Genomic DNA, 53,732 nt, shown 5'->3' on the forward strand with positions numbered 1-53,732 from the left:
ACGCAGACGGCCAGCCCGGCGACGAACGCCCGCCGCCTGCCGTATCGGTCGCCGAGCGCACCGGCGGCCAGCACGCAGCCACCGAGCGCGAGCGCGTAGCCGTCCACGATCCACTGGGTCTCGGCCAGGGTCGGCCCGAGGTCGGCCCGCAGGTCGGGGATCGCCACGTTCAGGACGGTGAAGTCGAGTCCGATCAGGAACAGTGCGGCACAGACGACGGCGACCGCCGCCCAGGCCCGCCGCCGGGTCACCGGCGCGTTCGCGTGCTGCACGAAACGCACGCGGGCCTCAGACCGACAGCTTCAGCGGCTGGTCGCGCCGCTCGAAGCCGATCCGGTAGAGCGTCGCGGCGCCGCGCAGAAACGTCACCTCAGAGGCGCGCAGATAACGCCGGTACCGCCGGTAGCCGTCCTCACCGATCAGCTGCACCGCCTCCGCCCGGGCCCGCAGCAGCCGGCCGGACCAGGAGGCGAGCGTCCGGGCGTAGTCCTCGGCCGAGGCGCTGAGCACGGTGAGCGAGAAGTACGGGTCGCAGGCGGCGGTGATCTCGCTGAGCCTCGGCAGCCGGGCGCCGGGGAAGATGTCGCTGCCGACGAACTCGCCCACCGGACCGCCGCCGTCGGCGACCCCGTCGTAGGCGATGGTCTGCAGGGACATCCGCCCGCCGGGGCGCAGCCAGCCGTGGCAGCGCTCGAAGTAGTGGGTGTAGACGGCGAGCCGGTCGGCGCGGCTCATCCCGTCGGTGGCGAAGTGTTCGAAGGCGCCCACGCTGACGATCGCGTCGTACGGCCGCTCGGTCCGGTGCTCCTCCCAGCTCTCCAGCCGGCCCTCGACACCGGGCAGGCCGAGCCTGCCGAGGTAGTCGTGCTGGGCGCGCGAGATGGTGAGGCCGGTGGCCGTGGCGGCCCGGCCGGTGGCGACCGCGCGGACCAGCAGGGAACCCCAGCCGCAGCCGACGTCGAGCAGCCTCCCGACTCCGCCCGCCTCGGCCCCGACCAGGTCCAAGTGGTGGTCCAGTTTAGCCAGTTGGGCCCGGTGCAGGGCGGTGGCATCGGGCTCGCCGGGGTCGATCCCGTCCCAGCGGGCCGCCGTGTAGGCGAGCGTCTGGTCGAGCCAGAGCGCGTAGAAGTCGTTGCCGAGGTCGTAGTGGAACTCGATGTCGGCAGCACTGGTGCCGGCCGTGGCGACGGTGGTCATGCTTCTCCCGTTCGGCAGGTGGGGGTATCGGTCAGAGCACGCTGAGCCCGGACGGCCAGCGCCTGGGCCCGGCGTTCGACGAAGCGGGCGGCGCGGGTGTCGATCCGGCCGAGGTGCTCGGCGAGCCGGTCCCTGGCCTGTTCGCCGACCGGCCCGAGACCGGTCAGGTCGAAGATCCGCAGCGAGCGCAGCAGCGGCACCAGCACCTCGTCGTGATGGACCCTCAGGTCGTAGACGCCCGCTACGGCGACCTCGGCGGCCATCCGGTCGAAGCCCGGCATGCCCTGCCCCGGCATGGCGAACTCGTGCACGGTGCGGTCCAGCATCGCCAGCACCGGGTCGGGGCTGATCTCCAGGGCGGCCCGCAGCAGTTCGCGGTAGAAGACCATGTGCAGGTTCTCGTCCTGCGCGATCCGGGCGAGCAGCCGTTCGCAGACCGGATCGCCGCTCAGCCGGCCGGTGTTGCGGTGACTGACCCGGGTGGCCAGCTCCTGGACGGCCGCGTAGGCGACGACGCCCAGCACGCCGGTGGGCTCAGGGACGCCCCCGGCGGTGACCTGGGCCATCCGGGCACGTTCCAGGGCGATCGGGTCGACAGCACGGCTGGCGTGCAGATAGGCACGGATGGCGGCGGCGTGCCGGTCCTCCTCGGCGGTCCACCGGTGCAGCCAGGCACCCCAGACGCCGTCCCGGCCGGTCTGCGCCCCGATGGTCCAGTGGTAGCCGGGCAGGTTGTCCTCGGTGAGCAGGTTGACCACCAGCGCGGAGCGGACGGCCGGGGCGACCGTCGACTGCTCGGGCCGCCAGGGTTCACCGCCGAGCGGGCCGTCGAAGTCGCGTCCCTGCCCCCACGGGACGTACTGGTGCGGAAACCACTCCTTGGCCGAGCCGAGGTGACGATTCATCAACTCTTCGGCCACGGTCCCTAATTCGACGAGCCAGGGGACCTCTGGCCCCGTAGTGATCTTCACGGACAGTGATCGTCTCCGAACTCGCCGCGCTCATGCAAACCGGCGTCACCCGTTCGGGGCAGCGGCCCGGTGCGCTCAGCGGGACACTGGAGTCCCGGGACTCGCCACCGTCGCCCTGGAGGTCCCATGGACCCGCAAGCGCTGACCACCGCCGCCGAACCGGCCGCCCTCGCCGACTACCTCGCCGGCCTCCCGCAGCCACCGCCGGACCATCAGCACGGCCCCGCCCGGAGCGTCCGGGAGGACGCGTACCAGGGGCACCGGATCGTCATCACGACCACGTACGAGATCACCGTGGACGGCAGGCCGCTGCCCGCGCATGTGGGTGTGTCGAACGACGGCGAGGTGCACTGCCACGCGCTGCCCGCGTACCAGGTCCGGTCCGCCGTCGACATCGTCCGGGCCCTGATCGACAACTTCCCCGACGACTTCCCCGAAGCCGACGGCGACCCGGGCCACGGCGGGCACCCCGGCCACGGCGGTCACGGAGAGCACGGGGGTGGCTGAGATGGCCGTCGTCCGCACCGACATCATCACCGACACCGCCGCCCGCGACGCGTACGTCCACGGCGTGAACCTCCTCAAGCGGGAGAGCACCGCGCTGAGCACCACCGCGTTCGGCATCCCGGGCCCGCCCACGGTGGTCCACACCTACGACCTGTTCGTCATCTGGCACCACCTGGCGATGACCTCGCCGGTGCCGCCCGGCGGGGACTGGATGGTGCGCAACGGCGCCCACCGGGGCCCGGTGTTCCTGCCGTGGCACCGGGTCATGCTCGGACTCCTGGAGGCCAACCTCCAACGGGTCCTGGGAGAGCCCGACTTCGGTCTCCCCTACTGGGACTGGTCGGCCGACGGTTCGCTCGCGGCCCCGCAGTCCGCGCGGATCTGGAAGCCCGCCTGGATGGGCGGCCAGGGGCGGCCGATCACCACCGGCCCGTTCGTCTTCAACGCCGGCGATCCGAACAGCTTCCGGGTCCGGATCGAGACCGCCCCGGACGTCACACTGCGCCAGGTCGACCGGGGGCTGCGCCGGGCGTTCGGACGGCCCACCGGCTCACTCACCCTGCCCACCGCCGCCGACCTGGCCCGCACCTTCGACACCCGGCCGCCCCCGACCGGGGACCCGGATCTCGCCACCTACGACTTCACGCCCTGGAACGCGGGCTCACGCGGATTCCGCAACCAGCTCGAGGGCTTCCGGGGGCCGGGGCTGCACAACCAGGTGCACCGCTGGGTCGGCGGCGACATGGGCCCGGCGTCCTCTCCCAACGACCCGGTGTTCTTCCTGCACCACTGCAACGTGGACCGGATCTGGGAGGGCTGGATGCACCGCCACGGCCGCAGCTACCGCCCCGGCATGACCGCCTCCCCCGCGCTCAGGGGCCACCGGATCGACGACCCGATCGTCTCCCCGCTCGGCCCGGCCGCCACCCCGCGCAGCACGCTGGACCCGACTGCCGTCTACAGCTACGACGTCCTGCCGTGACCTGAGACCGACCGGCCTCAGGTGCCGTCACTCCTCCTCGTCCAGCAGGAAGGTTCCGTACTCGGGCTTCCCGGCCCGCTGGTAGGTGCTGCACTGCACGCCCGCGCCGGTGGTGCGGGACTCCGTCAGGGTCCAGGCGGTGGGGGCGGCGCCCTCGGCGAAGAGCCGCTTTCCGGTGCCGAGGATCACTGGGTTGACGAGCAGTCGGTACTCGTCGACCAGGTCGTGCTGTTGCAGGGTGTGGATGAGGTCGCTGCTGCCCTGCGTCATGATCACGCCGTCGAGCTGCGCCTTGAGCCGGGCCACGGACTCGGCGGCCTCCCCGTCCAGGAGGTGGGAGTTCTGCCACTCCAGCGGGGCGGTCAGGGTGCGCGAGGCGACGTACTTGGGCATCGTGTTGAGCTTCACGGCGATCGGGTTGTCCGGGTCGGTGACGCGGGGCCAGTAGCCGGCGAAGATGTCGTAGGTCTTCCGGCCGAGCAGGAGATGGTCGACGGTCCGTTCGAAGATGTCGACCATCAGGGCCATGAACTCGTCGTCGACGTAAGGGACTTGCCAGCCGCCGTGCTCGAATCCCGCGTCCTCGTCCTCGCCCGGGCCGCCGGGGGCCTGGATGACCCCGTCCATGGTGACGAACACGGTGACGATCAGTCTGGCCATGGTCTGCTGCCTCTCTGGGTACGGACTGCGCAGTCCGTACCCATGTCCCGCCGTGCGCCACCTTGAAACGCGGCCGGGCGATTTCCGACCGGTTCGGCCCAACCGGCCCCGTTGACCGCCGCACACCGCCGCGCTAACTTCCCTTTTGGTTAAGGACGTTGACTAAGCCCCCCGAAAGGCGTTCACCTCGCACGTCCCCGCTCCAGTACCGCCAGGCTGACCGAGCAGGAGGGACCACCCGATGAGCAGGACCCCAAGCCCCACCCCAGCACCCGGCTCGCCCACCGTCCGACGTCGCGGGCCACGCCTCGTCCTGGTTGCCGCGCTCACGGCCGCGAGCCTCGTCTGGGCGGGAGCCGCGAGCGCCCTGCCCGACACGACGGCGACGGCCGCCGCCGCGACCACCGACGTCCTGGTCCCCGCGCCGGTGAGCAGTGTGGCGAACGGGGCGACGTACACCCTCGCCTCCGCCGCCGGCATCGCCACGGACGCCTCCCCGGAGGCCGGCGCGATCGGCGACTACCTGGCGGGCGTCCTGCGCGCCTCGACCGGCTTCGCCGTTCCGGTGTCGGCCGGGGCGGCCGGCAACGGCAGCATCGCACTCCAACTCTCGGGCGCGCCGGGCTCGGTGGGGGACGAGGGCTACCTTCTGACCACCACCGCCACCGGTGTGGTCGTCCAGGCCAACCGGCCCGCCGGCCTCTTCCACGGCGTGCAGACCCTGCTCCAGCTGCTGCCTCCCCGCGTGATGAGCGGCACCGTGCAGCCCGGCCCCTGGACGGTCCCCGGCGGCACGGTCACCGACTACCCGCGCTTCACCCACCGCGGCGCGATGCTCGACGTCGCCCGCCACTTCTTCACCGTCGCCCAGGTCAAGCGCTACATCGACCAGTTGGCCCTGTACAAGGTCAACCAGCTGCATCTGCATCTCTCCGACGACCAGGGCTGGCGGATCGCGATCAACAGCTGGCCCAACCTGGCCGCCTACGGTGGCGGCACCGCGGTCGGCGGTGGGCCGGGGGGCTACTACACCCAGGCGGACTACTCGGCGATCGTGGCGTACGCGGCCTCCCGGTACATCACCCTGATACCGGAGATCGACCTGCCCGGGCACACCAACGCGGCGCTGGCCTCCTACGCCGAGCTCAACTGCAGCGGGGTCGCCCCGCCGCGCTACACCGGCACCAACGTGGGGTTCAGCTCGCTGTGCGTGCCGCTGGAGGTGACGTACACCTTCATCGACCAGGTGATCGGGGAGCTCGCCGCGCTGACCCCGGGTCAGTACATCCACATCGGCGGGGACGAGGCGAGTTCGACCACCGCCGCGGACTACGCGACCTTCATCGGCTGGGCGCAGCAGATCGTCGCGGCGCACGGCAAGACGGTGATCGGCTGGCACGAGGTCACCCACGCCACTCCGCTGCCGACGACGGTCGCCCAGTACTGGGGCCCCACGACCTCCGACGCCGCGCTGGCGGCCGCGGTGGCCAAGGGCACGAAGGTGCTCATGTCCCCCGCCAACAAGACCTACCTCGACATGAAGTACACCCGGCGGACCAAGCTCGGCCAGACCTGGGCCGGCCTGATCGACGTCGACACGGCGTACGGCTGGAACCCCGGTGCCTACCTCGCCGGGGTGGGCGAGTCCTCCGTGCTCGGCGTCGAGGCGCCGCTGTGGACCGAGACCGTGGTGACCTCCGCCGACATCGACTACCTGACGTTCCCTCGGCTGCCCGCGATCGCCGAGCTCGGCTGGTCACCATGGAGCACGCACAACGTCACCGCGTTCCACCAGCGGCTCGGCGCGCAGGGGCCGCGCTGGAAGGCGATGGGGATCGGCTACTACCGCTCGACCCAGGTGACTTGGCCGACCGGTTCGTAGCCCCTTGCGGGCCTTCCAACAGCTGCCCGCCCGGCTGGCCGTCGGGGGCGACGGCCAGTCGGGCGGTGTCCTCGGGATTCCCGTTACGGCACCCAGCAGTTGCCGCCGAGGGCGAGCCTCACGGTCCTCAGCCCTGGTACTGGACGACGATCTTGGTGAAGTCGTACGCGTTCTGGGCGATTCCACTGCACGCGTCGGCATCCGTGCCGCTGCCGCACGGGCGGTCCCGGTTGACGGACCAGAAGGCGAACCGGGCGATGTGGTGCTGCTTGGCGTAGCCGAGGATGGTGTTGAAGTCGCCGGTGGTGACGGTCTCGCCCGGCTCGTCGGTGATGCCGTTCATCGAGGAGACCCCGATGTGGCGGTAGGCGGCATCGTCGCTGTAGCCGTACGCGCTCTTCACTGCCGCCTTCAGGCCCTCCATCGCGCTGACCGTGGCCTGGCCCATGGTGCCGCTGTGGCCGCCGAAGTCGAACGGCATGATGATCCAGCCGTCGTTCGCCAGCCCCGCCGCCGCACCCCGGTTGATCAGGTCCTTGCCCGTGGCGTCCGGACCGGTCGGCGTGGTGCCCATGGTCACGTAGGTGACGATCCCCGGGTTGTTGGTCTTGACGATCTTCAGTGCGTCGACCACCCGCTGACGGACCGTCGCGTTGGAGAACTCGGTGTCCTCGATGTCGATGTCCAGCGCCTTCAGGCCGTACGCGTTGATCACCTTCTGGTACGCGCCGGCCAGTGCGGAGGCGCTCGTGCACTTCTCGCCGAGCTTGTTGCCGCTCCACCCGCCGACCGAGATGACGATGTCCCCGCCCGCCGCCCGGATCGACTTGATCGCCGCCTCGTCCGAGCCACCCGTCAGCGCCCGGCTGCCGTCCCACTTCGGGTTGCAGGTGCCGTCGGAGAGGATGAAGGCCAGCGTGAACCACTTCACCCCCGTGGCCGCCATCACATCGGTCGGCTTCTGCGGGCTCCCCCAGCCCAGGTACTCGTACGGGGCGGCCGCCATCGCGCCGGGGCCGGTGCTGGTCCCCGAACTGACCTCCAGGTAGTCGGTGTTGGGCCCGCCGTTGGCGGTGGTGGCGGTGGCCCGGACGGTGTTGGCGCCCGCATTCAGCGGGACGGTGATGCTCGTGGACACCCAGGTGTCCCAACTACCGGTGCCGGGGAAGGACTTGCTCGCGGAGACCACGGTGCCGTTGACGCTTACGGACATCGGCCGGTCGGTGGTGGTGCCGTTCGCGTACCGGAAGGTCAGGGTGGCGCTGCCCGCGGTGGCCGCGTTCACCGCCCACTGGACGTAGCCGCCACTGATGTTGGTGTAGTCGACGAACCCGGTACCCGAGTAGCCGAGATGGTTGGAGGCGACGGCCGCCTGGGAGAGCGTCGCGTTCTCGGCCTCGTAGCGGGTGCCCGCCGCCGAGGCGGTGCCGGCCGGGGTCAGCAGCACCGCCGCCGGTGCCAGGGTGGCCACCATGAGGGAGCTGATCAGGGACTTCTTCACGTTGTCTCGCTTCTCCAGTGATGATCTGATGGTTCGTCAGTGCAGGTTGATCCGGTCGAGGTTGGGGCCGCCCTCGGCCGTGGCCGAGGTCGCCCGGATCGTGTTGCTACCGGCCTTGAGAGTGACCGGCAGGGAGGCCGTGGCCCAGGTGTCCCAGTTGCCGGTCGGGTTGAACGCCCGGCCGTCGGCGACCAGAGCGCCGTTGACGGTGATGTCCATCGGGCGGTTCGCCGTGGTGCCGTTGGCGTAGCGCAGGTCCAGCACGGCACCGGCCGCCGCACCCGCCTCGACCGTCCACTCGGCGTAACTGCCAACCAAGTTGTCCAGGTTGACGAAGCCGGTACCGGAGTAGCCGAGGTGGTCGGAGTCCACCACGCCCTGCGAGATCCGGGCCTCCTCCGCCTGGTAGACGCCCGACGTACCCGACACCAGCTGGTACCCGCGCATGTCGGTGGTCCGCAGGTAGCAGTCCTGGAGCGAGCCCGAAGTGTCGTTCAGCGAACGGTAGATGCCCCACTTGGGCCGCACCCGGTCGGCGAGGAAGGTGTCGACCCCGGTCCGGGTCACGTCGATGACGGTGGATCCGCCGCTGCGCAGCACCCAGCGCAGCCGGCCGGACGTCCCGTCACCTACCTTGACCTGGAAGTCGACGTCCACCCAACGGTCGTGCAGCGGATCGAGGTCCGCGTGGCCGACGTGGATTCCCGCGATCGGCAGCGTCAGTTCGATGGTCTGCACGCCGTCCACCCGGCGCAGCCCCTGCACGACGATCGGCAGCGTGCCGGTGCCCGGCTGCTTCAGCTGCATGACGTCGGTCCAGGTGGTGGTCGCCTTGAGCGAGCTCGGAATGTACATCGAGTACGTGGTCCGCCAGGTCTGCCCCGGCAGCCACTCCAGGTACGCACCACCGGCCGGGGTGCGCATGCCGGTGACCTCCTGGCGCTGCCGGTCGGTCTTGGTGTCCCGGTCCACCATGTGCATGTTCCAGCGGTAGGTGCCGCCGTCCGCGAAGATGTGCGGCCGGCCGGGCACGTGCGAGTCGGCCCGGTCGTCCTCGACGGTCTCGAACGCGGCCAGCCCGTCCACGGCTGCCGAGGGTGCCCAGCGCTGTCTCCAACTGGACACCGCCAGTGCGGTGGTGCCCGCCTGGGCACGTCCGGACAGCCCGGCCGCGGCGACGCCGCCGAGCGCGGCGCCCAGCACAGCTCGACGCGAGAGCCTGCTCATGTCTCTCCTCCTGGTCGGCGGGGGATGAACGGGGCCGGATCCACCATCCCGGCCTGGGCGGTGAGTTCGCGTACCAGGCCGTGGTCGGGCGAGAGCCGGCAGGCCGGATCGGTGCGGGCCGCGTCGCCGGTGAGGGCGTACGCCTGGCAGCGGCAACCGCCGAAGTCCTCGTCCCGGCGTACACAGCTGCGGCAGGGATCACCCATCCAGTCGGTGCCCCGGTAGCGGTTGAACGCGCTCGACTGCTCCCAGATCCAGCGCAGCGGGTGGTCCCGGACGTTGGGTGGATCGAGGTCCGGCAGGGTGGCGGCCGCCGGGCAGGGCAGGACCGTCCCGTCGGGCGTCACGGTCAGCGACACCGCGCCCCAACCGCCCATGCAGGGCTTGGCGGTGCCGTCGAAGTGGTCGGGCACCACCCACACCAGCTCGGGCCCACCGGCCGGGCCGGACCGTCTGCGCTCCACCGTCTCGGCGGCTCGGGCCAGTTGGCCCGGTGTGGGCAGCAGGCTCTCGCGGTTGAGCAGGCCCCAACCGTAGTACTGGGTGTTGGCGAGTTCGATCCGCTCGGCTCCCCAGGCCGTCCCGAGGTCGATGAGTGCGTCGACCGCGTCCAGGTTGGCGCGGTGCAGCACGATGTTGAGCCCGAGTGGCAGGCCCGCCTCCCGGACGACCGCGGCTGCCCGTTCCTTGTCGGCGAAGGAACGTCGGCCCGCGATCCGGTCCGAGGCGGCCGCCTCGGCGTGCTGGACCGACAGTTGGACGCTGCGCAGCCCGGCGTCGGCCAGTGCGGACAGCCGCGCCCGGTCGAGCCCGGTGCCGCTGGTGACCAGCTGGGTGTAGATCCCGGCGGCCGAGGCGGCGGCGGTGATCTCGGCCAGATCCGGCCGGAGCAGCGGTTCCCCGCCGGAGAGGTGGGTCTGCACCACGCCGAGCTCGGCGGCCTGCGTCAGCACGTCGCACCACTGGTCAGTGGTCAGTTCACGTGAGGTACGGGCCAGTTCGACCGGGTTGGAGCAGTAGGGGCAGTGCAGCGGGCAGGCGTGGGTCAGCTCGGCGAGCATCGCCCACGGGGGCGCGAGGTCGGTCATCGTAGCCAGCCGCCCTCTCTCAACTTCTTCAGGAACTCGGGTACTTGGGTGGCGACCGGAGCGCCGGGGAAGGAGCTCGCCAGCGCGTCGACGATCTCGGGCACCGCGCGGCTGCCGTCGCACAGTCGCAGGACGCGTCCGGCCGATCCGCGCAGCACGACCACCCGTTCCGGCAGGAGCAGCAGGTCGGCCCCGCGCACCCGGTCGTGGCGCAGCACGGCGGAGTTGGGGAGCGCCGGGCGCCAGGTCACCGAGCCTCGCCCGAGCCTGCGTGGTCCACGGCGTCGAGCAGCGCCCACAGGACGTCGCACTTGAAGGCCAGGGCGGCGACGGCCCGGTCCTGGTCCCCCTCGGAGCGCGCCCAGACCAGGACCAGCCCGAGGGCCTCCTGCCCGTCGTCGGCGCCCTGGGTGACCCGGGTGCGGAAGTAGTCGAGCCCGTCGGCCTTGATCCACGGGTAGTGGCGTTCGAAGGCGTCGATCCTGGTGAGCATCAGGTCGGGGGCGGACAGTTCGGTGAGCGAGGCGGCGACGGCCTCCAGTGGGGAGCCGAGTCGGCAGAAGTTGACGTAGCCGTCGACGGCCAGCCGGACCCCGGGCAGCACGTGGTGGCCGGAGGTCAGGGTGGCTCGGTCGATCCCGGCGGCCTCGCCGAGGCGGAGCCACTTCTCCAGGCCGCCCTCGCCCTCCCGGAGGCCGTCGTGGTCCTGGATCCGGCGCAGCCAGGACCTGCGCAGCGCCGGGGTGTCGAACTTGGCGGTGATCAGGGCGTCCTTGACGGGGATGTGCCGCTGGTAGTGGAAGCGGTTGGTGATCCAGCGGCGCAGCTCCTCCGGAGTCAGACTGCCGTCGTGCATCCGCCGGTTGAAGGGGTGGCGGTCGTGGTAGCGCTCGCGCGACACGGCCCGCAGCCGATCTTCCAGGGTCATAGGTCGATCACCATCCCGTCGGCGGCCACCTCGATGCCCAGGTCGGCGAGCAGCTCGTGCTGCGGCGCCGAGGGGTCCACGAGGGGGTTGGTGTTGTTGAGGTGGGTGTAGAGGCGACGGGCCGTCAGCGGGGCCAGCCGCTCGGCCGTCCCGCCGGGCCCGGTGATCGGCAGGTGGCCCATGCCGGTCGAGCCGCGCGTGGAGATACCGGCCCGGATCGGCTCCTGGTCGTCCCAGAAGGTGCCGTCGACGATGACCAGGTCGGCCTGTTCCACTGCTCGTTGCAGCCTGTCGGGCCAGGCCGCGAGCGCGGGCGCGTAGACGGCGCTGGTGCCGGTGGAGCGGTCCTCGATCAGCAGGGCGGTGACCCAGCCGTCGGTGTCCGGGCCGGTGCCCACGGCGTAGCGCGGGCGCTTGGCGGACACCGGGATCGGGGTGATCCACAGGTCCTCGGAGTGCGGGTCGAGCGGCGCCGGGTCCGGTCCCAACTCCCGCCACTCCACCGAGGTGTACGGCTCGAGTACGGCGCCGAGGCGCAGCCCGTCGAGCAGTGCCCCGCGCACCGGGGCGGTGGCGAGCACTCGCAGGGACCGGGCTTCGCGGAGCCGGGCGAGGCCCAGGGTGTGGTCGAGTTCGGCGTCGGTGAGGACGACTCCGGCGATCGGTGTCCGCCGGATCTCGGGGCCGGGGTGCAGCTCGGGAACGGCTTCGATCTGGTCGCCGAGGTCGGGGGTGGCGTTGACGAGGTACCAGCGGCCCACCCCCGCCCGGACGGCGAGCGAGGCGTGCCGCCGGCGGCGCTGCGGGTGGGCGCGGGCCCCGGCACAGCCAGGGCACGCGCAGTTCCACTGGGGAGTTCCACCGCCCGCCGCCGTGCCCAGCACGTGCAGCAGCATCGCGGCGGGGCTAGCGGGTGCTCAGCGCGTACGCGGTGACCTCGAGTGCCGTCTCGACGACGCTGAATTCGGGGGTCTGCCAGACCGTCTCCTCGGCGTCGAGGGCGGGCTCCTGGCGTTCGGCCGTGTCCTTCATGAGCATGGGCGCTACCTTGCCTTCCTGGATGGGGAGTTCAAGAGCGGGGCGGAGTATCGAAAGGATCGGGGGCTGGGCGACGCACGGTCAATACGTACGTTAGGAAAGTTTCCAATTATTTCTCCTCGCCCCGATCCCCGCACCGTTCCACCACATACCGGAGACCTTGACGGGGATAGTAATCCTCCCTAACTTGAACCCCCGCGCAGGCTCTCAGCCAGCCCGCATCCCCCACGCCGCGCTCGGAGGCTCCCGGTGTCCCCAGGTCTCACCCGCAGAATCGGCCTCTTCCAGGCCACCGCCATCAACATGAGTCAGATGTGCGGGATCGGCCCGTTCGTCACCATCCCGCTGATGGTCGCCGCCTTCGGCGGGCCACAGGCGATCATCGGCTTCATCGCCGGAGCCGTCCTCGCCCTGGCCGACGGCCTGATCTGGGCCGAGCTCGGCGCCGCCCTGCCGGGCGCCGGCGGCAGCTACGTCTACCTCCGGGAGGCGTTCCAGTACCGCACCGGGCGTCTCATGCCGTTCCTGTTCGTGTGGACGGCGATGATCTTCATCCCGCTGATCATGTCCACCGGCGTGGTCGGCTTCGTCCAGTACCTCGGCTACCTCTGGCCCGACATGACCAAGGGTCAGGGCGACCTGGTCGGCGTCGCGTTCTGCGCCCTGGTCGTCCTGCTGCTGTGGCGCAAGGTCGAGAACATCGCCAAGCTCACCACCGTGATGTGGGGCGTCATGATCACCTCGGTGGTCGTCGTGATCCTCGCCTGCTTCACCAACTTCAGCCCCAGCCGCGCCTTCACCTGGCCCGCCCACGCCATCGAGTTGACGCACGGCCAGTTCTGGATAGGCTTCGCCGCCGGGCTCACCATCGGCATCTACGACTACCTCGGCTACAACACCGCCGCCTACCTCGGCGGGGAGATCAAGCAGCCCGGCCGGGTGATGCCGCGCGCCATCGTCTTCTCGATCGTCGGCATCATGGGCATCTACCTGCTGCTGCAGATCGGCGTGCTCGGCGCGATGGACTGGCACCAGATGCTCGATCCCGACTCGATCGCCTCCAAGTCGGTCGCCTCCGCCGTGATGGAACAGACCTGGGGCGCGGGCGCCGCCAAGGTCGTCACCGTACTGATCCTGATCACCGCCTTCGCCTCGGTCTTCGCCGGACTGCTCGGCGGCTCCCGGGTGCCCTACGACGCCGCCCGTGACGGCGTGTTCTTCAAGTCCTTCGGCAAGCTGCACCCCAAGCACCGGTTCCCCGTGCTCGGGCTGCTCACCATGGGCACCGTCACCGCGGCCGGCTTCCTGCTCAGCCGGCACATCGGCACCACCGCGGCGCACCCGCCGCTGAGCATCCTGATCAACCTGCTCACCACCGTGATGGTCATCGTCCAGGCCCTCGCCCAGATCGTCGCGGTCTCGGTGCTGCGCCGCCGCCAGCCCGACCTCAGGCGGCCCTACCGGATGTGGCTCTACCCCGCGCCGAGCATCGTCGCGGCGATCGGCTGGCTCGTCATCTACGGGTACGCCGACCGCAACGCCCCCGGCTTCCACCCCATCGAGTGGTCCCTGATCTGGGTCGCGACCGGCTGTGCCGCCTTCGTGGTCTGGGCCCGGAAGGAGCGCACCTGGCCCTTCGGCCCGCGCGAGATCCGCGAGGAGTTCCGCACCGAGCAGGAGCAGGTCGCAGCCTGACGGTTCCGCAAGCCCATTCCGGTAGCCCTGGAGGCCCCCGTGCACCTCCGCTCGACACCAGCATCCCTGCAAAACCGGCCCCGGACGGCGGCACTGGCCGCCGCCGGCCTGATCCTGGCCCTCGCCGTCCCGGTCGCCGCCTCCCCCACCTCCGCGGCCGTCACCCCCGCAACCGCGACCACCCAGGCCACCGCCGCCCCGGGGGCGGCCACCCCGCTGGCCGGCTACGCCATCCGGTCCTCCGCGGCCGTCACCGACAGCGCGGCCGCGATCTCCACCCCCGGCTACCCGACCGGCAGTTGGTACCCCACCGGCCCCCGCTCCACCGTGCTGGCCGGACTCCTGGCCAACGGCAAGTACGCCGACCCGTTCTACTCGACCGCCATGAAGTCCATCCCGGCCGCGGACTTCACCGTTCCGTGGTGGTACCGCTCGGACTTCACCGTCAGCGACACCTCCGCCCGCAGCTACCTCGACTTCAGCGGGGTGATGTCCGCCGCCGACGTGTACCTGAACGGCACTCAGGTCGCGACCGCCGCCCAGGTGGCCGGTGCCTACACCCACCACGAGCTCGACATCACCTCGCTGGTCCGGGCGGGCACCAACACCGTCGCCTTCCGGATCCAGCCCAACGACCCGGCCAAGCACCTCACCATGGGGTGGATCGACTGGGTCCAGCCTCCCCCCGACCAGAACATGGGCATCGTCCGCGATGTGCTGATCCGGCGCAGCGGCACTGTCGCCCTGCGCGGCGCCCACGTCGGCACGGCGCTCGCCCTGCCCTCGCTGGCCACAGCCGACCTGACCGTGAAGGCCCAGGCCCGCAACGACTCCGACGCCGCCGTCAGCGCGACGGTCGCCGGCAGCATCGGCCCGGTCCAGTTCAGCCAGAACGTCACCCTGGCCGCCCACGAGACCAAAACTGTCACCTTCACGCCCGCCGGGTATCCCCAACTGCGCCTGGCCAACCCCGCGGTGTGGTGGCCGGCCGGCCAAGGCGCGCAACCGCTGTACGACCTCGACCTCACCGCCACAGTCGCCGGCACGGTCACCGACAGCGCGCACGAGCGGTTCGGCATCCGCGACGTCAAGGCACCGCTGAACAGCGACGGCGCCCGCCAGTACTCGGTGAACGGCCGCCCGTTGCTGATCAAGGGCGGCGGCTGGTCCCCCGACCTCTTCCTGCGCTGGGACCGGCAGTCGGTCGAGGACCGCCTCAGGTACGCGCTCGACCTCGGCCTCAACACGATCCGGCTGGAGGGCCACATCGAGCCCGACGAGTTCTTCGAACTCGCCGACCGGTACGGCGTGTTGACCCTGCCGGGCTGGGAGTGCTGCGACAAGTGGGAGGGCCAGACCAACGGCGGCGAGCCCGGCGACACCTGGACCGCCGCCGACTACCCGATCGCCAAGGCCTCGATGGCCGCCGAGGCGGCCCGGCTGCGCAACCACCCGAGCGTCATCTCCTTCATGATCGGCAGCGACTTCGCCCCGGACGCGACCCAGGAGAAGAACTACCTCGACGCGCTCACCGCAGCCGACTGGCCCACCCCCGTCGTCCCCGCCGCCTCCGTGACCTCCTCGCCGATCCTGGGCAGCTCGGGCCTCAAGATGACCGGCCCGTACGACTACGTGCCGCCGAACTACTGGTACGCCAAGCAGGAGGGCGGCGCCACCGGCTTCAACGGCGAGACCAGCGCAGGGCCCGACATCCCGACCATGGACACCCTGAAGCGGATGATGTCGCCGACCGAGCTGACCGCGCTGTGGAACAGCCCCAGCACGGCGCAGTACCACCGCTCGCCGTCCAAGACCTTCGACGACCTGGCCCTCTTCGACCAGGCACTCACCGGCCGCTACGGCGCGCCGACCGGCCTGGACGACTACGTCCGCAAGGCCCAGCTCGCCAACTACGAGGCCGTACGAGCCCAGTTCGAGGCATACGGGCGGAACTTCACCGACAGCACGAAGCCGTCCACCGGCGTCGTCTACTGGATGTTCAACAGCGGCTGGACCTCCCTGCACTGGCAGCTCTTCGACCGCTACCTGGACCAGGGCGGCGCCTACTTCGGCGCGAAGAAGGCCAACGAGCCGCTGCACATCCAGTACTCCTACGACGACCGCTCGGTGGTCGTGGTGAACAACCAGCACGCGGCGGCGAGCGGCCTGACCGCCCGGGTCAGCCTCTACAACACCGACGGCACAAGGAAGTTCGACCAGAGCGCGACCGGGATCGGTGCTCCCGGCGACGGTGGGAAGGCGGTCGCGCTGACCGTCCCGGCGACGGTGAGCGGACTGTCCGGCACCTACCTCGCCAAGCTGGTCCTCACCGACGGCTCAGGGCGCGAGGTCAGCCGCAACGTCTACTGGCTGTCCACCACGCCCGACGTCCTCAACTGGAGCAAGACCACCTGGTACTACACGCCGACCAGCAGCTACGCCTCGCTGGCCGGACTCTCCCAGCTGGCCCAGGCGAACGTCTCGGCCACCGCCGCCAGTGCGACGGCGGCGGACGGCACCGCCACCACCACGGTCACCCTGACCAACACCGGGACCGGCACCACACCGGCCCTGCTCACCGACGTCCATCTGGTCGACGCCGCCAACACCCCGGTGCTGCCAGTGCGTTGGTCCGACAACCAGGTGAGCCTCTGGCCCGGCGAATCGGTCACGCTGACCGGGACGTACCGCGCCGCCGACCTGAAGGGCTCGGCACCCTCGGTGCGGATCTCCGGCTGGAACACCCCCGCCACCGTCGTCCCGGCCGGCCCCGGCGGACCGGGCGACACCCAGCCGCCGACCGTCCCGACCGGGCTGCGCACCACGGCGGTCACCGCGACCTCGGTCGCTCTGGCCTGGGACACCGCCACCGACGACACCGGGGTGACGGGCTATCAGGTCTACCGGGACGGCGCCCAGCTCGGCACCGCCACCGGCACCGCCTACACCGACACCTCGGTGGCGCCCGCGAGCAGCCACAGCTACACCGTCAAGGCGCGGGACGCGGCGGGCAACACCTCGGCGGCCGGTACGGCGCTGGCGGTCACCACCCCGCCCGGCTGCGCGGGGCAGGCCGTCCTGCTCTCCCAGGGCCGCCCGGCCACCGCCTCCTCGGTCGAGAGCGCCAAGCTCGGCCCGCAGTACGCGGTGGACGGCAGCACCACCACCCGCTGGGGCAGCCAGGAGGGCGCCGACCCGCAGTGGATCAGCGTCGACCTGGGCGCCACCGCGCAGATCAGCCGGGTCAGACTGACCTGGGAAGCCGCCTACGGCAAGGCGTACACCCTCCAGGTCTCCCCCGACGGCCAGACCTGGACCACGGCGTACTCGACCACCACCGGCCACGGCGGCACCGAGGACCTGACCTCGCTCACCGGCAGCGGACGCCACGTCAGGATGCTGGGCACCCAGCGCGGCACCTCGTACGGCTACTCGCTGTACGAGTTCCAGGTGTACGGCACCACCTGCTGACCCGGTGCCAGGACGGCCCGCCCCGCACGCCGGGACGGGCCGTCCGCACGTCCGCACCTGCGTCACGGGCTGTCGGGTGCCGCCGGAAGCCGTTCGACGGCCACCATGGCCGCGTCGTCGCCCAGCCGCCCGCCGGCGTGCGCGACGAGGTCGGCGGACAGGCGCTGCAACAGGGTCGGGGGATCGCAGGGCGGCCAGGAGGCGATCCGCTCCGCCAGCGGATAGAACGCCCCCGACTGGTCGCGGGCCTCGATCACCCCGTCCGTGTAGAGCAGCGCGATGTCGCCGGGCTCGAAGGCGAAGGTCTCGACGACGAAGTCGGCACCGAGAAGACCCGTGAGGCCGAGCGGCGGAGCGGGCTGGCCGACCTCGATGGACCTGACCCGGCCGCCGCGCAGGACGAGCGGCGGCGGATGTCCGCAGTCGACCAGGTGGATCGTCGGCTCGGTGTCGGGGATGTCGAGGACGACCGCGGTGATGAACGACTCCTGGGTCTCCTCGCCCTCCTCCGCCGAGTCCACTAGGTTGCCCGGATCCTCGCGGTCGCGGAAGACGGCCCCCTCCAGGTGGGTGACCAGCGTGGGCAGGTCCGGCTGCTGGTAGGCCGCTGCCCGGAAGGCCCCGAGCAGCAGGGAGGCGTCGCTGATCGCCGCCAGGCCCTTGCCCCGTACGTCACCGACCAGGAACCGGGTGCCCTGCGCGGTCCGCGCGGCCGCGTACAGGTCGCCGCCGATCTGCGCCTCGGCCTCCGCCGCGAGGTAGACGGAGGCGATCCGCAGCGGGCCCATCCGGGGCGGCAGCGGCCGCAGAACCACGGTCTGCGCGGCCTCGGCCACCGAACGCAGTTGGGTCATCTTCCTCTCGTGCTGCTCGCGGAGGTAGGCGAAGAGCGTCACGAGCGCGGAGATCAGGACCAGCGAAGTGATCTGGACCGAGTGGTTGAGGTCCACCAGGGTGGTCCGCGCTGCCGCGACGATGCCCTGGGCCAGTACGGCGAGGGCGCCGACGGCGGCGGTCGTCCTCGGGCCGGCGAACGAGGCCGTGATTGCGGGCGCGGCGACCAGTAGCGGCCCGAGGTGGACCTCCGGCGGCGCCAGGATGTCCAGCACCGAGATCACGACGATCAGCGCGAGCGGAATGACCACCAGCGCGCGGCTCTGCTGCCGAGGCCACCGGAGATCCGCGAGACGCCGCCTAACGTCCATGACTCCTGCATACCCCCAGCCGACCGCGATCGCCCCCGGCCACGCCGTCGCGATCCACCGGACCGGCTCGGATCAGTGCGGGCCGTGCCGGTGCTGCAAGGGGTGCGCGCGGTGGAACGCCTCGCCCGCGATCGCTCCCGCATAGACGCAGTACCCGACCCCGATCAGCCAGGACTGCACCACGAAGACGGTGCCGATCACGCCGTAGGTGATCGCGTTGGACGCGATGAGCGGCGCGAAGACCAGCCGGGAGAAGACCCGCAGGCCGACCAGGGCGGCGACCGTGGCGACAGCGCCGGGCAGCAGGGTGCGCCACCGGATGCGGGATCCGAGCAGCAGGCGCTGCAGCCACCAGAAGAACAGCACACCGCCGGCCAGGGTGGCCGTGGCCCGCAGCGCGGGTTGGGCGGCGGTGTCGTGCCAGGGCACTCCGCTCCAGGCGGCGACGAGGATGTAGCCGATCAGGCCCGCCAGGGCGACCACCTGTCGCCACACGGCGTGCCAGGCGGCCGACTCCACCCGCCAGATCCGCTCGTAGGCGTTCTGGATCGCGGTCATCAGCGAGATCCCGAAGAACGAGAGCGCGGCAAGACCGAGAGCGGTGGTGGTGGTCAGCACCTCACGCCGGGCGGCGAACAGCTCGTCCACCGCCTGCGCCGAGCGGCCGGACAGGCCCAGGCCGTCGATGATCCAGTCGGAGATCCCGATGCCCCGGGTCGGCGACGCGGCCGCGATCACGATGAGCAGCGGCACGAGGGTGACGAAGCACAGCGCGGCGAACGCCATCGCGCGGTGCAGCAGCTCGATCTCCCGGCCGCGCTGCCACACCGCCTTGGCGATGTGCTCGGCGCGCAGCCGGAAGGCTGTCGGCCTTCGGCTCCTCGTCACGGCCTCACCCGATCTCACCCGACCTCTCGGCGACCTCACCTGAATGATCGCAGCTCGGCACACCCGCCCGCACGGCCGCTCGGCCGCTCGGACCCACCGCAGCCGACGCAGTGTCAGGCGGCCGACTCCACGCACCCCGGGTGGCCCCAGCCCGACCCGACCTTGGTGATCGTCTCGCCCTTGCCGTAGGACCGTCCGCACGGGCAGGTCCCCGGGAACCGGGCGCTCAGGGTCCGGGCCGGCCGACTGCCGGAGGCGCTCGACGGGGCAGCCGCCCGGCGCGGGCTCCGGGGCGCGGAGGCACTGACGGGAGCGGGTACCGGGAGGTCGGCGGCGGTACCCCCGGCCGCCTGCTGGGTGCGGGCGGCATCACTGGCGGCCTGGTCGGCGATGGCGTTCAGCGGGTCGCCGTCCACCTGGTGGGCGGGCACGTAGACGAAGGTGACCTCGCGGTCCGTGAGCAGCGCGTCGATCCGCTGGATCAGCTCCTGATTGGCCACCGGCTTGCCGGCCGCGTTCTTCCAGCCGTTGCGCTTCCAGCCGACCAGCCACTTGGTCACCGCGTCCCGGGTGTAGGTGCTGTCGAGCCTCACCTCCAGCGGCAGGCCCGGGTCGGTGGCCTCCAGCAACTGCTCCAACGCCGTCAACTCGCCCACGTTGTTGGTGCTGTGGCCGAGCGGACCGGCCTGCCAGCGCTGCGGCCGGCCCTCACTGTCCGCCACCACGAAGGCCCAGGCCGCCGGACCCGGGTTGCCCTTGGCCGCGCCGTCACATGCCGCAATCAGTCGTTCGCCCATGGACCCGATGATCTCAGGTCCCGGCGGGCCGGCTGGTCTTCGCGGACGGTCTCGGACGGCGGCCGCTCGGGCCGGCCGACCGGTGGTCGCCGCACTAGCAGGGCGACCGGGCTGGTGCCACCGCACGAGGTGCTGGACGCGCTGCGGGGGCTGCTGGCCCCGTGTTCGTGGCCGGGCTGCTGGGCTGCGGCTTCGCGCTCTGCATGGTCGGACCGGCGCTGGCGGTCTCCGCCGTCGCCCGCAGCCGGTCGCAGGTGACCCCGGGCGACGCGCTCGCCGACGGCACCGTCCCGTGGGCCTCGTTGGGCCTGCTCACCGCGATGGGCCTGGCCGGGATCGGCGCGGCTTTCGCCCTGTTCGCCCGCCGGGACCTGGCCCGCTGACCACCCACGGGAGGGCCGGTCGGCCCCGGCCCCCTGCCGGTGGGCCCTGTCGCCGGGGTGGAGCAGAGCAGACGGTGGAGGTGATCCCACGGCGCCCCGGTGGAAGGAGATGAACCCGGTGACCCCCTCATCTCGACGTCCGCTCCGGGAACCGGCGTCGGTGACCATCGACCCCGGGACGGTCGCGGCCGCCGTGCTCGACGCCGACGGAGTCCTGACGGACTCCCGGGTCCTGCGCGCCGCCGCCTGGCAGGACACCCTGGACTCCTACGCCGCCCAGTACGCCCGGGCCACCGGCCGTCCCCAACAGGCACTTTCCGTACCGGCCGAACTCCGCACCGAACTGACCGCCCTGCTGGACCGGGACGCCGCCGCCGAGCTGCTCCGGGCCCACGGCTACCGGTCGGATCTGGCCTGCCGCCACCTCGGACCCTCCGGCACGGATCTGCTGGACCTGCTGGTCGGTCACGCGGACCAGCGGTTCGTGGAACTCCTGCGCACCGAAGGCGTAAAGGCCAGGACCGGTGCCGCCGTGCTGCTGCTCGACCTGCGCGCCGCCGGGATCCGGACGGCCGCGGTCTCCACCGGCCGGCACTGCGCGGAGCTGCTGCGCAACGCCGGTCTGGCGCACCTGATGGACGGCATGGTCGACGCCACCGACGCCGAGCACCACCACCTCGCCGGCCCGCCGGAACCGGCCCTCCACCAGCTCGCGCTGAAGCTGCTGCACAGCACGCCCGGCCGCGCGGTCCTGCTGACGGACAACCAGGAGACGGTGACCGCCGGGCACCGGGCCGGGTTCGGCTCCGTCATCACCGTCACTCGGCACGGCGTCGGCACCGGTGCGCCCAGGAACGGACCGGCTGTACAGGACCTGGAGGGTGTCTTCGTCCGGCCCCACGTCCGATAGCGCACTCAGGCAGCGCGCGGCCGCCGCCGCGGGCGGCGGGCGGCGGGCTCGCACAGAATCGGAGGAGCGGTTCCCTTCGGTCTCAGGAGTGCAGCGATGGACGTCACCGGGCCCCCTGCCTCCGACCGGCCCGTGCGGGTCTTCCTGCTCGACGACCACGAGGTGGTCCGCCGAGGGGTCCGGGACCTGCTGGAGGCCGAGCCGGACATCGAGGTGGTCGGGGAGGCGGAGAGCTGCGCCCAGGCGCTGGCCCGGGTACCCGCGCTGCGGCCGGACGTGGCGGTGCTGGATGTCCGGCTGCCCGACGGCGACGGGGTGATGGTGTGCCGGGAACTGCGGGACCGGATGCCCGGACTGGTCTGCCTGATGCTCACCTCCTTCGACGACGACGACGCGCTGCTGGACGCCATCATGGCCGGGGCGGCCGGGTACGTCCTCAAGCAGGTCAAGGGCACCGACCTGGTGCACGCGGTGCGCACGGTCGCCGCCGGGCAGTCGATGCTGGACCCGGCCACCACTCACCAGCTGATGGAGAGCCTGCGTCACCACGACGAGAGCGAACCCGACGCGACGCTGGCCCGGCTGACGCCCCGTGAGCGTGAGATCCTCGCCCTGGTCGGCAAGGGGATGACCAACCGGGAGATCGGCCAGGAGCTGTACCTCGCCGAGAAGACCGTCAAGAACCACGTCTCCCGGCTGCTCGCCAAGCTCGGCGTCGAGCGCCGCCTCCAGGCCGCCGTCCTGGCCGCCCACGCCGCCCCCGACCCCAACCCCGACCAGCACCCGGGCCGCCGGCACTGAACCCGTCGGCACCCGTCGGCCCACGTATTGGGGCCGACCGGCCCAAGCCGCGGCAGGTGCGCCGGGCGGACAGTGACGGTGAGAGCAGCAGCCCTCGCCAAGCCCCGACCGGGAGCCCACGATGATGTACCAGTACGACCACGGCATGAACGGCTGGGGCTTCGGCCTGATGACCATCGGCATGCTGCTCTTCCTGGGGCTGGTCGTCGTCGGTGGCCTCGCTCTGCTCCGCCGGCTGGACCGCCTGCCCGAACAGCACCCCGCGTCCGCTCCCGCTGCTCCCGCTCCGGAGCAGCTGCTCGCCGAGCGGTACGCCAGGGGCGAGATCGACACCGACGAGTACCGCCACCGCCTGGAGACCCTGCGCCAAGGGCGCGGGCCGGCCTCCGGCGGAACCGCGCCCACCTGAGAGGCCGTCATGTCCGCCACCGCCCTCGACGCCGCCGCGTTGGAGAAGCTGGTCTCCGCCGCCGTCGCCGCACCGTCCCTCCACAACAGCCAGCCCTGGCGGTTCCGCCTGCGCCCGGAGTCCTCCACCGTCGACGTGCGCGCCCTGCGTGAGCGCTCGCTGCCGGCCACCGATCCCGCGGGCCGGGCCCTGCACATCTCGGTGGGCGCCGCCGTGCTCAACCTCCGGGTCGCGGCCCGGCAGCTGGGCTGGGCCCCGGAGGTGTCGCTGCTGCCCGACGCGAGCGACCCCGACCTGCTGGCCTCCGTCGAGCTGGGCCGCCACGCCACCGCCTCTCCTCCCGGCACCGCCGAGCTGTTCGAGGCGATCTGGCACCGCCACACCATCCGCACGCCGTTCACCGGGGAGCCCGTCCCACCCGTCGTCCTCGACCGACTGGCCCGGGCCGCACGGGCGGAGGGAGCGGTGCTCCACCTTCCGGACCGGTCCGAGACCGACCGTCTGCTCCAGCTCACGGCCGAGGCCGAACGCCGCAACACCACCGACCCGGAGCACCGCGGTGAGAGCCGCGCCTGGATCCAGGGCCCGGGCACCCCCGCCTATGGCATACCCGCCGCCGCCCTCGGCCCGCAGGACCGGACCGGGCACCTCCCGATGCGGGACTTCGCCGCCCTCCGCCCCGCCGAACACCTGCCGCCCACCGCCTTCGAGGCCGCCCCCCGGATCGCGGTGCTGACCACCACACACGACCGGCCTGTGGACTGGCTGCGGGCCGGCCTGGCGCTGGAGCACGTCCTGCTCGCGGCGACCGCGCACGAGGTCCGTGCCTCGCTGCTGCACCAGGCCATGGAGTGGCCCCAACTGCGTTGGGAGGCCCGCGATCCCGAACTGGGACCGGAGCACGTGCAGATGCTGATCCGGTTCGGCTACGGGCCCGAGGGCTCTCCGACCCCCCGGCTGCCGGTCGCCGCCGTGCTGGAGTCCGACAGCTGACGCCACGTCACCTGACCAGGGGTACCCGCCAGACCAGTTCGGTCCCGCCCTCCGCACCCGCCCGGGCCTCGAAGCTCCCACCGAGGTCGGCGGCCCGGTCGGCCAGGTTGGCCAGACCGCTGCGCCGCCCTCCGGCGGGCAGGCCGCAGCCGTTGTCCGTCACGGTGAGCAGCAGCTCCGCCCCGGCCGCCACCGACACCTCCACCGCGGTGGCTTCCGCGTGCCGCGCGGCGTTCGACAGCGCCTCCTGCAGGACGGCCAGCGCCTCGTCCACGAACTCGGGCGGCACCGTCACGTCCAGCAGGCCGGTCATCCGCAGCGCCGGCATGAACCCGAGCACGTCCGCCGCCCGCTCGACCACCTCGACCACCCGAGCCCGCGTTCCCCGCGCGGCCGGCCCGGACTCCCTGGTCCGCAGCCCGAAGATGGTGGCCCGGATGGTCTTCGACGTCTCGTCGAGATCGTCGATCGCCCGCAGCACCCGGTCGACGGCCTCCGGGTGGTCGATGAACCTGGTCGCCCCCTGCAGGGTCATCCCGGTGGCGAACAGCCGCTGGATGGCCAGGTCGTGCAGGTCCCGGGCGATCCGGTCCCGCTCCTGGAGGAGGGCCACCTGCTCGGAGTCCCGGCGCCGCTCGGCCAGCTCCATCGCGACCGCCGCCTGTCCGGCGAAACCCAGCAGCGGCACCGACTCGTCCGCGTCGAACAGCGGCCGCCCCGCCGCCCTGGCCAGCATCAGCACGCCCCGCAGGCCGTGCTCCGCCGTGCCGATCGGCACCGCGACCGCAGGACCGAGGCCCTCCCAGCGAGGCGGTCCGGCGGTGATCCGAGGATCCTTCCGGACATCAGCGCTCACCACCAGCTCACCGGTGCGGGCCGCCGCCCCGACGAACGAACCCTCCAACGGAACCACCAGCCCCCGGTGCTGCCGCTCCCCCAGACCCACCGCGATCCGCACCTCCAGCTCCTCCGCACCCGGCACCGGCGAGGCGATCACCGCCAGGTCCGCACCCGCCACCTCGACCGCCCGCGCCACCAGCAGGTCCAGCACCTCCTGCTCGGAACTGCCCGACAGCAGACTGCTCGTCACCTCGGCACTGGCCGCCAGCCACCGCTCGCGCAGCCGCGCCTGGGCGTACAGCCGCGCGTTGTCGATCGCCACCCCCGCCGCCACCGCGAGCGTGGCCAGCACCGACTCGTCCTCCGCGTCGAACTCGCCGCCGCCCCGCTTCTCGGTCAGGTACAGGTTGCCGAACACCTTGTCCCGGATGCGGATCGGCACCCCGACGAACGTGTGCATCGGCGGGTGCTCGGCCGGGAACCCGTACGAGGCCGGATGGTCGGCGATGTTCGCGGTCCGTAGCGGTGCCGGATGGCGGATCAGCTCGCCCAGCAGGCCGTGGCCCGACGGCAGCGGACCGATCCGCTCGATCTGCTGCTCCGTCACACCGACCGGGATGAACTGCGACAACCGCTGGTCCTCGCCGATCACCCCCAGCGCGCCGTACTCGGCGTCCACCAGGGTCACCGCGGCCTCCACGATGTGCCGCAGCGCCTGGGTGAGCTCCAGGTCCCGGCCGACGGCGAGCACCGCCTCCAACAGGCTGTGCACCCGGTCCCTGGTGCCGCGCGCCGCGTCCAGGCGGGCCTGGAGTTCGTCCAGGAGGTCGTCCAGGTGCAGCTGCGGCAGCGGCACCGAGCCGGCTCCGGACACGTCGCCCACCGGTTCCTCCCGAGCACTGGCCGCGGTCCGCTTGGCTTCTCTCCCAGCCTAGGCGGCCCGGCCCGGCAGCGCCCCGGGCGACAGGGCCGACCGGCCCTCAGCCGGGCCCGCCCGGCCCTCGCCGCCCGGCTCGTCCAGCGGTGACCCTGGAAGGGACCGGGCAGCGACCCGGCCGGAACTCCACGAGGAGTGAGCTGGACATGAAGGCACTGACGTACCACGGACCGGGCCGCCGCTCCTGGAGCGAAGTCCCGGACCCGACCGTCCGGGAGCCCGAGGACGCCGTCGTCCGGGTGGACGCCGTGACCATCTGCGGCACCGACCTGCACATCCTCAAGGGCGACGTGCCCGAGGTCACCGAGGGCCGGGTGCTCGGCCACGAAGCCGTCGGCACCGTTGTCGAGACCGGCACCGGCGTACGGACCGTCAGCCCCGGCGATCGGGTGCTGGTCTCCTGCATCTCCGCCTGCGGCCGCTGCGACTACTGCCGCCGCGCGGTGTACGGCCAGTGCACCGGCGGTGGGGGCTGGATTCTCGGCCACCTGGTCGACGGTACCCAGGCCGAATACGTCCGCACCCCGTTCGCCGACAACTCCCTGCACAAGCTGCCCGACGGCGTCACGGACGAGGCTGCCCTGCCGCTCGCCGACATCTTCCCCACCGCCTACGAGGTCGGAGTCCACAACGGCCGCGTCCAGCCCGGCGACACCGTCGTGGTCGTCGGCACCGGACCGATCGGCCTCGCGGCCATCACCACAGCGCGGCTCTACAGCCCCGCCCGGATCATCGCCGTCGACCTCACCCAGAGCCGCCTGGACGCCGCACAGCGGGCCGGCGCCGACACCACCGTCAACGCCGCAGGCACCGACGACGCGGCGATCCGGGCGCTCAGCCCCGACGGGCTCGGCGCCGACGTCGCCATCGAGGCCGTCGGCATCCCCGAGACCTTCGAGTTGTGCACGCAGGTGGTCCGCCCCGGCGGGCGGGTCGCCAACGTCGGCGTCCATGGCAAGCCCGCCACCCTCCACCTGGAACACCTCTGGATCAGGAACATCACCATCACCACCGGCCTGGTCGACACCCACAGCACGCCCCTCCTGCTCCGGATGCTCGCCACCGACCGCCTGGACACCGGCGGACTGATCACCCACCGCTTCGGACTCGACGAGATGCAGGACGCCTACGACGTCTTCGCCGACGCCGAAACCAGCGGCGCCCTGAAGGTCGCCCTCTTCCGGACCTGAACAGGCTCAACCAGGGCGAGGAGGCACACCGTGAACCGCCCGACCCACCACACCGAACCCGCTGAGCCACCGGCCGGTCTCGCGCGCCGCATCACCGAGCGGCAGCACCGGCTCGGACTCACCGACGAAGCACTGTGCCGACAGGCCGGCATCGCCCCGGCATACCTGCGGCAACTCCTGGCCTCAGGAGCCGACTTCGACCCACCGAGCCTGCAACGGGTCGCCACCGCCCTGGAGCTGACCTACCGTGAGCTGCTCGAAGGGCCGGGGAGTCCGCCCCCGGGTCAGGGCCCTGCCTCAGCACATCCGGCCCTGATCCGCCTCACTCCCGGGCAGTGCTGGAACCTGCTCGGTGCCGGCGGGATCGGCCGCGTCGCCCTGCCGGCGAAGGCCGGGCCCACCATCCTGCCGGTCAACTACACCGTCCGGGCCGGGTCGGTCGTCTACCGAACCGATCCACACGGCGCAGCCGCCCCCGGTCCGGAAAGCCCGGCGTCCTTCCAGGTCGACCGGACGGACGAACAGAAGGGCACCGGGTGGAGCGTGCTGCTCACCGGCACCGCCGAGCCGATCGACGACCTGTCGGAGATCCGCCGTCTGGAGTCCGCCCCCGGCGCGGAGCCGTGGGCCGGCGGCAACCGGCCCCTGTGGGTACGGATCCGCCCGGACACCGTCACCGGCCGCCGCATCGGCACCGTCGGCCCCGACGGCCACCTGGGCTGAGCGGGGCCGTCGCCTACGGCTGGCGTTGTGTACTCAACAAGCTGGTCGCCGACGCCTTGGAGGACGTCTGCCCAGGGTCAGCGGCTGCGGGGCGCGTACATGATGACTGCGACGCCGGCCAGGCAGATCAAGGCGCCGATGACGTCGGCGCGGTCGGGCCGGTAACCGTCGACGGCCATGCCCCAGGCCAGGGAGCCGGCGACGAACACACCGCCGTACGCGGCGAGGATGCGCCCGAAATCGGCGTCGTCCTGGAGGGTGGCGACGAAGCCGTAGATGCCCAGCGCGATGACGCCGGTGCCGATCCAGGCCCAGCCCTTGTGCTCGCGCACGCCCTGCCAGATGAGCCAGGCACCGCCGATCTCGAACAGGGCGGCGGCGGCGAAGAGGGCGATGGAGCGCAGGACGGTCATGATCGGGGACCCTACCGGCGGGCGGCCGGGGTGATCCGCAGCAGGCCATCCGTCGTCCGGCAGCCGCACCCGCCGGCGCCGCAGCCCTTCGTGCCACAGCCGCGCGCGGCCCGGCGTTGTCCCACCCACCAGGCCCCGACCGCGAGCACGGCCAGGGCGGCGGCGATCGCGGGCAGTCGGCCCACCACCCCGGCCCCCGCGCCGACCACAGCGACGGTGATCAGGACAGGCAGCGCGCAGCAGGCCACGCACGCCAAGGCGGCCAGTGCCCCCAGGGCCTTTGCTCATGGCTGACCGCCCTCGGTCAAGCTGGTCGCCCGCGCCTGCAGGGCGTTGAGTACGTTCTCGTGAACAGGGTCGACCTCGACGTCGAGCTGCAGCTCGGTGGGCAGGGTTCAGGCCGTCGGAACCCAGCTCAGGCCGGTCATGGCTCGCTCCTGTCCATCCCCGCGCCGTGCCGGCGGGGATGTCTCCGACCATAAACCTGTACCTGGGTACCGGTTGCAACCTTTCCGCGCCCCGATCCGGCGGCAGCGATGTCCGCCCGGGGTGGGGAGATCAGCTGAGCAGGTCTGTCCCACCATTGAGTACAGGGTGGGGAATCCAGGGCTCTGGCCGGATCTGCGTGAAATCCCAGGTCAGGGCGTGAATGCAGGAACGTTCGTCCGGGGCAGTTCTCGATCATGGGGGTCTCGGCGGCGCCTGGCTGAACGGCCGCTTGGTGGGCGGAAGTTGGTGACCCGCCTGCGGCTCCGGCGGTTCTTCTGTGACCGTCAGAGGTGCCGTCGGCAGACGTTCGTCGAGCAAGTGGACGGGCGGCGGCAAGGTCGAACCTGTTGTCCAGCCGCTGTCCGCGTCGCTGGCTGCGCCGAATCCACCCGAGGTCGAGGCGTGTCTCGAGTAGCTGAGTGTTGATCCCTACGCGGTGCCCTCAGGATCACCGGCGCGCCATCCTTCACTCGCTGTCGGAGACCCAGCTCGTCCGGTCCTTGTACTTCGCCACCGTGGCGCCTGGGCAAGCCCGGCGCAGTGCCTCCTCCAGTAGCCCGGGGTCGTTCTCTGCCGGGTTGAACGCGGCGCGGGTGCGGTAGACCTTGCGCCCCACGTGGAGTTCGAGGACGCGTTGGCCGCCGCCGGGGTTGTCCGCGGACCGGTACCCCGTACGGATCAGGCGCAACCGGCGCACCGAGTCGAGGTGGTGGCTCGTCTCGACCCCGCTGACCCGCGCCAGTACGAGCGTCGGCGGCAGGCCGGGCCGGATCTCCGCCCACTCCACGGCAGCGCGTTCGCGCAGCCAGGTCGGCACCAACAGCACTCCCCAGAACAGCGCGAGGATCCCGCCGATCACCAGGCCCGCCCAAGGCGCGGCGAAGGTCACTGCCCCGACGGTCAGGACGTGCCCCAAGGTGACCACCACGTACTGGCCCCAGTCGGAAGGTGCCTCGTTCCCGCTCCGGTACGTCTCCCAGCGAAAGACGTCGCCCCCCTCGTGTCCGCTCATGCCTCCCAGAATGACCATCCACGCGCGCCGGTGGAAGGGGTCTGTGCCGTGGTGGCCGGAATGTCCTCGCCACCACGTGCCTGGTTGAGTTGTGTGCGGAAACAGCTGTGGTCCGTACGGGGGCGGGCACCCTCGAGCCTGCCCCCGTACGGGGCTTTCAGTGGTTCCGGTAAGAACCGAGGTGCCAGAGCTTGAGGCTGTCGAGGCGGGCGGTACCGCCTTCGGCGAACAGCTGGACACCCTGGCTGCTGGAATCGGGGAAGATCTGGTCGGTGATCACGGACTGTCCCTGGCCGCCGAACACCTCCACCGAGGACGCGTCGACGACCACCCTGATGTGGACCTTGCCGTTCTGGGGCTCGATCGGCGCGGTGTGGACGCCGGGGAAGTTGGGATCGAAATCGACGGCCCCGGACTTCGTGCGGTCGACGTACAGCTGCCGGCTGTCGGCGTCGTAGCCGATGACGGTCTCCTGGCCGCCGCCGGTGCGCACCTTGAGCCCGAACTTGCGGGCGTCGGCGAGCGAGAAGGTGGCATCGATGTCGAGGGCCTGTCCGGCGCCCCGTCGGGCCAGGTCGATGGTGCGGTTCGGAACGGTGACGTCGTGCAGGACGACGGCCGGCCCTTCGCGCAGCGAATTCAGGGAGCGGACCGGTTGCTGGGTCAGCTGGAGCCGGCCGTCGATGGTGCGGAGCTGGAGTGTCCGGGGCAGGCTCTGCGCGCTGCGCCAGGGGGTGGTGGGGGTGTTGCCGGCGTACTGCCAGTCGCTCATCCAGCCGATCATGGTGCGCTCGCCGCGGGGTGCGTCGTTGTAGGTCACTGCGGCGTAGAAGTCCTTGCCGAAGTCGACCCAGTGCGCGCGCTGCACGGTGGAGAGCGCGGGCCTGACTGCGGTGGTGAACTGGTCGGCCATGATGTGGCCCCAGCCTCCGGTGTTCAGGTCGGTGACCTGGATCCGGGCTTGCATGCCCTGGTAGGCGCGCAGGTCGAAGGAGGCCCAGTCCAGGGATTCACTGTCGGAACCGGTGACGCTCTGCACGATCTGGCCGTCGACGACCAGGTTCACCGAGGTCTCGGTCGACTGGGGCTTGGCCTGGGTGTCCGAGAGGATGATCTGGTCGACGTTGAGGTGGCCCCAGCCTCCGGTGTTCTGGTCCACGATCTTGATTTGTGCGGTCCTGCCCTGCAGGTCGGACAGGTCCCAGGAGGCCCAGTCGAGGTGCTCGTTGTTGCTGCCGGTGGCGCTGCGGACGGTCTTCCCGTCGACGACGAGCTCGATGGCGGTCGGGGCGTCGGAGGTGGCGGGATGGGTTCCGCCGCCGATCAGGAAGTCGAGGTACTTCTTGTCGATGGTGAACGTCGGCGAGGTGAGTTCACCGGTGGTGGCGTCGCCCTGGAGGAAGCTGTTGGCCAGCCCGTGGCCGACGTGGCCCGACACTTCCTGCTGGCCCTGGAGGGTGCCCTGCGCCGGTCCGGTGCCGAACGCGGTGCCGGTGGCGGTCCAGTTCCCGTAGGTGTCGCCCTCGAAGTCGGCGAGGACGGTGCCGGTGGGGGTCGGCTGCTGGTCGAGGACGGCGTTCGGGTTGTGGGGGTGGTTGCCGCCGCCGACCTTGAAGTTGAGGTAGTCGCTGTCCACGGTGAACAGGGGCGAAGTGACGGTGCCCGTCGAACTGTCGCCCCCGTGGAAGCTGTTGGTGTAACCGACGCCTTCGATGCCGGTGATCGCGGACTGGCCCGGCAGGGAGCCGTTGGCCGGGCCGGTGCCGAACGCCGTTCCGGTGGTCGTCCAGTTCCCGTAGTCGGGCTGCTCGAAGTCCTGCACGACCGTGCCGCTCGGCGGGGTGTAGGAGCCGTTGTCGTCGGGAGTGAAGGTGATGCCGTCGAAGTCGCCGAGGAAGTACTGCACACCGGAGCCGCCGGTGATGCCGCCGGGGTTGATGTTCACGGCCAGGACCCACTTGACGTGGTCCGGGTTCCCGTCGACGGCCATCGGGAAGAAGTCCGGGCACTCCCAGGCGCCGCCGACGGCGCCGGCCGGGCCGAACTCGCTGAGGTGGTCCCATGACTTGAGGTCCTTGGAGGAGTAGAACTCGACCTTGTGTTCGTCGGCCATCGACACGGTCATGAGCCAGCTCTGCGTCGGTGCGTACCACTGCACCTTCGGGTCGCGGAAGGCGTGGGAGCCGATGTCGAGCACCGGGTTGGCCGCGTACTTCGTCCAGGTGCGGCCGCGGTCGGTGCTGTAGGCGAGCGACTGGGCCTGCTTCCCGTCCGGGTAGGCACTGGTGTAGACGGCGACCATGGCGGGATCCTCGCGGGTACCGAAGCCGGTGGTGTTGTCGACGTCGATCACGGCGCTGCCGGAGAAGGCCATCTCGTTGCCGTCGTGCGGGATGGCCAGCGGCAGCTCCTGCCAGTGCACCAGGTCGGTGCTGACGGCGTGGCCCCACGACATGTTGCCCCAGGAGTTGCCCTCGGGGTTGTACTGGTAGAAGAGGTGGTACTCGCCCTTGTAGTACACGAGCCCGTTGGGGTCGTTCATCCAGTTCTGCGCGGGGGTGTAGTGCACCAGGGGGCGGTACTGCTCCTGGGCCGGCGCGGTGTTCGCCACCGCCGGGGATCCTGCGGTCAGGCCGAGGCAGAGGGCGGTGGCCAGGACGGCGAGCGAGGAACGGCGGGTGCGTCGGGACACGGGCATGGGAGCTCCTTCGCAGAGCTTGGGGTGGGGGTGAGCGAGGTCGCGGCTCGTCGGGGCATGGCTGCGCCGAGGCACGGCGGCGGGACGGCGGTCGCGGTGACAGGGCGGGCCGTGGGTGGGGCAGCGGTACGGAACTGCTAGCGGGGCGGCGGCAGTTCGCCGGATCCGCGAGGGATGAGGCGGGTGGGGACGGTGACGGTACGGGCCCGGGTGCGGTCACCGTCGAGCCGGGCGAGGGCGATTTCGGCGGCGGCTCTGCCGATGGCGGCCGGGTCCTGGGCGACCGTGGTGATCGCGGGCTCCAGCACCTCCGCGAACGGCAGGTCGTCGAAGGAGACCAGGGCCACGTCGCGTCGGCCTTCGCGGACCATGCCGAGCACAGTGCCCATGGCGGCGAAGTTGTTGGCCGCCAGGATCGCGGTCGGCGGCTGCGGACTGTGCAGCACTCGCTGGACGGCCTCGGCGGCCTCGGCCTCGGTGTGGCCGTCCAGTACGAGCGAGCGGTCGTAGGGCAGGTGGGCGGCTTCGAGTGCCTCGCGGTACCCGGCGAGGCGCTCGCGGCGGGTGTAGAGGGTGGCCGGCCGGTCGCCGACGAAGGCGATCCGCCGGTGCCCGCCGGTGATCAGGTGGGCGGTGCCTTCGCGGGCACCGTCCCGGTTGGAGCTGACCACACCGTCGGCCGTGAGGCCCGTCCCGGGGCGGTCGAGGAAGACCACCGGCATCCCGGCAGTCCGGGCCGCCCGCAGGTGGGCGTGGTCGGCTCCTACGGTGGGCACCACCATCAGTGCGCTGACGCGGCGGGCCAGGAAGGTGTTGCTCAGTGCCCGTTCCCGGTCGGGGTCGTCGGCGCAGGAACCCATCAGCAGGGTCAGTCCGCGCTGGCGCACCGCGCTCTCGATCCCGCCGGCGACGGTACCGAAGAACGGATTACCCATGTCGGGGATGATCAGGCCGACGGTGCTGTCCGGGCCGCCGACGCGCATGTTGCGGGCCATCAGGTTGGGTTGGAAGCCCAGCTTCTCGACCGCCGCCATGACCTTCTCCCGGGTTGCGGGGGAGGTCGGCCCGTCGCCGTTCAGGACCCGGGAGACGGTCTTGGCGCTGACGCCGACCTCCTGGGCCACATCGTGCAGCGTCGTGCGACGGGGCGAGGCCATGTACCCACCGTTCGGCTTCGCCGGGCACGGGCTCCGCTGGTGTGAGCGGAGCCCGCGCACGGACTGTCTGGTCAGTTCGGACGGACTCCGGCGGCCTTGGCCGCCCGGGCATCCGCAACGACAGTACCGCCGTGCTCCTGGTCGACGGTGAGCGCGCCCGTCATGATCGCGACGACCTCCGACATGGTGTAGTCGGACGGCTTGATCAGGGCCTCGCGCCGGCCCATCCGATGGACGTGGATACGGTCGGCGATCTCGAAGACGTGCGGCATGTTGTGACTGATCAGGACGACCGGCAGCCCCTTGTCGCGGACCCGCCGGATCAGGTCGAGGACCTGGCCGGACTCCTTGACGCCGAGCGCCGCGGTGGGCTCGTCCATCACGACGACACTGCGGGCCCAGGCGACCGACCGGGCGACGGCCACGGCCTGGCGCTGACCGCCGGAGAGGGTCTCCACCGACTGGGTGAGCGAGCGCAGGCCGATCTTGAGGTCGGCCATGTGCGCGGCAGCCTCCTCGCGCATCCGCTTCTTGTCGATCATGCGCAGGACGCTGCCCAGCGGGCCTGGCCGGCGCAGCTCGCGGCCGAGGAACATGTTGGAGGCGATGTCCATCGAGGCGGCCACCGCGAGATCCTGGTACACGGTCTCGATGCCGTGGGCCCGGGCGTCCTGCGGCCCGTTGAAGCGGATGACCTCGCCGTTCAGGCGGATCTCGCCCTCGTCGGGGGTGACGGCGCCGGTGAGGGCCTTGATGAGACTGGATTTGCCGGCGCCGTTGTCGCCGATGACGGCCAGGACCTCGCCGGGCAGCAGGTCGAAGTCGGCACCGTCGATGGCGGTGACGTGACCGTAGCGCTTGACCAGACCCCGGGCCTGGATCACTGGAGTGGGGGTGGGAGTGGGAGCGCTCATCAGCGGGTCCTCTTCCGGGAGATCTGGTCGACGGTGACGGCGAGGATGACCAGGACGCCGGTGATCAACGTCTGGTAGATGGAGGCGACGCCCATCAGCTGCAGACCGTTGCGGAACACCCCGACGATGAGGGCGCCGACCAGGGAGCCGAGCACGCTCCCCCGGCCGCCGAAGAGGCTGGTTCCGCCGAGGACCACCGCGGTGATGCTGTCGAGGTTGTCGGTCTGCCCCGCCTGCGGGTCTCCGACGCCGGTGCGCGAAATCAGCAGCAGTGCGGCGAGGCCGTAGACCAGGCCGGCGAGTGCGTACAGGCCGATGGTCAGGCGGCCGGTGCGGATGCCGTTCAGGCGGGCGGCCTCGGGGCTGTTGCCGAGGGCGTACACGTGCCGGCCCCAGGAGGTGCTGCTCAGCAGGTAGGCGAAGACGGCGAACAGTGCCAGGGCGACGAGCGAGCCGTAGGTGACGTCGGTGCCGCCGAGCGGGAAGGTGTTGCCGAGGAACGTCAGCTCGCCGGGCAGGTCGGTGACGGTCTGCTCGTTGGAGTAGATGTGGGTGAGGGCGAAGGCCACGTTGAGCATGCCGAGCGTCACGATGAACGGCGGCAGCGGGATCAGCTTCACCAGCAGGCCGTTGACCAGACCGAAGCCCCCGCACACCGCCAGACCCAGCACGATCGCCACCAGCGGCGGAACGGTTCCCTGAGCGGCCATCCTGGCGATCACGATCGACCCGAAGGCCATCACGGCGCCACAGGACAGGTCGATACCGGCGGTCAGGATGATCAGCGTCTGCCCCACGGCCAGCGCCCCGACCACCATCACCTGCTGGATGATCAGCGAGAAGTTTCCGCCGGACAGGAACTGGTCTGTCGTCAGGGAGAAGAAGGCGCACGCCAGCACGAGTGCGGCGAGCGGGCCGGCCGTCGGTGCCGCCACGAGCCGGCGCAGCGGTGTCGGCCCGGTGAGGTGCCCGTACGGGGCGGTGGATGTGGTCATGAGAGGTCCTTGCCGGTGAAGCGGATCGGGAGCGCCGAGCGAGCGGCGTCACGACGGATGGAAGCGGTCCGGGCCGGGTCGGGGCAGGGGAACCGGCCCGGACCGCTGGTTCAGTGAGGGGCGGATCAGCCCCAGCAGTTCTCCAGGCCGTAGGTGGTGTCCTTGGCGTCGCTGCCGGCCTGCGGCTTGTCGGTGATCAGGTTGACGCCCGTGTCGGTGTAGCCGTTGGCCTTGATGCCGGCCTTGGCGAAGTCGACGACCGCCTTGACGCCCTTCGCTGCCATCACCAGCGGGTACTGCTGGGAGGTAGCGGCGATCTTGCCGTCCTTGACGGCCTGGGTGCCGGTGCACCCGCCGTCGACGGAGACGATCAGGACGTCCTTCTCCCGGCCCTTGGCCTTCAGCGCGGTGTAGGCGCCCAGTGCGGCGGGCTCGTTGATGGTGTAGACGACGTTGATGTCGGGGGACTTCTGCAGGCAGTTCTCCATCGCGGTCTGGCCCTTGGCCTGATCGCCGCCGGTGTCCTGGGAGCAGACCACCGACGGGTCGCCCTCCGTGATGCCGAAGCCCTGCAGGAACCCGTCGTGGCGCAGCCGGCCGACGGCGACACCGGGTGCGAGGTCCAGGGTGGCGATCTTCGCGTTCTTGCCCGCCATGACGGTCTTGGCGTACTGGCCGATCAGCACGCCCGCCTTCTTGTTGTCGGTGGCGAACAGCGCGTCGGTGCCGTCCTGCGGATCGGTCGGGCTGTCGAGGGCGATCACCAGCACGCCCTTGTCCCGGGCCTTCTTGATCGCGGGCAGGATCGCCTTGGAGTCGCTCGGGGTGATCAGGATGCCCTTGACGCCGGCGGCCACCATGTTCTCGATGGCCGCGATCTGGCCGGCGTTGTCGCCGTCGAACTTGCCGGCGGCCGTGCTGAGCGTGACGCCGTCCTCCTGGGCGGCCTTCTGCGCGCCCTCCTTCATCTTCACGAAGAACGGGTTGGTGTCGGTCTTGGTGATCAGGCCGACCTTGACCGCGCTGCCCGCGGAGCCGGTGTCGGCGGAGCCCTTCGCGCCGGAGCCGCACGCGGTCAGCGTGAGCGCCATTCCGCCGGCCAGGACGGTTGCCGCGGCTCTGGTGAGGGTGGGGCGGATAGCAAGGGTCATCGTGGCTCCTGGAGGTGCGGCCCGGGTGGTCAGGGCAGGGGGTCAGGGCAGGGGGGTCAGCGGCTCGGAATGTCATCGTTGACTTATGTCAGCGTTGACATCTGCTTGGGAGTGATGATGAAGTCTGCGAAACCCGGGCCACAAGCCCTACCGCCGTAACAACTGGGTAACGCAGCCGCAACCACCCGCGCTGACCAGCGGACAAGTCGCGCAGCGTCAGCAGCCCAGATCCGAGACCGTTCGGTCCCCCAGCCTCCCTAGACCTTGAAAGGCGCACCCATGGCCCAGCGCCCGATCGCTGTCCTCGGCGAGTGCGTCGCCGACGCCTTCGCCGACACCGTCCAGCCCCGCCCCGGCGAGCTCGCTCTGCGCGTCCTGCCAGGTGGCGGCCCGGCCAACACCGCCGCGGCGCTGGCCCGGCTCGGCACCCCCACCCGCTTCGTGGGCCGGATCTCCTCCGATGCCTTCGGCGCGCTCTTCCGCGCCCACCTGGCATCTTCCGGCGTCGACCTCGCCGGAGTCGTCGCCGCCTCCGAGCCCAGCACCATGGCCATCGCGACCGTCGACGAGCACGGCCAGGCCCAGTACTCCTTCCACGCCGAGGGCACCGCCGACTGGCAGTGGACCGCCGCCGAACTCGCAGCCGCCCACCCCAAGGACGCCGCCTGCCTGCACACCGGCTCCCTCGCCCTGGTCCGCGCCCCCAGCGACGAGCGCATCGAGGAGCTCCTCACCCGTGCACGCAGCAGCGCGACCGTCTCGATCGACCCCAACGTCCGCCCCCTGCTCATCGACCCGGCCGTCTACCGGGCCCGCCTGGCCCGCTGGTGCGCACTGGCCGACATCCTGCGCCTCAGCTCCGACGACCTGGAACTGTTGATGCCGGGCGTGACTCCCGAGCGCGCCTGCGACGCCTGGCACCTGGCCGGGGTGAGGCTGGTGGTGATCACTCTGGGCGGCCGCGGCGCGATCGCGTCCCTCGACGGTGCCCGGGTGTTCGCCCCCGCACCGCAGGTCCAGGTCGTGGACACCATAGGCGCCGGTGACTCGTTCACCGCAGGACTGCTCCACCGGTTGTCCCGGGCCGGCCGCCTCGGCGGCCGCCTGCATGACCTGAGCGCCGACGAGGTGTCCGACGCCTGCGACTACGCAGCCCGGGTCGCAGCTCTGACCTGCTCGGTCGCCGGCCCCAACCCGCCGTGGGCGCACCAGATGGAGTCCACGCCTGCGGCCTCCCGCTAGCCCGTCCGGCCCCGACATGCTGCGCAGGCGCAGCTCCACAGCAAAGGATCCCTTCGTGCACAAGACCCTGCTGGCCGAGTTCACGGTCAAGCCCGGATGCGAGAGCCAAGTCGCCACCCTGGTCGCGGACTTCGCCGAAACGGTCCGGTCGGAGCCCGGCAACCTCGCCTTCGACGTGTACACCAAGGAGTCGAATCCACGCGCGTACTGGATCTTCGAGGTGTACCGAAGCGAGGCCGCCTTCGCGGAGCACATCGCTGCTCCCCATGGGGGGCCGTTCAACGCCGAGCTGGTGCGGATGATCGAGGAGGATGCGTCCGTCCTGACCTTCCTGACTCCCTCGGGCTGACAGGGGCGAGCTCGCCCCCACATTCCCTTGAGCCCGGAGCGAGCCGTCTCGAGTCGCTCCAGGAGGGTGCAAGCCACGCGTGCGGTGAGGGCCCGCGCGCGGTGAGCGCCGTGATCGCCATTGCCCGGATGCAGGCCGCAGGCCGCTCCGGGCAACGGCATGCCCGTGTATTGGCTTGGCCCAGTCCGGGACCTGTCAAGCGCATCAGTCGGTTGGGGCAGTCGATAGCCGGTTGGCCTTCTCTCCGGCGCCGAAGCCGGCACGGTTTCCCGGAATTGGGCATGCCGTTGAACCGACCGCATCAGCTGCCGTGACAGGCAGCACACCTGAGTGGGCATCAGTTCTGACTGCAGTACCGACTGCTTGTCGGCCCCTGCCGCAGCACGCGCAGCTCGGTCGGTTGGTAGCCGCGTAGCCGTCAGGCCGCGTGACTGAAGAGCGAGTTCGGCGGTGGCTCGACTTCAGTACCCGCAGGAGGGACGCTTGCTGGGGGTCAAGGGGGCAACGCGGTCAGACTTACAGAAGGAAGGAGCAGCAGGTCAACGCACCCGCCCGCGCGGCTTGAGCGGGCCCGGCGGCAGTGCGGGCGCGGCCAGCCGGGCACCGTCGTAGCCGTGCACCTCGCCGAAGCGTGACCCTGCCATCCACTCCGACCGTGCCTGGGCGATCTCCTCACCGGTCCGGCCGATGAAGTTCCACCACATCACCAGGTGCTCCTCGAACGGCAGGCCGCCGAGCAGCAGCACGGAGCTGTCGGTCCGGGCCAGCAACGGGAGTTCACGGCGCCCGCAGCCCAGGTAGAGCAGCGAGCCCGGCTCGACCCTGACGCCGTCCACGTCCACGCTGCCGGTCATCGAGAGCACGGCGTACTCGAAGCCGGGCTCCAGCGGCAGCCGGTGCTCGGCACCCTCACGGAGCGTCAGGTCGGCGCCCACCAGCGGGGTGTACGTGGTGCCCGGGGAGGTGGCGCCGTCCAGGGTGCCGAGGATGACGGTGGCGTGCAGGCCGGCCGCGTCCACGGTCGGCAGGGCGGCGTGGTGCTCGAAGGCGGGAGCGGTGTGCCGGTGGCTGTCGGGCAGGGCGACCCAGAGCTGGGCGCCGTGCAGCAGCCGGGCGTGCCCGCGCGGGGACTCCTCGGAGTGCGAGATGGCCCGGCCCGAGGTCATCAGGCCCAGCTCGCGGGGGCGTACGGTCTGCAGGCTGCCCAGGCTGTCGCGGTGCAGGACGGAGCCCTCGTGCAGCCAGCTGACCGTCTGCAGGCCCATGTGCGGGTGCGGCGGCACCTGCATGCCGGGCTCGTCGGCGATGTCGTCGGGCCCGTAGTGGTCGACGAAGCACCAGGCGCCGACCATCCGGCGGCCCAGGTTCGGCAGCAGGCGGCGGACCTCGGTGGACTCGCCGAGCCGGACCTGGCGGCCGGTCAGCAGCTCCTTGACCGGGCCGGAGTCGGCCTCCCCGCCGCAGCTGGTGGGGGTGGGCTCGAGGTCGAGGTTGCTCATGGCTGACGCGCTCCGTCCGGACGACACCGTTGACGCATCCGATCATGCGTCAGTTCGGGCCCAGCGCAAAGCAGGGTGCGGAGAAGCCCNCCCGGCGGAGGCGGTCCGTTCGCTCCGGGCCCGGGCCGAGGCGGCCACCACCGCGGCGCCGTGGGCCTGCGCGCACTGACGCGCTGATCGGGGGCGGGGCGGGGGGCGGGGGCGGGGCTTCTCCGCACCCTGCTTTGCGCTGGGCCCGAACTGACGCATGATCGGATGCGTCAACGGTGTCGTCCGGACGGAGCGCGTCAGTGCGCGCAGGCCCACGGCGCCGCGGTGGTGGCCGCCTCGGCCCGGGCCCGGAGCGAACGGACCGCCTCCGCCGGGTCGGCCGCGCCGTACACCGCCGAGCCCGCCACGAAGACGTCCGCGCCCGCCTCGGCGCAGCGTTCGATGGTGTCGGCCGAGACGCCGCCGTCGACCTGGAGCCAGAGGTCGAGGCCGTGCTTGGAGATCAGCTCCCGGGTGCGGCGGATCTTGGGCAGCATGATGTCCAGGAAGGCCTGCCCGCCGAAGCCGGGCTCGACCGTCATGATCAGGATCATGTCCAGCTCGGGCAGCAGGTCCTCGTACTGCTCGATCGGGGTGGCCGGACGCAGCGCCATCGAGGCCCGCGCGCCCTTGGCCCGGATCTCCCGGGCGAGCCGGACCGGGGCGGCGGCGGCCTCGGCGTGGAAGGTCACCGAACCGGCGCCCGCCTCCACGTACTGCGGCGCCCAGCGGTCCGGCTGCTCGATCATCAGGTGGCAGTCCAGCGGCGTGGCGGTGGCCCGGGCCAGCGACTCGACCACCGGGATGCCGAGCGTGAGGTTGGGGACGAAGTGGTTGTCCATCACGTCCACATGCAGCCAGTCCGCACCTCGGACGGCCTCCGCCTCCTCGGCCAGGCGGGCGAAGTCGGCCGACAGGATGCTGGGGTTGATCTGCGCCATTTGAGGGAACCTTCACACTCGGTGCGGGCGGCTGGAGCTGCCGCTCGGATCCATCATCTCTCCTGCCCGTGGCGGGAAGTGAGCGGTGAGATCTGCTCGTGACCCGCGTCACACCTTTAGCGCGCTAGGGTCACCAGCGCCGTTGCCCGTGACCGGAAAGGTTCCAGATGGCCGAGATGGTGCATCCCGCCCGCGCGTTGTGGTGGCTCTTCGAGCCGGTGCACGCGCTCACCTACTTCGCGCCCGAGGGCCGCGCCGCGTACGAGGCGGCCGGGCTGCACGGAAGCTGGCGGGGGTACTTCGCGGGCCGGTCGGCCCCGCTCGGGCCGGTGGACGCCGCCCCGGTGATCGCCGCGTTCTTCAACTTCGCGCCGCAGATGGTCGAGCGGGCGCTGCCGGACGTCTGGTCCCGGGCCACCCCGGAGGCCGCGCTGGCCGCCCGGCTGTCCGGGGCGGTCGCCACGCTGGAGCGCGTACTGGAGACCGTCAAGCCCGATCTGATCGACCGTTCGGTGACGCTGCTGGAGCGGGCCGTCGACGGGCTGGACTGTTGCGGGCGGGTGCTGGCCGCGGCGAACCTCGGGCTCCCCAGCCCCGAGGGCGCGCTGGCCCGGCTCTGGCACGCCACCACCGTGCTGCGCGAGCACCGGGGTGACGGCCATGTCGCGGCGCTGGTCGCCGAGGGGCTGGACGGCTGCGAGGCACTCGTCCTGCGCTGCGCCCTGGACACCCGGCGCGAGCAGCTCCAGCCGTTCCGGGGCTGGACCGACCAGGAGTGGGACGCCGCTGCCGACCGCCTCACCACCCGGGGCTGGCTCAACCGGGCCGGCGGCATCTCGGCCGACGGCCGGCACCGCCACCAGGCCCTGGAGGCCGCCACCGACCTGGCCGCCGCCCGGGTCTGGTCCGGCTTCCGCCGCTCCGAACTGGACGAGCTGGCTGCCGCCCTGACCCCGATCGCCACCGCCTGCCGGGCCGAACTCCCCCAGCTCAACCCGATCGGCCTGCCGGTCAGCAGCTGACCCGACCGCCTACCGGTCGGCCAGCGCCCGGACGGTGGCGACGGTGTCCGCCTCCCCGGCCGGCTTGTCCTCGCGATAGCCCAGCACCCGGGCGAACCGCAGGGCCAGTCCGGCCGGGTAGCGCGGGCTGCGCTGGAGTCCGTCGAAGGCGATCTCCACCACCAACTCGGGCCGCACGTACACGGTGTACGCGTCGCGGTGGGTCTCCCGGGCCAGCAGCTGTTCGGTCTGCCAGCCGAGCAGCTGGTCGGTCAGGCCCTTGAAGGTCTTGCCCAGCATCACCCAGGGCTCGAGTCCGGGCTCCCCCTGGTTCCGCGCGGCCAGGTGCAGATTGCTCAGGTAGCCCCGGCGGCGGCCGCTGCCCCACTCGGCGGCGGTGACCACCAGGTCCAGGGTGTGCCGGGGTTTGACCTTGATCCAGCCCGCGCCCCGGCGCCCGGCCGCGTACGGGGCGGCCGGGTCCTTGACCACCACGCCCTCGTGGCCGTGGGCGAGCGCGTCCGCGAAGAACCGCTCCGCCTCCGGCAGCTGACCGGTGGTCAGCCGGGGCACCCGGAGCTCCTCGGGCGCCACCGCCGCCAGGGCACTCCAGCGCTCGGCGGCCGGACGGTCGATCAGATCGGTTCCGTCCCGGTGCAGCAGGTCGAAGAAGAACACGCTCAGCGGGGTCTCCGCGCGCAGCCGCTCCGGGTCCTGCCGGGAGGCGGTCCGCGCGGCGGTGACCTGGAACGGGCGCGGCCGGCCGTCCGGGCCGAGCACGATCGCCTCGCCGTCCAGCACCGCCTGCTCGACCGTCAACGACCGGGCTGCCGCCACCACTTCGGGCACTCGGGCGGTGATCTCGTCCAGGCTCCGGGTGAAGACCGAGACCTGCTCACCGTCCCGGTGCACCTGGACCCGGATGCCGTCCAGCTTCCACTCCAGCGCGGCCGGGCTCACCTTCTCCAGCGCCGCCGCCACCTCCGGCGCCGAGGCGGCCAGCATCGGCCGTACGGGGCGGCCCAGTTGCAGCCCGAACGCCCGCAGCGCCGGTGCCCCGCCGGTGAGCGCCGCCTCCGCCACCACCCGGGCCGATCCCCGCAGCATCAGCGCCCGCCGCACCACCGTCGCCGGCACACCCGCCGCCCTGGCCACCGCGTCACCCATCAGCGCGTCCAGCGCCCCCTGGCGCAACTCGCCCACCAGGACTGCCCGCAGGAACTCCTGCTCCGCCGCCGTGGCCCGCCCGAACAGCTCACCCAGCAGCCGCTTCCGCTCCCCCTGCGCACCCTTGCCGTGCACCTCCCCCAGCCAGGTCAGCAGCTCCTCCGTCTCCGCCACCCCGAGCGTCGCGGCCCCGGCCGGCTCCGGCAGCTCCCGGACGCCCGCCCAGCCGACCCCGGCCCGCCGTCCCTCGCCCGAGAGCAGCGCCACCGCCGCCGGGATCTCGGCCGGACCCAGCTCGGTGAGGCACTCCGCGATCAGGGCCACCTTGGCGTTCCTGGCCGGCTCGGCCGCCACCGCACGGGAGGTCCTGGCCAGACGTTCCAGCAGCACGGACGGGCTCCTTCCGAGGTACGGGTTGCTCTCATCATGCTGCGGCCTGAGGCTCCGTCAGCTGCGACGCGCGGGCTCCCCTCAGGTACCGGCTTCCCGTACCGGCCCGGCCGAGTACCGCCGTGTTAGCGTCGGAATCGTTCGTACCTGAACCCGACCGTGAGGTGTCCCCGTGTCCACCCTCCGCTGGGCCACCCGCCCCGAGACCGCCGCCGACCTCCCGGCCGTTCGCGCGGTCCACCTGGCCGCCTTCGACACCGCGCTGGAGGCCGACCTGGTCGAGGCGCTGCGCGCCGACGACTGCTGGATCCCCGGGTTCTCGCTGGTCGCCCAGACCTCGGACGGCACCGTGGTCGGCCACGCCCTGCTGACCCGCTGTCACATCGACGACACCCCGGCGCTCTGCCTGGCCCCGGTCGCGGTCCTGCCCGCACACCAGCGGACCGGCGCGGGCGCCGCCGTCGTCCGGGCCGCGCTGGCCGCCGCCCGGGTGCAGGGCGAGCACACCGTCACGGTGCTGGGCCACCCGTCCTACTACCCGCGCTTCGGGTTCGGCCGCGCCTCCCGGTACGGCATCAAAGCGACCATCGACGTCCCGGACGAGGCCCTGATGGCGCTCGACCTCGACTCGAACAGCCCGCTGCCCAGCGGCACCCTGCACTACGCGGCCCCGTTCGGCATCTGACCGGCACCCCGGCCTCAGGCCACCGTCAGCGTCCCCTTCATGAACTGGTGCAGGGTGCAGATGAAGGGGTAACTGCCGGGCGCGGTCGGCGCGGTGAAGGTCGCGGTCTTTCCCCCACCGATCGTGCCGCTGTCGAATCCGCCCTGGCCGGTGGCGGTCAGCGTGTGCGCGGTGGAGTCCTCGTTCACGACGGTGACCGTCGCGCCCGGGCTCACCGTGAACTTGTCGGGGCCGAAGGTGAACTCCTTGATGGAGACCCGCACCGAAGCCGCCGGCGAGCTGGCCGCGGCGGACGGCGAGCTCGCAGACGGGGACGGACTCGCAGCGGACGGGCTGGCGGCGGACGAGCTCACCGCCGGTGTCGGCGTCGGCGTACCGGAGGCCGGCCCGCCGTCGCCGGAGCCGCTGGAGCAGGCGACGGCCGTCAGGGCCAGCAGGAGCGCACCGAGAGCGGGGCGGAGCCGAGGAGCGTTCACGAGGGGTCCTTCAGGAGAGGAGGTCGTTCGGGGACGCTGAACAGCATTCGGCCCGCGTAGGTCGCCCTGAGCAGCCGGGACCGGCCCGGTCACCCGCACGGCCCAGCGGGCTCACCCGTCCGGCCCTGGCGGTGGTCCTCCGAGGCCAGGGGGTGCGGCAGAGTACCGGTGCGGCGCGGCCCCGGGGCCGACGGAGCGTCAGGTCGGGTACCCGGAGCGCCCGTCGCCCCCACCTCTCTCCCGCCCTCGGAGGCCGTGCGTGACACCTTCCCGAATGCTCGCCCGCGCCGGTGGTGCCCTGGGGGCCGCGCTCTGGCTGCTGGCGGGGCCGGCACCGGCCGCCGTCGCCCACCCGCTGGGCAACTTCTCGGTCAACCACTACCTCGGCTTCACCGTCCACCCGGACCGGATCGAGGTCCTGGCGGTCACCGACCAGGCCGAGATCCCGACTCTCCAGGAGCGGAGCCGGGTCGACCGGAACGCCGACGGCACGGTGGACGACGCGGAACGCGACGGCTGGGCCGCCGAACAGTGCACCGCGACCGCCGCCCGCCTCCAGGTCCGCGCCGGTCCGGCCGATGCACCGCTGAACTGGCGGGTCCGCTCGGCGACTTACGGCTACACCGACGGCGCTGCCGGCCTGCACACCGCCCGGCTGGACTGCACCCTCGACGCCCCACTCACCGTGACCGCCGACGGTACGGCCCTCCGGGTGCGCAGCGGCAGCGACCCGGCCCGGGTGGGCTGGAACGAGATCACCGCCCGCGGAGCCGGTGTCCGGCTGGACCCGACGGACGTACCGGAACTCTCCGCCTCGCACGAACTCCGCGACTACCCACAGGAGTTGCTGGACGCACCCAGCGGGGTCTTCGACGCCCGGTTCACCGCAGCACCCGGCAGCGGCTCGGCGGCGGNCTGGACGCCGCCGACTCCGGCGGCCCGGCCGGATGGCTGGACCAACTCGACCGAAGGCTGGCCGAGTTGGGAGCGGCCCACCGCCTCACCGTGCCGGTCGGTCTGCTGGCGATCCTGCTGGCGACGGTTCTCGGCGCGGGGCACGCGCTGCTCCCCGGGCACGGCAAGGCGGCGATGGGCGTCTACCTGGCCGGTCGGCGCGGCCGGGTCAGGGACGCCGTCACGGTCGGAGCCACCGTCACCTTCACCCACACGGCGGGCGTGCTCGTGCTCGGCCTGCTGCTGACCGGGTTCTCTGCACTGGCGGGCGAGGTACTGCTCGGACGGCTCGGCGTGGTCAGCGGCCTGCTGGTGACGGCGGTCGGGGCGCTGCTGCTGCGCGACGTACGCCGCCGGACCAGGCCCGCCGTCGCGGCGCACGGACACGCCCACTCGCACCATCACGCGCACGGAGCTACTGACCAGGCCGGCGCCGTCGCCGTACTGGAGGCCCCGCCCCACCCACACCACCACGGCCCGTTCGGACACCACCACCACGCCGAGCCACTCGGCCGGACCGGCCTGATCGGCCTGGGCGTCGCCGGCGGCCTGGTCCCGAGCCCGTCCGCGCTGGTGGTGCTGCTGGGTGCCGTCGCACTCGGGCGGACGATGTTCGGGGTCGCCCTGGTACTGGCCTACGGTCTGGGCATGGCCGCGACTCTCACGGCGGCCGGCCTGCTCTTCCTTCGGATCGGCGACCGGATCGCCGGGGCGGCGGACGGCAGCCTGCTGGCCGGGCTCCGCCGCTTCGCGCCGTGGAGCGGCCTGCTCACCGCCCTGCTGGTGCTGGCCGTCGGGCTGGGTCTGGTCCTCCGCAGTCTCCCCACCGCGCTCTGACCCTCAGTCCGCACTGCCCCCACTGCCCCCGCTGCCCGGAGCGCCGAGCACGATGCCCCGGTCGGCGTAGTAGCGCGGCAGCGCGGGCCACGGCACCGGGGCGAAACTCTGCGAACCGTCCGGGAACCCGGATGGGTTGTGGATCACCAGCTCGCCGTCGGTCGCGCCCACGGCCAGCACCAGGTGCCCGCCCGGACGCGGCGGATCCGGGTCCAGGGTGCGGATGGACGGGTGAACCGAGAGCATCACCAACCGGCCGTCGGCCAGCTCCGCCCTGATCCGCTCGGTCGACAGCGGGGAGACCGCCTCGGCGGAGAGTCCCCAGCGGCGCTCCACATAGGCGGCGAACGGTGCGTGGATCAGACCGTCCAGCCGACCGTCCGGGTGACGCACGTACGCGCCCGCCGCCAGGCACTCCTCGGCGAGCCGGACCGCGGGCGGGCTGACGCCCCACCAGTAGTCCAGCGCCATCCGCAGGCAGGCCACCCCGCACAGCCGCCAGGACCAGTACTCGTACTCCTCCTGGTCCGCCGCACCGGACAGCGCCCAGAGCGGGTCGTCCACCGCCAGCGCCGTCCCGGCCAGGATGTCGGGCACCAGCTCGGGCGATTCCCACTGCGCGTGGTAGGGAACCTGATGCGTGATCGGCTTCATCCGATCATCCTCACCCACTCCCGGCGCCCGCGCCGCCCGCCGGACGACCGGGACCGGCCTGACGCCGCGTCGGCCCGGTCCCAATTCGGTGGAGTACGGCCACCGCACTGTGCTCTCCTGCCGGGGTCACGGACACGGTGCTGACGGAGGGTCGGGGAATGACGGAGCAGGACGTGCACTACGCGGAGGTGCCCGGCGGGCGGCTGCGGTACACCCAGCAGGGCGAGGGGCCCGACCTGGTGCTGCTCAACGCCGGCACCACCGACCCTGCGGCAGTGGGAGCCCAACCTCGCCGCACTGACCGCCGCCCACCGGGTGACCCACTACGACGACCGGGGCGTCGGCCGGCACTCCTCGGCGATCACCGCGCCCTGGTCCCCGACCGAGGACCTCCGGGCGGTGCTGGACCGGGGTGGCGGGCGCCGTGCTGGTCGGCTCCTCCGACGGCGGGCGCAAGGCGCTGGACTTCGCGGTGGAATTCCCCGAGCGGGTGCGCGGCCTGATGCTGGTCGGCTCGGCGATGCACCTGCCCGACCCCGACCCGGCCGAACAGGCTGATCTGGACCACCTGCTGACCGCCCTCGAACCCCGGGCGGCGGCCGCCGCCCACGCGGACCTGGCCGCCGCGGTGGCGGCCGACCTGGCCTGGCCGTCTGGGGCACCCGGTTGGACGCCGGACAGCGGGCCTGGCTGGCCGGCATCTGCGCGGACTCCCCCGGCTTCTACTTCGGCCATCCGGCGGAGCCGCTGCCGCCCACCCGGCCGGGCATCGAACACCTGGCCACGCTGACCGTCCCGGCCCTGGTTGCAGTGGGCGAGCACGACCACGCCTTCACCCACCGCTGCGCGGACCGGGTGGCGAGCGGCCTCCCGACTGCGCACCGGGTGACCGTGGCCGGGGCCGACCACTTCGTGAACGTGACCGCACCGGCCGCGTTCGCCGTACTGGTGACCAGCATTGTCACCGACCGGAGGTGACGCGCCGTCAGCCGGCCTTCCGTCCACGAATCACCACCCGCGCTAGCGTGGCCGGATGACCGATCCGGACAGCCGGCTGGGCCGGCGTACCGTCCTGGCACTCGGCGCGGGCGCCGCCCTCACGCCGTGGCCCGCCCTCGCACCGTCCCTCACGCCGTGGCCCACCACCGCGCAGGCCCGCCCTCGCCCGGCCGGGCCCGACTGGGGCGGGCTGGCCGCGAGCCTGACCGGCCCGCTGCTCCGCCCCGGCTCCGCCGAGTACGAGCAGGCCCGGCTGCCGCGCAACCTCCGGTACGCGCCGCAGGCCCGGCCGGAGGCCATCGCCCGCTGCGCGAACAGCGCCGACGTGGCCGAGTGCGTCCGCTTCGCCCGTCGGTTCGGCATCCGCTTCGCGGCGCGCAGCGGCGGACACTGCTACGCGGGCTGGTCCAGCGACACGCCCCTGGTGGTCGACCTGGCCGGCCTGAACACCGTGCTGGTCGACGGCGATCAGGCCGAGCTCGGCCCCGGTACCCCGCTGATGACCGCCTACGCCGAACTGGCCCGGCACGGCGTCACCGTCCCCGCCGGGACCTGCCCCACCGTCGGGCTGGCCGGGCTGGCCCTCGGCGGCGGACACGGCGTCACCAGCCGGGCGTACGGGCTGACCTGCGACAGCGTCATCGGTGCCGAGGTGGTGCTGGCCGACGGGCGGGTGGTGCGCTGCGACGCCGAGCGCGATCCTGAGCTGTTCTGGGCGCTGCGCGGCGCGGGGAACGGCAACTTCGGGGTGGTCACCTCACTGCGGGTGCGCACCCACCCGGCGGTGGACTGCACGATCTTCCAGTACTCCTGGGACTGGCCGGACGCCGGGCGGGCACTGACGGAGTGGCAGCGTTGGGCGTTCACGGCGCCGGACCGGCTCTGGTCGAACTTCCACGTCTGGGCCCGCCCGGACGGCGCCTCGGTGGACGCGGGCGGCGTCCTGCTCGGCGGCTCGGACGAGCTGCGCGCACTGATCGCCCCGCTGCTGGCCGCCACCGGCCGGACCACCTCGGCGCAGGTGGTGACCCGCCCGTACCTGGACTCGATGCTCGCCTACACGGGCTGCCGCGACGTGGCCTCCTGCCTGCGGACGGGCAGTCAGGCCTTTGCGGCGGGCTCGCACTTCTTCGACGCGTTCCTCCCCGAGCAGGGGGTCGGCGAGCTGCTCCGGTTCGCCGCGCAGCGCGGCCCGGCCGCCGGTGTGCTGTCCTTCACCGCGCTGGGCGGCGCCGTCAACCGGGTGCCCGCCGACGCCACCGCCTTCGTCCACCGGGGCTCGGTGCTGCTCAGCCAGTACTTCGCGGGCCGGCCCGCCGACCTCGATCCCGCGCCCCTGACCCGCTGGGTGGCCGACGCGCACCGCACCATGGCGCCGTACTCCAACGGGCACGCCTACCAGAACTACCGCGACCCCGGCCTGGCCGACTGGCGCACCGCCTACTACGGCACCAACCTGCCCCGGCTGGAGCGGGCCAAGGCGGCCTACGACCCCGACCGGGTCTTCGACTTCCCGCAGGCGCTCTGACCGGCCGGTACAGCCCGGCCGGTCAGAGCAGTGTCGCTACCAGGCGTAGTCCTCCGGCGCGGTCCGATGGCCCGGGAAGATCTCGTCCAGCCGGTCCAGGGTCTTCTGATCCAGCGTCACGTCCAGCGCCCGGACCGCCGCGTTCAGCTGGTCCAGGGTGCGCGGGCCAACGATCGGGGCGGTCACCGCCGGGCGGGAGAGCAGCCAGGCGAGCGCGATGTCGCCCGGCTCCTGGCCGAGTTCGGCCGCCAGGTCCTCGTACGCCTGGATCTGTTCGCGCTTGGCCGCCACCGCTTCGGCGGCCCGGCCCTCCAGCCGGCGCAGGCCCTCGCGCTCCTTGCGCAGCACGCCGCCGAGGATGCCGCCGTGCAGCGGGGACCACGGGATCAGGCCGAGGCCGTAGTGCTGCGCGGCCGGGACGACCTCCAGCTCGACGGTGCGCTCCAGCAGGTTGTAGATCGACTGCTCGCTGACCAGGCCGAGGAAGTTCCGTGCCTTGGCGCTCTCCTGAGCCTGCGCCAGGTGCCAGCCGGCGAAGTTGCTGGAGCCGACGTAGATGATCTTGCCCTGGGCGACCAGCACCTCCATCGCCTGCCAGATCTCCTCCCACGGCGTCGCCCGGTCGACGTGGTGCATCTGGTACAGGTCGATGTAGTCGGTGTTCAACCGCTTCAGGCTGGCGTCCACGGCCCGGCGGATGTTGAGCGCGGAGAGCTTGCCCTGGTTGGGCCACTCCCCCATGTCGCCGTACAGCTTGGTGGCCAGCACGGTCTTCTCCCGGCGGCCACCGCCCTGGGCGAACCAGCTGCCGAGGATCTCCTCGGTCCGGCCCTTGTTCTCACCCCAGCCGTAGACGTTGGCGGTGTCGAAGAAGTTGACGCCCAGCTCGTGGGCGGCGTCCATGATCACGTGGGCGTCCGGCTCCGTGGTGTGCGGGCCGAAGTTCATGGTGCCGAGGCAGAGTCGGGACACGGACAGGCCGGTGCGGCCGAGGTGGGTGAACTCCATACCGGTCACCCTCACCCGGCCGCCGCCGGTCTGTCCAGCTTTCTTCCCGACGGACGATCAATTCCCTCAGGCCGTACGGCGGAACAGCGCCAGGTACATCGCGTCGGTGCCGTGCAGGTGCGGCCAGAGCTGGACGTCCGGGCCCTCGCCGAGACCGGGCAGGCCGGGCAGCAGCGGGCGGGCGTCGATCCACTCCAGACCGGGGGTGTCGCGCAGCACGTCGTCCACCACCGCGCGGGTCTCGGCCAGGTGCGGCGAGCAGGTCGCGTAGCCGACCACGCCGCCGATCCGGGTGGCCCGGATCGCGCCGCGCAGCAGGTCGCGCTGGAGCGGGCCGAAGCCGGCCAGGTCCTCGGGACGGCGGCGCCAGCGGGCCTCCGGACGGCGGCGCAGCGCGCCGAGACCGGAGCAGGGCACGTCCACCAGCGTCCGGTCGAAGGTGCCGTCGGCCCAGGCGGGCTTGGTGCCGTCGGCCGTGATCACCGTGTACGGACCCGGGTTGCCGTCCAGCGCGCGGGCCACCAGGCGGGCCCGGTGCGGCTGCTTCTCCGAGGCGACCAGCGCGGCGCCCCGCTCGGCGGCCAGCGCCGCGAGCAGCGCGGCCTTGCCGCCGGGCCCGGCACAGCCGTCCAGCCAGAGCCGGTCCCGGCCCTCGACCGGCGCGGCGGCCAGCGCGAGCGCGACCAGCTGGCTGCCCTCGTCCTGCACCCCGGCCCGGTTCTCCTTGACCGCCTCGATCCCGCCGGGCTCGCCGCCCTCGGCCAGCCGGACGGCGTACGGCGACCACCGGCCGGGCTCCGACTCCGGCCTGGCGTCCAGCAGTTCGGCCGCCGTGGAGCGACCGGGGCGGGCCACCAGGGTCACCTCGGGGCGTTCGTTGTCGGCCCGCAGCAGGTCCTCCAGCGCGGCGCGCCCCGAGGCGTCGGGCTGCCAGCGGCCGAGCGAGTCCCAGAGCGAGGAGACCACCCAGCGCGGGTGCGAGTGCACCACCGCGAGGTGGTCCTCGGCGTCCTGCTCGTACGGCGGGGCGACCTGGGCCAGCCAGGTGTCCAGGTCCTGCGCGCTGATCTTGCGCAGCACCGCGTTGACGAACTTGGCCCGGCCGTCACCGAGCACCACCCGGGCCAGCTCCACCGTGGCGGAGACCGCCGCATGGGTCGGGATCCGGGTGGTCAGCAGTTGGTGCGCGCCGAGCGAGAGCACGTCCAGCACCGGCGGGTCCACCTCGCGCAGCGGCCGGTCGATGCAGGCCGCGATGATCGCGTCGTAGCTGCCCTGGAGCCGCAGCGTGCCGTACACCAGCTCGGTGGCCAGCGCCGCGTCCCGGCGGTCCATCCCCTTCTGCTCCGCCTCGCGCAGCAGCGAGGGCAGGATCAGGTTGGCGTACGCGTCGCGCTCGTCGACCGCCCGCAGCGCGCGGAACGCGACGATCCGGGCCGGGTCCTTCTTCGGGCGGCGGTGCGGACGCGCGGGGCGCTTGCTGTCGGACGCGGGCTTGCTGCCGGGAGTGCTCATGCGGTGCCTCTGGTGCCTCGGAATGTGCTGCGGATTCAGACCGTAAGTGTAGGACCGGTCGGGTCCAGAGATTACTGTCCGAGCAGCTCGCCGGGCTCGATCCGGACGCCCCGGGCCCAATCCGCCGCCCGCATCGGCTTCTTGCCCTGCGGCTGCACCTCGCCGAGCTCGATCTCGTGGCTGCCGGTGCCGACCCGGACGCTGTTCTTGCCGACCACGGCCAGCTCGCCCGGCGGCAGCTCGGCGCTGTCGGTGACCAGCTTCACCGGTCCTGAGAGCTTGAGCCGCTCGCCCCGGAAGGTGGTCCAGGCCCCCGGCGCGGGCGCGCAGCCGCGAACCAGCCGGTCGACCCGCAGCGCGGGGTGGGCCCACTCGATCCGGGCGTCCTCGACATTGATCTTCGGCGCCAGGGTGATGCCGTCGGCGGGCTGCGGGACGGCCTGCAGCGCACCGTCCTCGATCCCGTCCATGGTCGCCACCAGCAGGCGCGAGCCCGCCTGCGCGAGCCGCCCGAGCAGCTCGCCGCTGGTGTCGCTCGGCCGGATCTCCTCGGTCAGGATGCCGTACACAGGACCGGAGTCCAGGCCCTGCTCGATCAGGAAGGTCGAGGCACCCGTCACCTCGTCACCGGCCAGCACCGCGTGCTGCACCGGCGCCGCACCGCGCCAGGCGGGCAGCAGCGAGAAGTGCAGGTTCACCCAGCCGTGCTTCGGGATCTCCAGTGCACCCGGACGGATCAGCGCGCCGTACGCCACCACCGGGCAGCAGTCCGGGGCGAGCTCGGTCAGCCGGGCCATGAAGTCGGGGTCGCTCGGCTTGGCCGGCTTGAGCACCTCGATCCCGGCCGCCTCGGCCCGCTGCGCGACCGGGCTGGCCACCAGCTTGCGGCCCCGGCCGGAGATCGCGTCGGGGCGGGTGACCACCGCCACCACCTCGTGCCGCTCCGAGGCGATCAGGGCGTCCAGGGCGGGAACGGCGACCTCGGGGGTGCCGGCGAAGACGAGGCGCATGGGGGCGGGGCCTTTCGGTGAATCTGAGCGGGTGTCAGGGGCGAGGTCAGCGGGCCGAGCCGAAGGTGGAGTGCGGGGAGAGCCTCACCACCGGCGGCTCGCCCCACTCCGCCTCCCGGATCGCCTTCAGCGCGGCCTTGCGCTGCTCGCGGTCCAGCCGGTCGATGAAGATGATGCCGTCCAGGTGGTCGGTCTCGTGCTGGATGCAGCGGGCCAGCAACTGGGTGCCCTCGACGGTCACCGGCTCCCCGTGCATGTTGACCCCCTTGGCCACCACGCCGAACGCCCGCTTGGTGTCGTACCGCAGACCGGGCAGCGAGAGACAGCCCTCGGGGCCGTCCTGCTCCTCCTCGCTGAGCGACAGGTCCGGGTTGATCAGATGCCCGACCACCCCGTCCACGTGGTACGTGAACACCCGGAGCGAGACGCCCAGTTGAGGCGCCGCCAGGCCCGCGCCGGGCGCGTCCAGCATGGTCTCGGTGAGATCCTTCACCAGGCGCCGCAGCTCCTTGTCGAAGGTGGTCACCGGCCGGGCCGTGGCCCGCAGCACCGGGTCACCGAACATCCGGATCGGCTGGATCGCCATACCGCGGGTCTCCTGAGGGTCGATCGACAACGGCCGGAGCCCAGTCTATGCAATGCCACCTGGCCGTTCGGCCCGGGTTCTGGCATATCCCGTCTGCTCCTTGCGCGTGACCAGGCGCTCACTCGGGCGTTGGTCAAGTGGGATTGACCGGGCCGTACGACGGCCCGGGCCGGAAACACGTAGGGAAAGGTGGCACCAGAGGCCATGGCCGAGCAGATCAACCACGACGCCCGGGCGCGGGCCAGCCTGCACCTGCTGGTGCGGGACATCGAACGGGTACGGCGCCAGGTCGACGCCCTCCGCACCCTCACCGCCCAGCTGGGCAACGTCTACCGCCCACGACGGCCCAGCACCTCGGCCGGCTTCGTGGTCTACGGCCGGGCCCCCGCCCCCACCGTCCGGCTCGCCCAGGAACTCCGGGAGAGCGTCGAGACCCTGGTCGCGGCAGCCGTCGAGTTCGACCGGGCGCTCGGCTTCTCCTGGGACTCGGTCGGCTCCGCCCTCGGCGTCACCAAGCAGGCCGTCCACCGCCGCTACGGCATGCGCCGCCCCAGCGGCGAACTCCTCACCACCGGGCTCCCGTCCCAGACCCGCCCCGAACCCGAGGACGAACTCCCGCCCCTCACCCGCACCATCCCCCCCGCCCGCCAACCCGAACGCCCCAGCCTCCCCCTCCGCACCTGAGGCAACGGCTCAGCCAGGCAGCACCAGGGGCTCAGGGCCCTGCGCTCAGCCGCCTACGGCCCAGGGGCTCGGGGAACTGCGACGCCGACCCCTCGTACGTGATCGCTACGTAAGTGGTCAGGCAC

Annotated in this window: 50 protein-coding genes and 3 pseudogenes; 20 read left to right on the forward strand and 33 right to left on the reverse strand. The window is 72.1% G+C overall.

Features of this window, described 5'->3' with window-relative positions:
• From ASC99_RS40355 to ASC99_RS11385, 3 genes are all read right to left on the reverse strand, one after another.
• A partial coding sequence (locus tag ASC99_RS40355; protein WP_235583029.1) for an MFS transporter occupies nucleotides 1–281 on the reverse strand: 281 nt, incomplete at its 3' end.
• 7 nt (nucleotides 282–288) lie between these two features.
• Entirely contained in the window at nucleotides 289–1,197 is a 909-nt protein-coding gene (locus tag ASC99_RS11380; RefSeq protein ID WP_057230829.1) for a class I SAM-dependent methyltransferase, read from the reverse strand.
• Nucleotides 1,194–2,168: an acyl-ACP desaturase gene (locus ASC99_RS11385; RefSeq protein WP_255359233.1), complete on the reverse strand. Its 975-nt coding sequence runs from the start codon at nucleotides 2,166–2,168 to the stop codon at nucleotides 1,194–1,196. The genes ASC99_RS11380 and ASC99_RS11385 overlap by 4 nt, the downstream gene beginning before the upstream one ends.
• 126 nt (nucleotides 2,169–2,294) lie before the next feature.
• On the opposite strand from ASC99_RS11385, the gene ASC99_RS11390 reads away from it, so the two are divergent.
• Both ASC99_RS11390 and ASC99_RS11395 read left to right on the forward strand, forming a co-directional pair.
• Nucleotides 2,295–2,675, forward strand: a complete 381-nt coding sequence (locus ASC99_RS11390; RefSeq protein ID WP_057230832.1) for a hypothetical protein — start codon at nucleotides 2,295–2,297, stop codon at nucleotides 2,673–2,675.
• Nucleotide 2,676: 1 nt separating this feature from the next.
• The gene (locus ASC99_RS11395) at nucleotides 2,677–3,657 is read left to right on the forward strand and encodes a tyrosinase family protein (protein ID WP_057230834.1); all 981 of its coding nucleotides are present in this window, start codon (nucleotides 2,677–2,679) and stop codon (nucleotides 3,655–3,657) included.
• A gap of 27 nt (nucleotides 3,658–3,684) precedes the next feature.
• On the opposite strand, the gene ASC99_RS11400 is transcribed toward ASC99_RS11395, so the two are convergent.
• Nucleotides 3,685–4,317 (reverse strand): dihydrofolate reductase family protein, encoded by a 633-nt coding sequence (locus ASC99_RS11400; protein WP_057230836.1) that lies wholly within the window; start codon nucleotides 4,315–4,317, stop codon nucleotides 3,685–3,687.
• Between the two features lie 241 nt (nucleotides 4,318–4,558).
• Here ASC99_RS11400 and ASC99_RS11405 point away from each other — a divergent pair, with 241 nt between their 5' ends.
• Nucleotides 4,559–6,199 carry a beta-N-acetylhexosaminidase gene (locus ASC99_RS11405; protein WP_082598244.1) on the forward strand — a complete coding sequence of 547 codons (1,641 nt, stop codon included), beginning with the start codon at nucleotides 4,559–4,561 and terminating at the stop codon, nucleotides 6,197–6,199.
• A gap of 127 nt (nucleotides 6,200–6,326) precedes the next feature.
• On the opposite strand, the gene ASC99_RS11410 is transcribed toward ASC99_RS11405, so the two are convergent.
• The 8 genes and pseudogenes from ASC99_RS11410 to pqqA all read right to left on the reverse strand — a co-directional run bounded on the left by ASC99_RS11410 (nucleotide 6,327) and on the right by pqqA (nucleotide 11,975).
• Nucleotides 6,327–7,700 carry a CBM35 domain-containing protein gene (locus ASC99_RS11410; RefSeq protein WP_235502408.1) on the reverse strand — a complete coding sequence of 458 codons (1,374 nt, stop codon included), beginning with the start codon at nucleotides 7,698–7,700 and terminating at the stop codon, nucleotides 6,327–6,329.
• A 36-nt stretch (nucleotides 7,701–7,736) separates the two neighbouring features.
• Nucleotides 7,737–8,147 (reverse strand): carbohydrate-binding protein, encoded by a 411-nt coding sequence (locus ASC99_RS39695; protein WP_200948318.1) that lies wholly within the window; start codon nucleotides 8,145–8,147, stop codon nucleotides 7,737–7,739.
• Nucleotides 8,127–8,927 (reverse strand): annotated as a pseudogene (locus ASC99_RS11415) (Tat pathway signal sequence domain protein); the annotation flags it as partial. The gene ASC99_RS39695 and the pseudogene ASC99_RS11415, both read right to left, overlap by 21 nt.
• Nucleotides 8,924–10,015: a pyrroloquinoline quinone biosynthesis protein PqqE gene (gene pqqE / locus ASC99_RS11420; protein ID WP_057230837.1), complete on the reverse strand. Its 1,092-nt coding sequence runs from the start codon at nucleotides 10,013–10,015 to the stop codon at nucleotides 8,924–8,926. The pseudogene ASC99_RS11415 and the gene pqqE, both read right to left, overlap by 4 nt.
• Nucleotides 10,012–10,266, reverse strand: coding sequence for a pyrroloquinoline quinone biosynthesis peptide chaperone PqqD (gene pqqD / locus ASC99_RS11425; RefSeq protein ID WP_057230839.1), 255 nt, complete (start codon nucleotides 10,264–10,266; stop codon nucleotides 10,012–10,014). The genes pqqE and pqqD overlap by 4 nt, the downstream gene beginning before the upstream one ends.
• Nucleotides 10,263–10,943 carry a pyrroloquinoline-quinone synthase PqqC gene (gene pqqC, locus ASC99_RS11430; RefSeq protein ID WP_057230841.1) on the reverse strand — a complete coding sequence of 227 codons (681 nt, stop codon included), beginning with the start codon at nucleotides 10,941–10,943 and terminating at the stop codon, nucleotides 10,263–10,265. The genes pqqD and pqqC overlap by 4 nt, the downstream gene beginning before the upstream one ends.
• Entirely contained in the window at nucleotides 10,940–11,839 is a 900-nt protein-coding gene (gene pqqB / locus ASC99_RS11435) for a pyrroloquinoline quinone biosynthesis protein PqqB (RefSeq protein WP_057230843.1), read from the reverse strand. Before pqqB ends, pqqC begins: the two co-directional genes overlap by 4 nt.
• Nucleotides 11,840–11,849: 10 nt before the next feature.
• Nucleotides 11,850–11,975: a pyrroloquinoline quinone precursor peptide PqqA gene (pqqA, locus tag ASC99_RS36655; RefSeq protein WP_157531490.1), complete on the reverse strand. Its 126-nt coding sequence runs from the start codon at nucleotides 11,973–11,975 to the stop codon at nucleotides 11,850–11,852.
• Between the two features lie 255 nt (nucleotides 11,976–12,230).
• On the opposite strand from pqqA, the gene ASC99_RS11440 reads away from it, so the two are divergent.
• From ASC99_RS11440 to ASC99_RS42105, 3 genes and pseudogenes are all read left to right on the forward strand, one after another.
• Nucleotides 12,231–13,676 carry an APC family permease gene (locus ASC99_RS11440; protein WP_057230845.1) on the forward strand — a complete coding sequence of 482 codons (1,446 nt, stop codon included), beginning with the start codon at nucleotides 12,231–12,233 and terminating at the stop codon, nucleotides 13,674–13,676.
• Between the two features lie 66 nt (nucleotides 13,677–13,742).
• Nucleotides 13,743–16,442: pseudogene (locus ASC99_RS11445) on the forward strand (exo-beta-D-glucosaminidase); the annotation flags it as partial.
• Nucleotides 16,443–16,787: 345 nt separating this feature from the next.
• Nucleotides 16,788–17,147 (forward strand): annotated as a pseudogene (locus ASC99_RS42105) (discoidin domain-containing protein); the annotation flags it as partial.
• 62 nt (nucleotides 17,148–17,209) lie between these two features.
• Here the strand turns inward: ASC99_RS42105 and ASC99_RS11450 are convergent.
• The 3 genes from ASC99_RS11450 to ASC99_RS11460 form a co-directional block, all read right to left on the reverse strand.
• Nucleotides 17,210–18,352: a PP2C family protein-serine/threonine phosphatase gene (locus tag ASC99_RS11450; protein WP_057230847.1), complete on the reverse strand. Its 1,143-nt coding sequence runs from the start codon at nucleotides 18,350–18,352 to the stop codon at nucleotides 17,210–17,212.
• A gap of 72 nt (nucleotides 18,353–18,424) precedes the next feature.
• Complete coding sequence (locus tag ASC99_RS11455) at nucleotides 18,425–19,240, reverse strand: YhjD/YihY/BrkB family envelope integrity protein (protein ID WP_235502409.1); 816 nt, start codon at nucleotides 19,238–19,240, stop codon at nucleotides 18,425–18,427.
• 113 nt (nucleotides 19,241–19,353) lie between these two features.
• Nucleotides 19,354–20,037 (reverse strand): ribonuclease H, encoded by a 684-nt coding sequence (locus tag ASC99_RS11460; protein WP_057230850.1) that lies wholly within the window; start codon nucleotides 20,035–20,037, stop codon nucleotides 19,354–19,356.
• A 161-nt stretch (nucleotides 20,038–20,198) separates the two neighbouring features.
• Here ASC99_RS11460 and ASC99_RS11465 point away from each other — a divergent pair, with 161 nt between their 5' ends.
• The 5 genes from ASC99_RS11465 (at nucleotide 20,199) to ASC99_RS11485 (ending at nucleotide 23,533) form a co-directional block, all read left to right on the forward strand.
• Nucleotides 20,199–20,420 carry a hypothetical protein gene (locus ASC99_RS11465; protein ID WP_057230852.1) on the forward strand — a complete coding sequence of 74 codons (222 nt, stop codon included), beginning with the start codon at nucleotides 20,199–20,201 and terminating at the stop codon, nucleotides 20,418–20,420.
• Between the two features lie 160 nt (nucleotides 20,421–20,580).
• A complete protein-coding gene (locus ASC99_RS11470; RefSeq protein WP_057230854.1) occupies nucleotides 20,581–21,330 on the forward strand; it encodes an HAD family phosphatase in 750 nt (249 codons plus the stop codon).
• A 96-nt stretch (nucleotides 21,331–21,426) separates the two neighbouring features.
• Complete coding sequence (locus ASC99_RS11475; protein ID WP_057230856.1) at nucleotides 21,427–22,131, forward strand: response regulator transcription factor; 705 nt, start codon at nucleotides 21,427–21,429, stop codon at nucleotides 22,129–22,131.
• 121 nt (nucleotides 22,132–22,252) lie between these two features.
• Nucleotides 22,253–22,540 (forward strand): SHOCT domain-containing protein, encoded by a 288-nt coding sequence (locus ASC99_RS11480; RefSeq protein ID WP_057230858.1) that lies wholly within the window; start codon nucleotides 22,253–22,255, stop codon nucleotides 22,538–22,540.
• Between the two features lie 9 nt (nucleotides 22,541–22,549).
• Nucleotides 22,550–23,533, forward strand: coding sequence for an aromatic ring-opening dioxygenase LigA (locus ASC99_RS11485; RefSeq protein WP_057230860.1), 984 nt, complete (start codon nucleotides 22,550–22,552; stop codon nucleotides 23,531–23,533).
• Between the two features lie 7 nt (nucleotides 23,534–23,540).
• Here ASC99_RS11485 and ASC99_RS11490 read toward each other — a convergent pair whose 3' ends face one another.
• On the reverse strand, nucleotides 23,541–25,256 hold the full coding sequence (locus ASC99_RS11490; RefSeq protein ID WP_235583030.1) for a GAF domain-containing protein: 1,716 nt from the start codon (nucleotides 25,254–25,256) through the stop codon (nucleotides 23,541–23,543).
• 200 nt (nucleotides 25,257–25,456) lie between these two features.
• Between ASC99_RS11490 and ASC99_RS11495 the strand changes: the two genes are divergently transcribed.
• Nucleotides 25,457–26,500 carry a zinc-dependent alcohol dehydrogenase family protein gene (locus tag ASC99_RS11495; protein WP_057230862.1) on the forward strand — a complete coding sequence of 348 codons (1,044 nt, stop codon included), beginning with the start codon at nucleotides 25,457–25,459 and terminating at the stop codon, nucleotides 26,498–26,500.
• A gap of 30 nt (nucleotides 26,501–26,530) precedes the next feature.
• Complete coding sequence (locus ASC99_RS11500; protein ID WP_057230863.1) at nucleotides 26,531–27,223, forward strand: pyridoxamine 5'-phosphate oxidase family protein; 693 nt, start codon at nucleotides 26,531–26,533, stop codon at nucleotides 27,221–27,223.
• Nucleotides 27,224–27,300: 77 nt separating this feature from the next.
• Here the strand turns inward: ASC99_RS11500 and ASC99_RS11505 are convergent, their stop codons facing one another.
• The 8 genes from ASC99_RS11505 to ASC99_RS11540 all read right to left on the reverse strand — a co-directional run bounded on the left by ASC99_RS11505 (nucleotide 27,301) and on the right by ASC99_RS11540 (nucleotide 36,052).
• Nucleotides 27,301–27,636, reverse strand: a complete 336-nt coding sequence (locus tag ASC99_RS11505) for a YnfA family protein (protein WP_057230865.1) — start codon at nucleotides 27,634–27,636, stop codon at nucleotides 27,301–27,303.
• A gap of 11 nt (nucleotides 27,637–27,647) precedes the next feature.
• Complete coding sequence (locus ASC99_RS11510) at nucleotides 27,648–27,893, reverse strand: hypothetical protein (RefSeq protein WP_057240851.1); 246 nt, start codon at nucleotides 27,891–27,893, stop codon at nucleotides 27,648–27,650.
• Nucleotides 27,894–28,591: 698 nt separating this feature from the next.
• A complete protein-coding gene (locus ASC99_RS11515; RefSeq protein ID WP_057230869.1) occupies nucleotides 28,592–29,137 on the reverse strand; it encodes a hypothetical protein in 546 nt (181 codons plus the stop codon).
• Between the two features lie 157 nt (nucleotides 29,138–29,294).
• Nucleotides 29,295–31,835 carry a glycoside hydrolase family 32 protein gene (locus ASC99_RS11520; RefSeq protein ID WP_057230871.1) on the reverse strand — a complete coding sequence of 847 codons (2,541 nt, stop codon included), beginning with the start codon at nucleotides 31,833–31,835 and terminating at the stop codon, nucleotides 29,295–29,297.
• A gap of 137 nt (nucleotides 31,836–31,972) precedes the next feature.
• Nucleotides 31,973–32,992 carry a LacI family DNA-binding transcriptional regulator gene (locus ASC99_RS11525; RefSeq protein ID WP_057230872.1) on the reverse strand — a complete coding sequence of 340 codons (1,020 nt, stop codon included), beginning with the start codon at nucleotides 32,990–32,992 and terminating at the stop codon, nucleotides 31,973–31,975.
• A 71-nt stretch (nucleotides 32,993–33,063) separates the two neighbouring features.
• Nucleotides 33,064–33,906 carry an ATP-binding cassette domain-containing protein gene (locus ASC99_RS11530; protein WP_057230874.1) on the reverse strand — a complete coding sequence of 281 codons (843 nt, stop codon included), beginning with the start codon at nucleotides 33,904–33,906 and terminating at the stop codon, nucleotides 33,064–33,066.
• The gene (locus tag ASC99_RS11535; RefSeq protein WP_057230876.1) at nucleotides 33,906–34,901 is read right to left on the reverse strand and encodes an ABC transporter permease; all 996 of its coding nucleotides are present in this window, start codon (nucleotides 34,899–34,901) and stop codon (nucleotides 33,906–33,908) included. Before ASC99_RS11535 ends, ASC99_RS11530 begins: the two co-directional genes overlap by 1 nt.
• A gap of 125 nt (nucleotides 34,902–35,026) precedes the next feature.
• Nucleotides 35,027–36,052 (reverse strand): sugar ABC transporter substrate-binding protein, encoded by a 1,026-nt coding sequence (locus ASC99_RS11540; protein ID WP_057230877.1) that lies wholly within the window; start codon nucleotides 36,050–36,052, stop codon nucleotides 35,027–35,029.
• Between the two features lie 279 nt (nucleotides 36,053–36,331).
• On the opposite strand from ASC99_RS11540, the gene ASC99_RS11545 reads away from it, so the two are divergent.
• Both ASC99_RS11545 and ASC99_RS11550 read left to right on the forward strand, forming a co-directional pair.
• Nucleotides 36,332–37,294: a carbohydrate kinase gene (locus ASC99_RS11545; RefSeq protein WP_057230879.1), complete on the forward strand. Its 963-nt coding sequence runs from the start codon at nucleotides 36,332–36,334 to the stop codon at nucleotides 37,292–37,294.
• 55 nt (nucleotides 37,295–37,349) lie between these two features.
• Nucleotides 37,350–37,643 (forward strand): putative quinol monooxygenase, encoded by a 294-nt coding sequence (locus tag ASC99_RS11550; RefSeq protein WP_057230881.1) that lies wholly within the window; start codon nucleotides 37,350–37,352, stop codon nucleotides 37,641–37,643.
• 539 nt (nucleotides 37,644–38,182) lie between these two features.
• Here the strand turns inward: ASC99_RS11550 and ASC99_RS11555 are convergent.
• Together ASC99_RS11555 and rpe are read right to left on the reverse strand one after the other, a co-directional pair.
• On the reverse strand, nucleotides 38,183–39,142 hold the full coding sequence (locus ASC99_RS11555; protein WP_057230883.1) for a pirin family protein: 960 nt from the start codon (nucleotides 39,140–39,142) through the stop codon (nucleotides 38,183–38,185).
• A gap of 287 nt (nucleotides 39,143–39,429) precedes the next feature.
• A complete protein-coding gene (gene rpe / locus ASC99_RS11560; RefSeq protein WP_057230885.1) occupies nucleotides 39,430–40,113 on the reverse strand; it encodes a ribulose-phosphate 3-epimerase in 684 nt (227 codons plus the stop codon).
• Between the two features lie 167 nt (nucleotides 40,114–40,280).
• On the opposite strand from rpe, the gene ASC99_RS11565 reads away from it, so the two are divergent.
• Entirely contained in the window at nucleotides 40,281–41,135 is an 855-nt protein-coding gene (locus ASC99_RS11565) for a hypothetical protein (RefSeq protein WP_057230887.1), read from the forward strand.
• 9 nt (nucleotides 41,136–41,144) lie between these two features.
• On the opposite strand, the gene ASC99_RS11570 is transcribed toward ASC99_RS11565, so the two are convergent.
• The gene (locus tag ASC99_RS11570) at nucleotides 41,145–42,671 is read right to left on the reverse strand and encodes an ATP-dependent DNA ligase (RefSeq protein ID WP_057230889.1); all 1,527 of its coding nucleotides are present in this window, start codon (nucleotides 42,669–42,671) and stop codon (nucleotides 41,145–41,147) included.
• 172 nt (nucleotides 42,672–42,843) lie between these two features.
• Between ASC99_RS11570 and ASC99_RS11575 the strand changes: the two genes are divergently transcribed.
• On the forward strand, nucleotides 42,844–43,356 hold the full coding sequence (locus ASC99_RS11575; protein ID WP_057230891.1) for a GNAT family N-acetyltransferase: 513 nt from the start codon (nucleotides 42,844–42,846) through the stop codon (nucleotides 43,354–43,356).
• Nucleotides 43,357–43,370: 14 nt separating this feature from the next.
• Here the strand turns inward: ASC99_RS11575 and ASC99_RS37090 are convergent, their stop codons facing one another.
• Both ASC99_RS37090 and ASC99_RS11600 read right to left on the reverse strand, forming a co-directional pair.
• Entirely contained in the window at nucleotides 43,371–43,832 is a 462-nt protein-coding gene (locus ASC99_RS37090; RefSeq protein WP_157531485.1) for a cupredoxin domain-containing protein, read from the reverse strand.
• Nucleotides 43,833–45,626: 1,794 nt separating this feature from the next.
• Nucleotides 45,627–46,277 carry a C39 family peptidase gene (locus ASC99_RS11600; RefSeq protein WP_057230899.1) on the reverse strand — a complete coding sequence of 217 codons (651 nt, stop codon included), beginning with the start codon at nucleotides 46,275–46,277 and terminating at the stop codon, nucleotides 45,627–45,629.
• A gap of 666 nt (nucleotides 46,278–46,943) precedes the next feature.
• On the opposite strand from ASC99_RS11600, the gene ASC99_RS11605 reads away from it, so the two are divergent.
• Both ASC99_RS11605 and ASC99_RS11610 read left to right on the forward strand, forming a co-directional pair.
• Nucleotides 46,944–47,255 (forward strand): alpha/beta fold hydrolase, encoded by a 312-nt coding sequence (locus ASC99_RS11605; RefSeq protein WP_057230901.1) that lies wholly within the window; start codon nucleotides 46,944–46,946, stop codon nucleotides 47,253–47,255.
• A gap of 55 nt (nucleotides 47,256–47,310) precedes the next feature.
• On the forward strand, nucleotides 47,311–48,804 hold the full coding sequence (locus ASC99_RS11610; RefSeq protein ID WP_057230903.1) for an FAD-binding oxidoreductase: 1,494 nt from the start codon (nucleotides 47,311–47,313) through the stop codon (nucleotides 48,802–48,804).
• A gap of 36 nt (nucleotides 48,805–48,840) precedes the next feature.
• On the opposite strand, the gene ASC99_RS11615 is transcribed toward ASC99_RS11610, so the two are convergent.
• The 4 genes from ASC99_RS11615 to def all read right to left on the reverse strand — a co-directional run bounded on the left by ASC99_RS11615 (nucleotide 48,841) and on the right by def (nucleotide 52,923).
• Nucleotides 48,841–49,812 (reverse strand): aldo/keto reductase, encoded by a 972-nt coding sequence (locus ASC99_RS11615; protein WP_057230905.1) that lies wholly within the window; start codon nucleotides 49,810–49,812, stop codon nucleotides 48,841–48,843.
• Nucleotides 49,813–49,878: 66 nt separating this feature from the next.
• Nucleotides 49,879–51,327, reverse strand: coding sequence for an RsmB/NOP family class I SAM-dependent RNA methyltransferase (locus ASC99_RS11620; RefSeq protein WP_057230908.1), 1,449 nt, complete (start codon nucleotides 51,325–51,327; stop codon nucleotides 49,879–49,881).
• A gap of 71 nt (nucleotides 51,328–51,398) precedes the next feature.
• Nucleotides 51,399–52,337: a methionyl-tRNA formyltransferase gene (fmt, locus tag ASC99_RS11625; protein ID WP_057230910.1), complete on the reverse strand. Its 939-nt coding sequence runs from the start codon at nucleotides 52,335–52,337 to the stop codon at nucleotides 51,399–51,401.
• A gap of 46 nt (nucleotides 52,338–52,383) precedes the next feature.
• Nucleotides 52,384–52,923 (reverse strand): peptide deformylase, encoded by a 540-nt coding sequence (def, locus tag ASC99_RS11630; RefSeq protein ID WP_057230912.1) that lies wholly within the window; start codon nucleotides 52,921–52,923, stop codon nucleotides 52,384–52,386.
• Nucleotides 52,924–53,127: 204 nt separating this feature from the next.
• On the opposite strand from def, the gene ASC99_RS11635 reads away from it, so the two are divergent.
• A complete protein-coding gene (locus ASC99_RS11635) occupies nucleotides 53,128–53,607 on the forward strand; it encodes a hypothetical protein (protein WP_057230914.1) in 480 nt (159 codons plus the stop codon).
• The last annotated feature ends 125 nt before the right edge of the window (nucleotides 53,608–53,732 follow it).

The sequence above is a fragment of the Kitasatospora sp. Root107 genome (assembly GCF_001424875.1).
GTDB lineage: Bacteria > Actinomycetota > Actinomycetes > Streptomycetales > Streptomycetaceae > Kitasatospora.

What these genes read in the sequence shown, in the direction of transcription:
- ASC99_RS11520 (WP_057230871.1), bottom strand. Translation starts at nt 31,835, where the DNA reads ATGCCCGTGTCCCGACGCACCCGCCGTTCCTCGCTCGCCGTCCTGGCC.
- ASC99_RS11565 (WP_057230887.1), top strand. Translation starts at nt 40,281, where the DNA reads ATGGCCGAGATGGTGCATCCCGCCCGCGCGTTGTGGTGGCTCTTCGAG.
- ASC99_RS11620 (WP_057230908.1), bottom strand. Translation starts at nt 51,327, where the DNA reads ATGAGCACTCCCGGCAGCAAGCCCGCGTCCGACAGCAAGCGCCCCGCG.
- ASC99_RS11390 (WP_057230832.1), top strand. Translation starts at nt 2,295, where the DNA reads ATGGACCCGCAAGCGCTGACCACCGCCGCCGAACCGGCCGCCCTCGCC.
- ASC99_RS11395 (WP_057230834.1), top strand. Translation starts at nt 2,677, where the DNA reads ATGGCCGTCGTCCGCACCGACATCATCACCGACACCGCCGCCCGCGAC.
- ASC99_RS11460 (WP_057230850.1), bottom strand. Translation starts at nt 20,037, where the DNA reads ATGGGCGAACGACTGATTGCGGCATGTGACGGCGCGGCCAAGGGCAAC.
- ASC99_RS11450 (WP_057230847.1), bottom strand. Translation starts at nt 18,352, where the DNA reads ATGGACGTTAGGCGGCGTCTCGCGGATCTCCGGTGGCCTCGGCAGCAG.
- ASC99_RS11535 (WP_057230876.1), bottom strand. Translation starts at nt 34,901, where the DNA reads ATGACCACATCCACCGCCCCGTACGGGCACCTCACCGGGCCGACACCG.
- ASC99_RS11540 (WP_057230877.1), bottom strand. Translation starts at nt 36,052, where the DNA reads ATGACCCTTGCTATCCGCCCCACCCTCACCAGAGCCGCGGCAACCGTC.
- ASC99_RS11525 (WP_057230872.1), bottom strand. Translation starts at nt 32,992, where the DNA reads ATGGCCTCGCCCCGTCGCACGACGCTGCACGATGTGGCCCAGGAGGTC.
- ASC99_RS11555 (WP_057230883.1), bottom strand. Translation starts at nt 39,142, where the DNA reads ATGAGCAACCTCGACCTCGAGCCCACCCCCACCAGCTGCGGCGGGGAG.
- ASC99_RS11485 (WP_057230860.1), top strand. Translation starts at nt 22,550, where the DNA reads ATGTCCGCCACCGCCCTCGACGCCGCCGCGTTGGAGAAGCTGGTCTCC.
- pqqE (WP_057230837.1), bottom strand. Translation starts at nt 10,015, where the DNA reads ATGACCGACCTCGCGCCCCCGTGGGCGATGCTCGCCGAGCTGACCCAC.
- def (WP_057230912.1), bottom strand. Translation starts at nt 52,923, where the DNA reads ATGGCGATCCAGCCGATCCGGATGTTCGGTGACCCGGTGCTGCGGGCC.
- rpe (WP_057230885.1), bottom strand. Translation starts at nt 40,113, where the DNA reads ATGGCGCAGATCAACCCCAGCATCCTGTCGGCCGACTTCGCCCGCCTG.
- ASC99_RS11405 (WP_082598244.1), top strand. Translation starts at nt 4,559, where the DNA reads ATGAGCAGGACCCCAAGCCCCACCCCAGCACCCGGCTCGCCCACCGTC.
- ASC99_RS11380 (WP_057230829.1), bottom strand. Translation starts at nt 1,197, where the DNA reads ATGACCACCGTCGCCACGGCCGGCACCAGTGCTGCCGACATCGAGTTC.
- pqqC (WP_057230841.1), bottom strand. Translation starts at nt 10,943, where the DNA reads ATGACCCTGGAAGATCGGCTGCGGGCCGTGTCGCGCGAGCGCTACCAC.
- ASC99_RS11635 (WP_057230914.1), top strand. Translation starts at nt 53,128, where the DNA reads ATGGCCGAGCAGATCAACCACGACGCCCGGGCGCGGGCCAGCCTGCAC.
- fmt (WP_057230910.1), bottom strand. Translation starts at nt 52,337, where the DNA reads ATGCGCCTCGTCTTCGCCGGCACCCCCGAGGTCGCCGTTCCCGCCCTG.
- ASC99_RS11545 (WP_057230879.1), top strand. Translation starts at nt 36,332, where the DNA reads ATGGCCCAGCGCCCGATCGCTGTCCTCGGCGAGTGCGTCGCCGACGCC.
- ASC99_RS11480 (WP_057230858.1), top strand. Translation starts at nt 22,253, where the DNA reads ATGATGTACCAGTACGACCACGGCATGAACGGCTGGGGCTTCGGCCTG.
- ASC99_RS11400 (WP_057230836.1), bottom strand. Translation starts at nt 4,317, where the DNA reads ATGGCCAGACTGATCGTCACCGTGTTCGTCACCATGGACGGGGTCATC.
- ASC99_RS11530 (WP_057230874.1), bottom strand. Translation starts at nt 33,906, where the DNA reads ATGAGCGCTCCCACTCCCACCCCCACTCCAGTGATCCAGGCCCGGGGT.
- ASC99_RS39695 (WP_200948318.1), bottom strand. Translation starts at nt 8,147, where the DNA reads ATGCGCGGGTACCAGCTGGTGTCGGGTACGTCGGGCGTCTACCAGGCG.
- ASC99_RS11475 (WP_057230856.1), top strand. Translation starts at nt 21,427, where the DNA reads ATGGACGTCACCGGGCCCCCTGCCTCCGACCGGCCCGTGCGGGTCTTC.
- ASC99_RS11505 (WP_057230865.1), bottom strand. Translation starts at nt 27,636, where the DNA reads ATGACCGTCCTGCGCTCCATCGCCCTCTTCGCCGCCGCCGCCCTGTTC.
- ASC99_RS11615 (WP_057230905.1), bottom strand. Translation starts at nt 49,812, where the DNA reads ATGGAGTTCACCCACCTCGGCCGCACCGGCCTGTCCGTGTCCCGACTC.
- ASC99_RS11495 (WP_057230862.1), top strand. Translation starts at nt 25,457, where the DNA reads ATGAAGGCACTGACGTACCACGGACCGGGCCGCCGCTCCTGGAGCGAA.
- ASC99_RS11610 (WP_057230903.1), top strand. Translation starts at nt 47,311, where the DNA reads ATGACCGATCCGGACAGCCGGCTGGGCCGGCGTACCGTCCTGGCACTC.
- pqqB (WP_057230843.1), bottom strand. Translation starts at nt 11,839, where the DNA reads ATGCTGCTGCACGTGCTGGGCACGGCGGCGGGCGGTGGAACTCCCCAG.
- ASC99_RS11600 (WP_057230899.1), bottom strand. Translation starts at nt 46,277, where the DNA reads ATGAAGCCGATCACGCATCAGGTTCCCTACCACGCGCAGTGGGAATCG.
- ASC99_RS11515 (WP_057230869.1), bottom strand. Translation starts at nt 29,137, where the DNA reads ATGAGCGGACACGAGGGGGGCGACGTCTTTCGCTGGGAGACGTACCGG.
- pqqA (WP_157531490.1), bottom strand. Translation starts at nt 11,975, where the DNA reads ATGAAGGACACGGCCGAACGCCAGGAGCCCGCCCTCGACGCCGAGGAG.